The 57,671-nt window shown below is 72.5% G+C and carries 25 protein-coding genes and 5 pseudogenes (1 of these 30 cut by a window edge); 12 read left to right on the top strand and 18 right to left on the bottom strand.

Going from position 1 to position 57,671, the window contains the following annotated elements; genetic code table 11:
* Window positions 1–3,495 (bottom strand): annotated as a pseudogene (locus tag OHS82_RS42970) (acyltransferase domain-containing protein) (its annotated part extends 6,645 nt beyond the left edge of the window); the annotation flags it as partial.
* Between the two features lie 329 nt (window positions 3,496–3,824).
* Here OHS82_RS42970 and OHS82_RS42965 point away from each other — a divergent pair.
* From OHS82_RS42965 to OHS82_RS42950, 4 genes are all read left to right on the top strand, one after another.
* Window positions 3,825–4,922, top strand: a complete 1,098-nt coding sequence (locus OHS82_RS42965; RefSeq protein ID WP_443042396.1) for a cytochrome P450 — start codon at window positions 3,825–3,827, stop codon at window positions 4,920–4,922.
* Between the two features lie 5 nt (window positions 4,923–4,927).
* Window positions 4,928–5,125 (top strand): ferredoxin, encoded by a 198-nt coding sequence (locus tag OHS82_RS42960; RefSeq protein WP_057581875.1) that lies wholly within the window; start codon window positions 4,928–4,930, stop codon window positions 5,123–5,125.
* A 144-nt stretch (window positions 5,126–5,269) separates the two neighbouring features.
* On the top strand, window positions 5,270–12,136 hold the full coding sequence (locus OHS82_RS42955) for a type I polyketide synthase (RefSeq protein WP_328432910.1): 6,867 nt from the start codon (window positions 5,270–5,272) through the stop codon (window positions 12,134–12,136).
* A 115-nt stretch (window positions 12,137–12,251) separates the two neighbouring features.
* A complete protein-coding gene (locus tag OHS82_RS42950) occupies window positions 12,252–13,721 on the top strand; it encodes an FAD-dependent monooxygenase (RefSeq protein WP_057584798.1) in 1,470 nt (489 codons plus the stop codon).
* Between the two features lie 76 nt (window positions 13,722–13,797).
* Here OHS82_RS42950 and OHS82_RS42945 read toward each other — a convergent pair whose 3' ends face one another.
* The gene (locus OHS82_RS42945) at window positions 13,798–14,064 is read right to left on the bottom strand and encodes a phosphopantetheine-binding protein (protein WP_063894357.1); all 267 of its coding nucleotides are present in this window, start codon (window positions 14,062–14,064) and stop codon (window positions 13,798–13,800) included.
* 26 nt (window positions 14,065–14,090) lie between these two features.
* Entirely contained in the window at window positions 14,091–15,116 is a 1,026-nt protein-coding gene (locus OHS82_RS42940) for a ketoacyl-ACP synthase III family protein (protein ID WP_328432911.1), read from the bottom strand.
* Between the two features lie 323 nt (window positions 15,117–15,439).
* On the opposite strand from OHS82_RS42940, the gene OHS82_RS42935 reads away from it, so the two are divergent.
* Window positions 15,440–16,078: a TetR/AcrR family transcriptional regulator gene (locus tag OHS82_RS42935; RefSeq protein ID WP_328432912.1), complete on the top strand. Its 639-nt coding sequence runs from the start codon at window positions 15,440–15,442 to the stop codon at window positions 16,076–16,078.
* Window positions 16,079–16,211: 133 nt separating this feature from the next.
* Complete coding sequence (locus OHS82_RS42930; RefSeq protein WP_057584795.1) at window positions 16,212–17,417, top strand: cytochrome P450; 1,206 nt, start codon at window positions 16,212–16,214, stop codon at window positions 17,415–17,417.
* A gap of 683 nt (window positions 17,418–18,100) precedes the next feature.
* Here the strand turns inward: OHS82_RS42930 and OHS82_RS42925 are convergent.
* The 4 genes from OHS82_RS42925 to OHS82_RS42910 form a co-directional block, all read right to left on the bottom strand.
* Complete coding sequence (locus OHS82_RS42925) at window positions 18,101–19,702, bottom strand: DHA2 family efflux MFS transporter permease subunit (RefSeq protein WP_057581199.1); 1,602 nt, start codon at window positions 19,700–19,702, stop codon at window positions 18,101–18,103.
* A gap of 85 nt (window positions 19,703–19,787) precedes the next feature.
* A complete protein-coding gene (locus OHS82_RS42920; RefSeq protein WP_328432913.1) occupies window positions 19,788–34,286 on the bottom strand; it encodes a type I polyketide synthase in 14,499 nt (4,832 codons plus the stop codon).
* 153 nt (window positions 34,287–34,439) lie between these two features.
* On the bottom strand, window positions 34,440–37,712 hold the full coding sequence (locus OHS82_RS42915; protein WP_328435996.1) for a helix-turn-helix transcriptional regulator: 3,273 nt from the start codon (window positions 37,710–37,712) through the stop codon (window positions 34,440–34,442).
* Window positions 37,713–39,187: 1,475 nt separating this feature from the next.
* A complete protein-coding gene (locus OHS82_RS42910) occupies window positions 39,188–39,967 on the bottom strand; it encodes a thioesterase II family protein (RefSeq protein WP_328435995.1) in 780 nt (259 codons plus the stop codon).
* Between the two features lie 204 nt (window positions 39,968–40,171).
* Between OHS82_RS42910 and OHS82_RS42905 the strand changes: the two genes are divergently transcribed.
* Window positions 40,172–40,576 carry a hypothetical protein gene (locus OHS82_RS42905; RefSeq protein WP_157876489.1) on the top strand — a complete coding sequence of 135 codons (405 nt, stop codon included), beginning with the start codon at window positions 40,172–40,174 and terminating at the stop codon, window positions 40,574–40,576.
* Window positions 40,577–40,585: 9 nt separating this feature from the next.
* Here the strand turns inward: OHS82_RS42905 and OHS82_RS42900 are convergent, their stop codons facing one another.
* Window positions 40,586–41,020: a transposase gene (locus tag OHS82_RS42900; RefSeq protein WP_443061843.1), complete on the bottom strand. Its 435-nt coding sequence runs from the start codon at window positions 41,018–41,020 to the stop codon at window positions 40,586–40,588.
* Window positions 41,021–41,034: 14 nt separating this feature from the next.
* Window positions 41,035–41,277 carry a hypothetical protein gene (locus tag OHS82_RS42895; protein ID WP_328435994.1) on the bottom strand — a complete coding sequence of 81 codons (243 nt, stop codon included), beginning with the start codon at window positions 41,275–41,277 and terminating at the stop codon, window positions 41,035–41,037.
* A gap of 420 nt (window positions 41,278–41,697) precedes the next feature.
* On the opposite strand from OHS82_RS42895, the gene OHS82_RS42890 reads away from it, so the two are divergent.
* A complete protein-coding gene (locus OHS82_RS42890; RefSeq protein WP_328435993.1) occupies window positions 41,698–42,393 on the top strand; it encodes a barstar family protein in 696 nt (231 codons plus the stop codon).
* Window positions 42,394–42,820: 427 nt separating this feature from the next.
* On the opposite strand, the gene OHS82_RS42885 is transcribed toward OHS82_RS42890, so the two are convergent.
* The gene (locus tag OHS82_RS42885; RefSeq protein ID WP_057584813.1) at window positions 42,821–43,252 is read right to left on the bottom strand and encodes a hypothetical protein; all 432 of its coding nucleotides are present in this window, start codon (window positions 43,250–43,252) and stop codon (window positions 42,821–42,823) included.
* Between the two features lie 522 nt (window positions 43,253–43,774).
* Between OHS82_RS42885 and OHS82_RS43680 the strand changes: the two genes are divergently transcribed.
* Window positions 43,775–44,629, top strand: coding sequence for a transposase (locus OHS82_RS43680; RefSeq protein ID WP_443061824.1), 855 nt, complete (start codon window positions 43,775–43,777; stop codon window positions 44,627–44,629).
* A gap of 161 nt (window positions 44,630–44,790) precedes the next feature.
* Here the strand turns inward: OHS82_RS43680 and OHS82_RS43675 are convergent.
* Together OHS82_RS43675 and OHS82_RS42870 are read right to left on the bottom strand one after the other, a co-directional pair.
* Window positions 44,791–44,964, bottom strand: a pseudogene (locus OHS82_RS43675) (transposase); the annotation flags it as partial.
* A gap of 306 nt (window positions 44,965–45,270) precedes the next feature.
* Complete coding sequence (locus OHS82_RS42870) at window positions 45,271–46,554, bottom strand: phosphatase PAP2 family protein (protein ID WP_328435992.1); 1,284 nt, start codon at window positions 46,552–46,554, stop codon at window positions 45,271–45,273.
* A gap of 483 nt (window positions 46,555–47,037) precedes the next feature.
* Here OHS82_RS42870 and OHS82_RS42865 point away from each other — a divergent pair.
* A pseudogene (locus tag OHS82_RS42865) lies at window positions 47,038–47,910 on the top strand (transposase); the annotation flags it as partial.
* 186 nt (window positions 47,911–48,096) lie between these two features.
* Here OHS82_RS42865 and OHS82_RS42860 read toward each other — a convergent pair.
* The 5 genes from OHS82_RS42860 to OHS82_RS42840 all read right to left on the bottom strand — a co-directional run bounded on the left by OHS82_RS42860 (window position 48,097) and on the right by OHS82_RS42840 (window position 55,320).
* The gene (locus OHS82_RS42860; RefSeq protein ID WP_057584817.1) at window positions 48,097–49,536 is read right to left on the bottom strand and encodes a gamma-aminobutyraldehyde dehydrogenase; all 1,440 of its coding nucleotides are present in this window, start codon (window positions 49,534–49,536) and stop codon (window positions 48,097–48,099) included.
* A 329-nt stretch (window positions 49,537–49,865) separates the two neighbouring features.
* Window positions 49,866–52,181 carry a N,N-dimethylformamidase beta subunit family domain-containing protein gene (locus OHS82_RS42855; protein ID WP_328435991.1) on the bottom strand — a complete coding sequence of 772 codons (2,316 nt, stop codon included), beginning with the start codon at window positions 52,179–52,181 and terminating at the stop codon, window positions 49,866–49,868.
* A gap of 17 nt (window positions 52,182–52,198) precedes the next feature.
* Window positions 52,199–52,546 carry a hypothetical protein gene (locus tag OHS82_RS42850; RefSeq protein ID WP_328435990.1) on the bottom strand — a complete coding sequence of 116 codons (348 nt, stop codon included), beginning with the start codon at window positions 52,544–52,546 and terminating at the stop codon, window positions 52,199–52,201.
* 189 nt (window positions 52,547–52,735) lie between these two features.
* Window positions 52,736–54,142: an APC family permease gene (locus OHS82_RS42845; protein WP_057584820.1), complete on the bottom strand. Its 1,407-nt coding sequence runs from the start codon at window positions 54,140–54,142 to the stop codon at window positions 52,736–52,738.
* A 194-nt stretch (window positions 54,143–54,336) separates the two neighbouring features.
* Window positions 54,337–55,320: a helix-turn-helix transcriptional regulator gene (locus tag OHS82_RS42840; RefSeq protein WP_328435989.1), complete on the bottom strand. Its 984-nt coding sequence runs from the start codon at window positions 55,318–55,320 to the stop codon at window positions 54,337–54,339.
* Between the two features lie 558 nt (window positions 55,321–55,878).
* Here OHS82_RS42840 and OHS82_RS42835 point away from each other — a divergent pair.
* Window positions 55,879–56,366, top strand: a pseudogene (locus tag OHS82_RS42835) (transposase); the annotation flags it as partial.
* Window positions 56,367–56,403: 37 nt separating this feature from the next.
* Here the strand turns inward: OHS82_RS42835 and OHS82_RS42830 are convergent.
* Window positions 56,404–56,712: pseudogene (locus OHS82_RS42830) on the bottom strand (helix-turn-helix domain-containing protein); the annotation flags it as partial.
* 216 nt (window positions 56,713–56,928) lie between these two features.
* Here OHS82_RS42830 and OHS82_RS42825 point away from each other — a divergent pair.
* Window positions 56,929–57,141, top strand: a complete 213-nt coding sequence (locus OHS82_RS42825; protein WP_057584822.1) for a DUF5988 family protein — start codon at window positions 56,929–56,931, stop codon at window positions 57,139–57,141.
* Window positions 57,142–57,671 lie beyond the last annotated feature (530 nt).

Below are 57,671 nucleotides of genomic sequence, written 5' to 3'. Positions count from 1 at the left end.
GCGGGGTGGAGGGGGTGGTCGTGGGGGGTGGTGTGCGGGGGGAGGGTGATGCGGGCGTAGTAGTCGTCTGCGTGGTGCCAGAGGTGGGTGAGGCCTTGGAAGGCGGGTCCGTAGGCGTAGCCCTGGGCGGTGAGGCGGGGGTAGAGGCCGGTGAGGTCGACGGGGGTGGCGTGGGCGGGGGGCCAGACAGCGGGCGCGGGTGCGGGTGCGGGTGCGGGTGTGGGGGTGAGGGTGCCGGTGGCGTGGCGGGTCCAGGGAGCGGGGTCGGTGTCCTCTACGCCCTCACCCGCCTCCGGACGGGACTGCACCGTGAAGGGGCGGCGTCCTCGCTCGTCCGCGGGGCCCGCGACGACCTGGATGTGCACCGCGTGCTCGGCGATGCGCAGAGGGGCTTCGATCGTGAGGTCCTCGACGCCCGCGCAGCCCGCGCGGTGGGCGGTGTGCAGGGCGAGGTCGAGGTAGGCGGTGCCGGGCAGGAGGGTGGTGCCGGCGATGGTGTGGTCGGCGAGCCAGGGCTGGTCGTGGGGGGTGAGGCGGCCGGTGAGGACGAGGTGCCCGGTGTCGGCGAGTTCGACGGCGGCGCCGAGCAGGGGGTGATCGGCGCGGTTCAGGCCGGCGCTCGTCACGTCCGTTCGCGGGACGGCGTGCAGCCAGAAGTCCTCGTGCTGGAAGGCGTAGGTGGGCAGGTCCGCGGCCACGGCGGTCACGGCGGAGGCGGCCGGCCTGGTGGGCCCGTCGGTCCCGGCGGTGGGTTCGCCGGACCCGTTGGTCTCTGCGGGCAGGAGGGGGGTGAGGTCGGCGCCGATGCCGTGGGCGTGCAGGGCGGCCAGCGCCCGCAGGGCGGTGCGGGCCTCGTCCTTGTCCCTGTGCAGGACGGCGACCCCGGTCGTGCCGGTGTCGGTGTCGAGGGTGTTCTTCACCAGGGCGGTCAGGACGGGGTCGGGGCCGAGTTCGAGGTAGGCGGTGATCCCGCGCGCGTGCAGGGCCTGGACGCCGTCGTGGAAACGGACCGCCGCCCGGATGTGCCCCGCCCAATACCCCGGATCCGTCAGCTCGCCCTCCACCGCTGGGGCGCCGCTGACGTTGGAGATCACCGCGAGCCGCGGCTCACGGAACACGATCCCGGCGACGGCCTCCTCGAACCGGGCGACCGCGGTGTCCATGTGCGGGGAATGGAAGGCGTGCGAGACCGCCAGACGCTTGACGCGCACCCCCTCCTGCCGGAAACGCTCCGCGAGCTCCCCGGCCGCGTCCGCGTCGCCGGAGACGACGACCGCCGAAGGCCCGTTGACCGCCGCCAGCGCCAGCCGCCCCCCGAACGACGCCACCACCGGCGCCACCTGCTCCGCGGGCGCGGCGACGGCGATCATCGCACCGCCCGCCCGGGCGGCCTGCATCAGCCGGCCCCGCACCGCCACCAGCCGGCACGCGTCCGCCAGCGAGAACACCCCCGCCGCATACGCCGCCGCAACCTCGCCCACCGAATGCCCGATCACCGCATCCGGGCGCACCCCCCACGACGACACCAGAGCGAACAACGCCGACTCCACCGCGAACAGGGCCGCCTGCGTGAACTGGGTTTCCTCCAACAACGCCGCCTCGGCGCTGCCCTCCTCCGCGAACACGACGTCCTTCAGGGACCGCCCCAGCTCTGCGTCCAGATGCACGCACGCCGCGTCGAAGGCCTGCGCGAACACCGGGAACGCCGCATACAACTCCCTGCCCATCCCGGCACGCTGGCTGCCCTGCCCGGAGAACATCACCGCCAGGCGGGGGCTCTCGGGCGCCGAGCCGGTCAGCGCGGCTTCGGGCTTGTGGCCGGCGGCCAGCTCCCGCAGAGCGGCCACGAGTTCGGCACGGTCGCTTCCCCATGCCACGGCCCGGTGCTCGAACACCGTCCGCGACGAGAGCAGCGCCCGGCCGACCCCGCCGACGTCGAGCGTGTCCCGTCGCTCGGCGAACTCTGCCAGCCGTGCGGCCTGCTCACGCAGCGCGGCAGGCGTCTTCGCGGACAGCGCCCACGGCACGAGGGCCGTCCCGGCGGGGGTGTCGGCGGGGCTGAGGGCATCAGCGTCGGCGGTGGGGGTGTCGGTGTCGGTGGGGGCTTGTTCGAGGATGACGTGGGCGTTGGTGCCGGAGATCCCGAACGAGGAGACCGCGGCCCGGCGCGGCCGGCCGGTCAGGGGCCAGGGGCGCTGCTCGGTGAGGAGGGCGACCGCGCCCTCGTTCCAGTCGACGTGGGAGGTGGGCGCGTCGACGTGCAGGGTCTGGGGCAGTATTCCGTGGCGCATCGCCATGACCATCTTGATGACGCTGCCGACGCCGGCGGCGGCCTGGGTGTGGCCGATGTTCGACTTCAGCGAGCCCAGCCACAGGGGTTGTTCGCTGTCGTGGGCCTGGCCGTAGGTGGCGAGGAGGGCCTGGGCCTCGATGGGGTCGCCGAGCTTGGTGCCGGTGCCGTGCGCCTCGACCGCGTCCACGTCGGAGGCGGCGACGCGGGCGTCGGCCAGGGCCTGGCGGATCACCCGCTGCTGGGACGGCCCGTTCGGCGCGGTCAGTCCGTTGGACGCGCCGTCCTGGTTGATCGCGCTGCCCCGGATCACGGCCCACACCGGATGCCCGTTGCGCCGCGCCTCGGACAGCCGCTCCAGCACCAGCCAGCCGACGCCTTCGGAGAATCCGGTGCCGTCCGCGCCGTCCGCGAAGGCCTTGCACCGGCCGTCGGCCGACAGCCCGCGCTGCCGGCTGAACTCCACGAAGATGCGCGGCGCGGCCATGAGCGTCACCCCGCCCGCGAGCGCCAGCGAGGTCTCGCCCCTGCGCAGGGACTGGGCCGCCATGTGCAGGGCGACGAGGGAGGCGGAGCAGGCGGTGTCCACGGAGACGGCGGGGCCTTCCAGGCCCAGGGTGTAGGCGATCCGGCCGGATGCGACGCTGGTCAGGACGCCGGAGCCGATGTAGCCCTCGACGTCGCCGGGGACCTGGCCGACCTCGGGGGCGTAGTCCTGGGGGATGGCGCCGACGAAGACGCCGGTGTCGCTGCCGCGCAACGTCTGCGGCACGATCCCGGCCCGCTCGAACGCCTCCCACGCCGTCTCCAGCAGCAGCCGCTGCTGCGGATCCATCGCGAGCGCCTCACGCGGACTGATCCCGAAGAACTCCGCGTCGAACCCCGCCGCGTCGTAGAGGAACCCGCCCTGACGCGTCGTCGACTTCCCCACCGCGTCGGGGTCCGGGTCGTACAGGTCCTCCACGTCCCAGCCCCGGCCCGCCGGGAACTCCCCGACCGCGTCGACGCCCCCCGCGACCACATCCCACAGACCCTCCGGCGAGACCACCCCGCCCGGAAAACGACAGGCCATCCCCACGACCGCCAACGGCTCGTGCGCCCGGTCCTCCACATCCGCCAGCTTTCGCCGCGTCTGCTGCAGGTCCGTGGTCACACGCTTGAGGTATTCGCGGAGCTTGTCTTCCGTCGTCGGCATGCAGAGCCATCCCCCTCGGACTACCCAGGCCAGGTGCGGCGGGCGGCGGCCCGACCTCCATGCGCCCACCCGTTCGGTCCGCAACACTTCATGCCGGGGCTTGGCCTGCTCTTAATGCGACCTAAAGCCGGACTCCTTTTAGCAGGAGTTAAGGCGTGACTCTTACGCTCCCGGCGCGTATTCCGCCGCACCGTGCGAATGCATAACCTCGAGCGAGAGGTCGACGACATGCCCGATGCCGATACCTCCGAAACGCCTTCTTTTCCTTTTCCTCGCACCTGCCCGTTCAGCCCTCCGGCCGAATACGCGCGACTGCGGCCCGCCGAGCCGGTGTCCGAAGTGGTTCTGCAGAACGGCAGGACGGCCTGGCTGGCGACGCGTCATGAGGACGTGCGGGCCCTGCTGAGCCACCCGGCGACGTCCTCGAACCGTGCGCACCCGTCCTTTCCCGCGACGGTCGCCGACATCGGCGTCTTCGCGCAGAAGGGTTTTCTGCTCTCGATGGACGCCCCGGATCACGCGCTGCACCGCCGCATGGTCACCAGCGAGTTCACGGCGAACCGGATCCGCAGGCTCCGTCCCCGTATCCAGGAGATCGTCGACGAGTGCGTGACCGGCATCCTGGAGCGCGGCGCCGGCCGGCCCGTCGACCTGGTCCAGGAGCTGTCGCTGCCGGTGCCCTCGCTCGCCATCTGCGAACTGCTGGGCGTGCCCTACGACACCCGGAGCGTCTTCCAGAAGTACACCGAGGTCCTGCTCGACCGGGCCAGCACCCCGGCCGACCGGCAGCACGCGTTCGGCGCCCTGCGGGAGTTCCTCGGCGAGCTCGTCGTCAGCAAGGAGACCGAACCGGACGACGCGCTCGTCAGCCGGCTCGTCGTGAAGTACCGGGAGGCGGGCGTCTACGACCGCGAGCTGATCACGGGGTTCGCGGTGCTGCTGCTCGTCGCCGGTCACGAGACCACCGCGAACATGATCTCGCTGGGCGTGGCGGCGCTGTTGCGCGAGCCGGCGAAGCTCGCCCGGATCACCGAGGACCCGTCGCTGACCCCGGGCGCCGTCGAGGAGATCCTGCGCTACTTCAGCATCGTCGACTACCCGACCGCCCGGGTGGCCCTGGAGGACATCGAGGTCGGCGGTGTCACGGTCCGCGCCGGCGAGGGCTTCATCGCCTCCGCCGCCGCCGCCAACCACGACGGGCAGGTCTTCCCCGATCCCGGCGAGCTGGACATCGGGCGGAACACGTCGGGTCATGTCGCCTTCGGTTTCGGCGTCCATGCGTGCCTCGGCCAGAATCTGGCGCGCGCGGAACTCGAAATCGTCTACGACACGCTTTTCCGGCGCATACCGAAACTGCGTCTGGTGTCGCCTCCTGAAGAAATTCCCTTCAAGGATGCGACGGTATTCGGAATTCATCGTCTGGAGGTGACGTGGTGAGCCGTCTGCTGATCACGGTCAACGAAGAAGAGTGCTGTTCCTCGGGCATCTGCGCCATGACCGCCCCGGACGTCTTCGACCAGCGCGACGAGGACGGCGTCGTCGTCCTCCTCGACGCGGAACCGGAGCCCGGCCTGCACGCCGAGGCCCGTAAGGCGGCCCGCAGCTGCCCCTCGCTCGCCATCGAGGTGCAGGAGGCCTGACGGCCCCTGACCGGCACCGGTCCCCCGCATCCCCTTGTCCCGCATCCGCATCCCGTGACCCGCATCCCGTGACCCGCGTCCACGCGTCCCGCACCGCCGCCCGCCCCGATCGTCACCCAGGCCGCCTCGAAAGGGTCCCTCCCCGTGGGAAACACCGAAGACAAGTTCCGCGAATACCTCAAGCGCGCGACGGCCGACCTGCGTCAGGCACGTCGCCGGCTGGCCGATGTGGAGGACCGGGCGCACGAGCCGTTGGCGGTCGTGGGGATGGCCTGTCGTTTTCCGGGCGGGGTGGTCTCGCCGGAGGGTCTGTGGGATGTGGTCGCGGGGGGCGTCGACGCGGTCGGGGAGTTCCCGGCGGGCCGGGGCTGGGACGTGGAGGACCTGTACGACCCGGACCCCGACGCGGTGGGGAAGTCGACGACGCGTCAGGGCGGGTTCCTCTACGACGCGGCGGGGTTCGACGCGGAGTTCTTCGGGATCAGTCCGCGTGAGGCGCTCGCGATGGATCCGCAGCAGCGGCTGCTGCTGGAGACGGCGTGGGAGGCGTTCGAGCGGGCCGGGATCGTGCCGCAGACGTTGCGCGGCAGCGACACCGGCGTCTTCGCGGGCGTCATGTACAACGACTACGCGTCGCGCCTGAAGCCCGCGCCCGAGAGCTTCGAGGGCTACCTCGTCAACGGCAGCCTGGGCAGCATCGCCACCGGCCGGATCGCCTACACCCTGGGCCTGGAAGGCCCCGCCGTGACCGTGGACACCGCCTGCTCGTCGTCGCTCGTCGCCCTGCACCAGGCGGGCCGGGCGCTGCGCAGGGACGAATGCTCCCTGGCGCTGGCCGGGGGCGTCACCGTCATGGCGACACCGAACACGTTCGTGGAGTTCAGCCGGCAGCGCGGGCTGTCCGCCGACGGCCGGTGCAAGGCCTTCGCGGACGGCGCGGACGGCACCGGCTGGGCGGAGGGTGTCGGCTGGCTGGTGCTGGAGCGGCTGTCCGAGGCGCGGCGCAACGGGCATCCGGTGTGGGCCGTGATCCGGGGCAGCGCGATCAACCAGGACGGCGCGTCCAACGGACTGACCGCGCCGAACGGGCCGTCCCAGCAGCGGGTGATCCGCCAGGCCCTGGCCGACGCCCGCGTCGCCGCCTCCGACGTGGACGCGGTCGAGGCGCACGGCACCGGCACCAAGCTCGGCGACCCCATCGAGGCCCAGGCCCTCCTCGCCACCTACGGCCAGGCCCACGACAGCGAACAACCCCTGTGGCTGGGCTCGCTGAAGTCGAACATCGGCCACACCCAGGCCGCCGCCGGCGTCGGCAGCGTCATCAAGATGGTCATGGCGATGCGCCACGGAATACTGCCCCAGACCCTGCACGTCGACGCGCCCACCTCCCACGTCGACTGGAACGAGGGCGCGGTCGCCCTCCTCACCGAGCAGCGCCCCTGGCCCCTGACCGGCCGGCCGCGCCGGGCCGCGGTCTCCTCGTTCGGGATCTCCGGCACCAACGCCCACGTCATCCTCGAACAAGCCCCCACCGACACCGACACCCCCACCGCCGACGCTGATGCCCTCAGCCCCGCCGACACCCCCGCCGACACCGACACCCCCGCCCCCGCCGATGCCGACGTTTCCGAGGCGAGCCCTCGCACCACCCCCGCCCGGACGGCCCTCGTGCCCTGGACGCTGTCCGCGAAGACGCCTGCCGCGCTGCGCGAACAGGCCGCACGACTGGCGGAGTTCGTGCGGGAGAGCGAAGGCGACCCGGTCGACCCGGTCGACTCGGTCGGCTCGGTCGACTCGGTCGATCCGGTGGATGTGGGGTGGTCGCTGGCGGTGACGCGGTCGGTGTTCGAGCACCGGGCGGTGGTGCTGGGCGAGGGTCGTGAACAGCTCCTGGCGGGCCTGGACGCGCTGGCGGCCGGCAAGAGCGGCGCGGATGTGGTGCGGGGCCGCGCCACCGGCGCGGGCGGGCTTGCGGTGATGTTCTCCGGGCAGGGCAGCCAGCGCCCCCGGATGGGCAGGGAGTTGTATGCGGCGTTCCCGGTGTTCGCGCAGGCCTTCGACGCCGCGTGCGTGCATCTGGACGCAGAGCTGGGGCGGTCCCTGAAGGACGTCGTGTTCGCGGAGGAGGGCAGCGCCGAGGCGGCGTTGCTGGAGGAAACCCAGTTCACGCAGGCGGCCCTGTTCGCGGTGGAGTCGGCGTTGTTCGCTCTGGTGTCGTCGTGGGGCGTGCGCCCGGACGCGGTGATCGGGCATTCGGTCGGCGAGGTTGCGGCGGCGTATGCGGCGGGGGTGTTCTCGCTGGCGGACGCGTGCCGGCTGGTGGCGGTGCGGGGCCGGCTGATGCAGGCCGCCCGGGCGGGCGGTGCGATGATCGCCGTCGCCGCCCCCGCGGAGCAGGTGGCGCCGGTGGTGGCGTCGTTCGGGGGGCGGCTGGCGCTGGCGGCGGTCAACGGGCCTTCGGCGGTCGTCGTCTCCGGCGACGCCGACGCCGCCGGGGAGCTCGCGGAGCGATTCCGGCAGGAGGGGGTGCGCGTCAAGCGTCTGGCGGTCTCGCACGCCTTCCATTCCCCGCACATGGACACCGCGGTCGCCCGGTTCGAGGAGGCCGTCGCCGGGATCGTGTTCCGTGAGCCGCGGCTCGCGGTGATCTCCAACGTCACCGGCGCCCCAGCGGTGGAGGGCGAGCTGACCGACCCGGCGTACTGGGCGGGGCACATCCGGGCGGCGGTCCGCTTCCACGACGGCGTCCAGGCCCTGCACGCGCGCGGGATCACCGCCTACCTCGAACTCGGCCCCGACCCCGTCCTGACCGCCCTCGTCAAGAACACCCTCGACACCGGCACCGACACTGGCACCGACACCGGCGCCGAGGGCAGCAGCGGCACCACGGGCTCAGGCAACGTCACCGCGGTCGCCGTCCTGCGCAAGGACAAGGACGAGGCCCGTACCGCCCTGGGGGCGCTGGCCGTCCTGCACGCCCACGGCATCGGCGCCGACCTCACTCCCCTTCTGGGCGCAGGCCGGCGTGTCGCCCTGCCCACCTACGCCTTCCAGCACGAGGACTTCTGGCTGCACGCCGTCCCGCGAACGGACGTGACGAGCGCCGGCCTGAACCGCGCCGATCACCCCCTGCTCGGCGCCGCCGTCGAACTCGCCGACACCGGGCACCTCGTCCTCACCGGCCGCCTCACCCCCCACGACCAGCCCTGGCTCGCCGACCACACCATCGCCGGCACCACCCTCCTGCCCGGCACCGCCTACCTCGACCTCGCCCTGCACGCGGCCCGGCTCACGGGTCTGGGCGCGGTGGAGGACGTCGTCCTCGAGGCGCCGTTGGCCCTGCCCTCCCTGGGCGCGGTCCGGCTTCAGGTGACGGTCGAGGCGCCGGACGGCTCGGGGGCGCGGGCGCTGTCCGTCCATTCCCGTCCGGAGGCGGGTGAGGGCGTAGAGGACACCGACCCCGCTCCCTGGACCCGCCACGCCACCGGCACCCTCACCCCCACACCCGCACCCGCACCCGCACCCGCGCCCGCTGTCTGGCCCCCCGCCCACGCCACCCCCGTCGACCTCACCGGCCTCTACCCCCGCCTCACCGCCCAGGGCTACGCCTACGGACCCGCCTTCCAAGGCCTCACCCACCTCTGGCACCACGCAGACGACTACTACGCCCGCATCACCCTCCCCCCGCACACCACCCCCCACGACCACCCCCTCCACCCCGCACTCCTCGACGCCACCCTCCACGCCCTCCTCGCCACCACCCCCCACACCGACACACACACCGACACCAGCACCGACACCAGCACAGACACCGACGCCGACGCCGGGATCCGCATCCCCTTCGCCTGGAACGACATCACCCTCCACGCCACCCACCCCACCACCCTCCACGCCCACCTCACCCGAACCACCCCCGACACCCTCCGCATCACCGCCACCGACCCCACCGGACAACCCGTCCTGACCGTCGGGGAACTCACCACCCGGACGATCACCCGTGAGCAGCTCGCCGCGGCCGGGGCCGCCACCGCCGCGCCCGCCGGGCTCCATCTGCCGGCGTGGACGCCGCTCCCCGCGGGCGTGGCCGGGGAGCCGGAGCCGCTCGGGCCGGTGGGGGTGGTCGGGGCCGATCCGCTGGGTCTGGCCGAGGCGCTGCGGGAGGCGGCCGGGGACGCAGCGTCCGTCCGGGTCTACGACACGCTCGGCGCGCTGCGGGCGGCGGTGGACGAGGGCGCGGGCGTTCCGGCGCGCGTGCTGGTCACCTGTGTCGGCGGCCCGGCGGACGAGGAGGTGCTGGACGCCATGCGTGCCGTTCTGGGGCGGGTGACGGCTCAGGTGCGGGAGTGGCTGGCGGACGAGCGGTTCGAGGACGCGCAGTTGGTCGTGGTCACCCGCGATGCCGTCGCGGCGCGTCCGGGTCCCGAGATCCGTGATCTGGCCGCCGCGCCCGTGTGGGGTCTGGTGCGGTCGGCGGCCACCGAGCATCCGGGCCGTTTCGCGCTGCTCGACGTGGGCGGCGGCCCGGTGACGCCGGGGACGGGGTCGTGCGGGACGGGGGCGGCGCTGGTCCAGGCTCTCGCCGGGCGGCTTGGCGAGGCGGCCGTCCGCGACGGGGGTGTGCAGGTGCCGCGGCTGGTGCGCGCGGCGGACGCGTCCGGTGTGCTGACGCCGCCGGACGGCTGCGATTCCTGGCGGCTCGACGTGACCAGCAGGGGGACGCTCGCCCATCTGGCGCTGCTGCCCCATCCGGAGGGCGAGGGGCCGCTCCAGGGTCATGAGATACGGGTCGCGATGCGTGCGGGGGGTCTGAACTTCCGGGACGTGATGGTGGGCCTGGGCATGTATCCGGGGGACGACGCCCGGATCGGCGGCGAGGGTGCGGGCGTGGTCGTCGAGGTGGGCTCGCAGGTGACCGCGTTCTCGCCGGGCGACCGGGTGATGGGTCTGTTCCCGTCCGGCGGGCTCGCTCCGGTCGCTGTCACCGATCACCGGTGGGCGGCGCGGATCCCGCGGGGGCTGACGTTCCAGCAGGCCGCTGTCGTGCCGGTGGTGTATCTCACGGCGTACTACGGTCTGGTGGATCTGGCGGGGCTGCGGCGCGGTGAGCGGCTGCTGGTGCATTCGGCGGCCGGCGGTGTGGGCATGGCCGCCCTGCAGATAGCCCGGCACCTGGGCGCCGAGGTGTACGGCACCGCCGGCCTGGGCAAGTGGGACGCGCTGCGCGGCCTGGGCCTGGACGACGCCCACCTCGCCGACTCCCGCACCACCGGCTTCGAGCAGGGCTTCCTCGCCGCCACCGGCGGCCACGGCGTGGACGTCGTCCTGGACTGCCTCGCCAAGGAGTTCGTCGACGCCTCCCTGCGCCTGCTGCCCCGCGGCGGCCGCTTCCTGGAGATCGGCAAGACCGACATCAGGGATGCCGGGCAGGTCGCGGCCGAGCATCCGGGCGTGGCCTACCGGGCGTTCGACCTGATGGAGGCGGAGCCGGGGCGGATCCAGGCGATATGGGCCGAGCTGGTGGCGCTGTTCGAGGCCGGGGCGCTGACGCCGCCGCCGATCACCGCGTGGGACGTCAGCCATGCCGTCGACGCGCTGCGGTATCTCAGTCAGGCCCAGCACACGGGCAAGACGCTGCTGACGCTGCCGCGTGCGCTGGACGTCGAGGGCACCGTCCTGATCACCGGAGCCACCGGCGCCCTCGGCGGCCTGCTGGCCCGCCACCTCGTCACCCACCACCGCATCCGCCACCTGAACCTCACCAGCCGCACCGGAGGCGACGCACCCGGCGCCGCCCAGCTCACCGACGACCTCACCCGGCTCGGCGCCACCGTCACCCTCACCGCCTGCGACCTCGGCGACCCCGCCGCCCTCGCCCGCCTCCTCGACACCGTCGACCCCCGCCACCCCCTCACCGCCGTCGTCCACACCGCCGGCCTCCTCGACGACGGCACCGTCGACACCCTCACCCCCCACCGCCTCGACACCGTCCTGGCGCCCAAAGCCGACGCCGCCTGGCACCTGCACCGCCTCACCCGCCACCACGACCTCACCGCCTTCGTCCTCTACTCCTCCGCCGCCGGCCTCCTCGGCAACCCCGGACAGGCCAACTACGCCGCCGCCAACACCTTCCTCGACGCCCTCGCCCACCACCGCCACACCCAGGGCCTGCCCGCCACCTCCCTCGCCTGGGGCCTGTGGGACCAGGCGAGCAGGATGACGGGGCATCTCGACGGCACGGCGCTGAGCCGGCTGTCCCGTACGGGGGTGACGGCTCTGACGCCGCAGGAGGGGCTGGCGCTGTTCGACGCGGCGCTCGGGCTGCGTCAGCCGCTGTCGGTGGCGATGGGGCTCGATCCGGCGGTGCTGGCCGAGCGGGCGGCGGCCGGTGTGCTGGAGCCGCTGTTCGCCGCTCTGGTGCGGCCGCGGGCGGGGGCGTCGGCGGTCCGGGCCGCGCGGGGGGCGGGCGGCCCGGGGGGCGGGGGCGACGTGCTCGCCGACCGGCTCGCGGCGCTGCCCGCGCAGGGGCGGCGGGCGCTGCTGGCGGAGGTCGTGTGCGAGAACGTCGCGGCGGTCCTCGGGCACGCCACGGCGGACAGTGTCGGGCTGGAGCGTCCTTTCAAGACGCTCGGTTTCGACTCGCTGTCCGCGGTCGAGCTGCGCAACCGGCTCGGCGCGGCGACCGGCCGCCGGCTGTCGCCGACGCTGATCTTCGACCATCCGACGCCGGCCGCGCTGGTGGGGCATCTCGACGAGCTGCTCGCGCCGCCGCAGGCCGATGTGTTCGGGCGGTTGCTGGCCGAACTCGACGCGCTTCAGGGCACGTTGGGTGAGGCGGTGGTCTCGCCTGCGTCGGCGGGCAGGGCCGCGGCCCGGCTGCAGGACTTCCTGCTGCGCCTGGAGGAGGGCCAGTTCGACGCGGCCGGGTCCGAGGGGTCGGCGGCCGAGCGTATCTCGGCGGCGAGCGACGACGAGATCTTCGACCTCATCGACAACGAGCTCGGGATCGTCTGAGCCGCGGCCTCCGGGCACGCGCCCCCCGGGCACGCGGCCCCCGATCGCGGGCCTGTCCTTCTCCGACCACGCCGTACGCCGGTCCCCTGGACCGCCCGACCCTTAGGAACAGGTTATGTCCGATCCCGTCATCATCTCGGGCGGCGGGCCCGCCGGCCTCATGCTCGCCCACGAGCTGGGGCTGTGGGGCATCGACACGATCGTGCTGGAGCGCCACACGGCGCGCGAGGGCGGCCGGTCCGTGGGCCAGGCCCTGAACACGACAGCGGCCGAACTCCTGGACCAGCGGGGTCTGCTGGACGGTCTGTGGGAGCACACCGCGCCGTCCCAGGGCACGCACTTCTCGCTGCTGTGGCTGGACAGCGCCCCGTTGGAGGGCCGTCATCTGCCCGCGCTGCTGCTGGGCCAGGAGTATCTGGAGCGCGAGCTGGAGCAGCGGGCCGTGAAGGGGGGTGCGGATCTGCTGTCGGGCCGTGAGCTGGTCGGCTACGAGCAGGACGACGCGGGGGTCACGGTCACCGTGCGCCACGGTGGTGCGGAGTCCCGGCTGCGCGGCAGTTATCTGGTGGGCGCGGACGGGGAGGACAGCCGGGTGCGTGAGCTGGCGGGCATCCGTTTTCCCGGTTCCAGTCAGGCGAACTGCGGTCTGGTCGCCGATGTGGAGACCGACTTCGCCGCTCTGGAGGAGGTGCACCGCGGGGCGCGGTTCTGCCCGGCGGGCGGACTGTATTCGTCGGTGCCGGTGGAGCCGGGGGTGACGCGTGTGATCACCGCCGAGTTCGACACCGAGCTGCCGGGGCCTTCGGTGCCGCCGACGGCCCGGGAGCTGCGGGCGAGTGTCGAGCGGCTCAACGAGCGGCCGTTCCCCGATGTGCCGGTGCGCTGGATCCGCCGGTACGGGGGGCCTTCGCGGGTGGCGGAGCGTTTCCAGGACGAGCGGGTGTTCCTGGTCGGCGACGCGGCGCACACGTTCTATCCGCTGGCGGGCCTGCGCATCAATCTGTGTCTGCAGGACGCGGTGAACCTCGGCTGGAAGCTCGCGGGTGATCTGCTGGGCTGGGCTCCGCCGGATCTGCTGGACACGTATACCGCCGAGCGCCGTCCGGCGGCGGTGCGTGCGGCGTCGGCCACCGACACCCAGCTGGCTCTGATCCATCCGGTGCGGCGGGTGGCGCCGGTGCGGGAGCTGGTGACGACGCTGCTGCGTTTCCCCGACGTCAACCGGTATCTGCTGGAGCTGTCGACGGGGGTGGATGTCAGTTACGCGCACGAGGACGCGCCGGGGCCGCTCGGTCGCCGGCTGCCGCACGTGGAGCTTGCGACGCCCGGCGGGCCCAGCAGTGTGGCCCGGCTGCAGCACGGGGGGCGGGGTCTGCTGCTCGACATGTCCGCGGGGCGGGGCGCCGCGCGGACGGTGGTGGCGCCGTGGTCGGACCGGGTGGAGGTGGCCGTGGCGCGGGCGACGGCGGACATCGCCGCCGAGGCGGTGCTGCTGCGGCCGGACGGGCATGTGGCGTGGCTGGGCGCGCTGGGCGATCCGGCGCTCGTGGACGCGCTGCGGCAGTGGTTCGGGGCGCGCGGGTGAGGGCGGGCCGCGTCTGAGACGGCGGACGGGGGCCGGGGCGGATCGCCCCGGCCCCCGGTGTGCGGGTGCGGATCTGTCAGCTCAGCAGCCGGGACCAGCCGCCCACGGTGGGGTCGGCGGCGAGGTCCTTGAGGGCGACGCGGTGGCCGGCGCGCCGCCAGCCGTTGATGAGCTGCATCATGTGCAGGGACTTCAGGCCGACGGCGACGAGGTTGGTGTCGTCGGCTATGGCCTCGGCGGCCACGCCGACGGTCCGGGCGACGGCGTCCCTGATCTCGTCGGCGGTGGGGGCCGCGGGCGCGGCCGGCACGGTGGCGGTGTCGTCGGTGACGGGTCGGCTCATGGCAGGTCTCTCTCCTCGTGCGGGCTTTAGGGGATCTCGGTGATTTCCAGGACGGCCGCGCCGACTTCCATGCCCACGGCCGCGGCGAGCAGCAGGACGTGGTCGCCGGGACGCAGGCGGCCCGTGGAGAGCAGGTGGTCGAGGCCGACGATCTGGTCGGTGCCGCCGCAGTGCCCGGTGCGGCGGTTGACCTCCCAGGTGCCGCGCGTCTCGTCGATGCCCAGCGGGTCGAGGAACCCGTTCGTGACCTGGTCGCGGGCCACTGCGCTGTGGGCGACCCTGGTGATGTCGTCCATGGTCAGGCCGGCCTCGGCGAGGACGGCGTCGACGGCCTCGTTGACGACGTCGCCGAGGTGGAAGAGGGGCGGGACGACGCCCTGGGCCCACTGCCGGCGCAGGTGGTCGACGCGGGCGTCGAGGTCGAGGGGCTTGCCGAGGGTGGCGCTCGGCGGGAAGAGCGGGTCGCCGCCGCGGTGCAGCAGCTCCGCCTCCGGGATGGACACGGAGCCCACGGACAGCAGCCGGGCGAAGCCGCCGCGTTTGGAGACCACGACGGCCGAACCGCCGTCGCCCAGGACGTAGTTGTCGCTGACGGACCAGCGGTCCACGTTCGGTGTGGAGAAGTTGTCGCCCGCGGTGACCAGGACGGCGGTGGAGTCCGGTTCGGCGCGCAGCAGGTCGGCGGCGAAGCGCAGCGAGGTGAGCATGCCCAGGCAGCCCTGGCGCAGTTCGAGTGCCGGGACGGGCCGGTCGACGGTGTGGTGGAGGATGTAGTGGGGGGCCGACCAGATGTCGGGGCCCTGGTGGAAGACGGGCGTGTGGATGAGCGCGTCGATGTCGCCGGGGTCGTGCCCGGAGCGTTTGAGTGCGTCGCGGGCGGCGCTGACGGCCATGTCGGGGGCGGGCGTGTCACCGGCGACGGCCACCGAGATCATGCCGCTGGACTCGCGCAGGGCGGCGTCGTACCACCCCCGCTCGACGGCCTCGTCGATCGTGACCCGCTCGGGGATGCACGTGCCGATGCCGGCCAGGTAGACGTTGTCCGCTTTCATCGGGTCTCTCCTTCGTGGATGCCCCTGCCTTCAGGCAGGGGTGGGGGTACCTCCCGCTTGCGGGGGAGAAAAACGAAGCTCCTGCGGAGCAGGGCAGGGAAAGCCGGTTGGCCGCCGGAGCGGACCGGCGTCCACTGACCCACGGACCGACAGGCGCTGCTCACAGGGGAGTTGATACAGCGTGAGGCGTGACGCAGCAGGTCAAGCGGGCGTTCAAGTACCGCTTCCACCCCAGTGAAGGTCGGGTCACGGTCGCAGGAGGGCCTTGCGCACCCCTTTCGCGGCGCTTGGGAGGCGTGCGGGCGGATGGCATCATGACCGGCGTGGGGCTTCGGGAGATGAAGAAAGTCAAGGTCAAGCAGGCGATCCAGCGAGAGACGCTGCGTCTGTTCACGGAGCGCGGGTACCGGGAGACGACGGTCGAGCAGATCGCCGCGGCGGCGGAGATCTCGACCACGACGTTCTACCGCTACTACCCGTCGAAGGAAGAGGTGATCCTCTCCGGGATCCATGAGCGGGGACAGGGCGAGGGGCTGGGCGAGGGGCTGGGCGGGGGGCTGGGCGGGGGCCGGGAGCGGTCCTTGCATTTCGTGTCGGAGCTGCCGGCGGGCGTGTCGGTGGTGGAGGGGCTGCGGGCGGTGCTGCGCGGCATCCAGCGCAGCGGCGCCCTCGAGGGGGACCGCGGGGCGCTGCTGGCCCGGCTGCGGATGATCAACGACACGCCCGAGCTGCGGGCGCTCAACGCGCAGCGCACGCAGGAGGGTCTGCGTGAGCTGGCCGGCCTGCTGGCCGGGCCGTCCGGCGCCGATCCGGACGGTTACGAGATGCGGGTGCTGGCGGCGGCCGTCGGCGGGGCGGTCACCGAGACGCTGCGTTACTGGGTGGAGCGTGACGGCGAGCCGGACATCGGCGATCTCTTCGACCGCACGCTGGAGTTGATGGCGCCCTCGCTGGAGCGGTGAGGCCGGCGCCCCAAGGGGGCGGGCGGGGTCCCGGTTCGTGCGGAAGGCGGTTTAAGACACCTTTAGCCGCGCTGCCTAGCGTCGCTCCCGGGAGCGCCCGTCCTTTGATTCCGCTGACCCGAGGAGCACGACCGTGACCCAGGCTCAAGACCTCGCCCGACTGCCCTTCCCGCGTGACCCGCAGGACGTCAACGGCATCGCACCGAAGTTCCGCGCGCTGCGCTCGCAGTCTCCGGTGGTGCGGGTCGGCACGTCCGCGGGGGACGAGGCGTGGCTGGTCACCCGCTACGGCGAGGTGAAGCAGCTGCTCAACGACCCGCGTCTGGGCCGCTCGCACGCGCATCCGGAGCGGGCCGCGCGGGTCGCCAACGCCGCCGTGCTGACCGGCCCGCTCGGCAAGCCCGAGGACGAGGTGCCCACCCGCACCCGCTTTCGGCGGCTGCTCTCGCCGGCGTTCTCCGCCCGCCGTGTCGCGCATCTGAAGACCGGTGTCGAGGAGCTCGTGGGGCAGCTGTTCGACGGGCTCGAGGCGGGCCCGAACCCGGGCAACTTCCATGAGGCGCTGTCGTTCCCGCTGCCGGTCCTGGTGATCTGCCAGCTGCTCGGGGTGCCCGGCGAGGACCGCGAGGAGTTCCGCAGGCTGTCGGCGGGCTCGACCAGCCTGGACGACGTGGACGCGGCGAAGGCGGCCTGGGCGGAGCTGAACGACTACATGCTTCGCCTGGTCGAGGTGAAGCGGCGCGACCCCGCGGAGGACGTCTTCTCCGACCTCGTCGCGGCGCAGGAGCGGGAGGGCCTGGAGGACGCGGAGATCGCGCGGATGGCCTCCGGCATTCTCTTCGCGGGCCACGAGACGACCGTGACCCGGCTCGACCTGGGCACGCTGCTGCTGCTCACCCACCCCGAGCAGCGGGCCAAGCTGCAGGCCGACCCGCAGGGGCACGTCCAGTGCGCGGTCGAGGAGATCCTGCGGATGGCCGCCCCGTCCACCCAGGACGTGCTGCCGCGGTACGCGCACGAGGACATCCAGGTGGGCGACCTGACCATTCCCGAGGGCGATCTGGTGCTGCTGGCGTTCACGGCGACCAACCGCGACCCGGACATCTTCTCCGACCCGAACTCCTTCGACATCACCCGCGACAGCACCCAGCACCTCGCCTTCGGGCACGGTCCGCGGTTCTGCCTCGGCTCGGGGCTGGCCCGTCTGGAGCTGCAGATCGTGTTCTCCACGCTGTTCGAGCGCTTCCCCGGCCTGCAGCTCGCCACCGGCCTGGACGAGCTGCAGTTCCGGGACAACACACTGACCGGCGGCCTGTCGGCGCTGCACGTGCGCTGGTGAACGCCGGCCGCTGAACCTGCCCCGCCCGCCCCGGGAAAGAAGGGGGGCGGGCGCCGCGGCGTCGGGCGCACGGCCCCGGCGCACGGCCTCCCCGGACAGCGACGCAGACGCCGCCCGACGCGGCGTGCCCCGGACGGCGCGGCGTGCCCCGGACGGCGCGGCGTGCCCCGGACGGCGCGGCGGATGCCGGACAGCCGGGCGGGTGCCGAAGCAGCCGGGCGGGTGCCGGACGGCCGGGAGAGCGGGCAGCGGGCGGCGGGCGTACGCCGGACGGCCGGGCGTGCAGCGGGCCGGCGGCCGGACGGCGGTCTGCTCGTGTGCCGCCGGCCGGCGCCTGTGCGGTGGCCGGGAGCCGGTTCGGGCGCCCGGGCGGACGGCAGGCTGCGGGGCGGGTGGTGTGGTCGCATGCCGCCGGGCGGCGCGTGTTGCGGTGGGCGGGCGGCGCGTCCGGGTTCCCCGGCCCCGGGCGGGCGGCGGGCGGCGGGGTGGTGACGGTGTTTGCCGGCTCGGGGGCGGCGAGGGGTGGGGAGGGCGGGTCCCGTCCCTCCTCCCCCGCATGCTGCAGGGCGCGGTGTCCTTCTCGGACACCGCGCCCTGTGGCGTTCCGGCTCCCGCGGCGGGGGATGTCCGCGGGAGCCGGGGATCGGGGGCGGGCGGGTGGGGCGGCTACGGCCGGCGGGGCGTCAGCGGCTGGGCTCCGGCTCCGTCGTGACGGGCGCCGGGGCGGCGGCCGTCTTGCGGCTCAGATGGTTGTGGGCGAGCGTGCACAGCACCGCGGCGACGGCGACGGCGCTGAGCGGCAGGACGAGCGAGGCGTGCATGGTGGCCACGAATCCCTGGTCGTAGACCTCGCCGGCCAGCTTGCCGAGGCGGTCCGCGCTCTGCGCGGGCAGGTCGGCGGCGAGCGCCTGGAGTGCGCCGGCGTCGGGGGTGTCGCCGTGCGAGAAGGCGCCGACGAAGCCGTCGCGGGAGGCCGGGGGCAGTTCGGCGGCGCGGGCCTGCGCCTGGGAGTGCAGGTTCGCGGTGAGCCGGCTCTGCAGCACGGCGCCCACGACGGAGGCGCCGAGGACCGAACCGATCTGCCGGATCGTGTTGTTGAGGCCCGAGGCCGCGCCGGCCAGCTGCGGCGGCACGTTGCGCATCGCCTCGCTCGACATCGGCGCGAGCAGGCAGCCGGTGCCCAGGCCGACCACGGCCATCGGCAGGGTGAAGGTGTACCAGGAGCTGTCGGCGCCGGCGAGCAGCAGTACGAGGCAGATGCCCGTGCCGTAGATGACGAGGCCGAAGAGCAGGACGTTCTTGCCGCCGATGCGGTCCGAGAGCCGGCCCGCGAAGGGCGCGGTGGTCATCGACAGGATCGGGGACGGCGCGAGGGTGAGGCCGGCCTGGACGGCGCTCATGCCGAGCACGGACTGCAGATAGATGTTCATCGGCAGCACCAGGCCGAGCAGGGCCATGGAGATCAGGGCGACGATCGTGGTCATCACGGTGAAGTTGCGGTCGCGGAACAGCGCGAACGGCACCAGCGGCTCGTCGTTCTGCCGGCGCCGCTGGTGCAGGACGAACACCGCGACGAGGGCCAGGCCGCCGGCGATGAGGGCGACGATGCCCGCGTTCCAGTGGTAGCGCTCGCCCTCCTGGAGGCCGAAGGCGAGGCAGAACAGTGCGGCGGTGGCGACGAGGACGCCGGGAAGGTCGAACCGGTGGGCGCGGGCGGGCCTGATGTCGGGCACCAGCAGGAGGGTCAGCACGACGACGGCGACGCCGATCGGCACGTTGATGAAGAAGATCCAGCGCCAGCCGACCGTGCTGACCAGGAATCCGCCCAGGGTCGGGCCGGACAGGGTCGCGACGCCGGCGATCGAGCCCCACACGCCCATGGCGGTGCCGCGCCGTTCGGCCGGGAACACCGCCATGATCAGCACCATGGTCTGCGGCACCATCATGGCCGCGCCGAGTCCCTGCACCGCGCGGGTGGCGATGAGCAGGCCGGGGGTGCCCGCGAGGCCGCAGGCGATGCTGGCCAGCGTGAAGAGCGTGACGCCCGCGATGAACAGGGTCCGCGGTCCGCGCAGGTCGCCGAGCCGGCCGAAGGTGATCAGGGTGACGGCGAGCACGAGGGCGTACGCGCTGACGACCCACAGGGCCTGGTCGAGGGACGAGCCGAGCCGGTCCATCATGTCGGGGATCGCGATGTTCACGATGGTCAGGTCGAGCAGGGTCATGAAGAACCCGAGCCCCATGGTCACCAGGACTGCCCACGGATTCCCGCGCAGTTTCCTCACCGATGCTCCTTGTCCGTCCACCTGAGTGGCTCACTAAATTTTCGGGACACTGACCCAAACTTGTCAATGACCCGCTTTCTGGGGTTCATTCGGCGTCCGCGAGCCCCAACTCGTCGTCGAGCGCCGAGAAGAGTTCGTCGTCGGTGGCCGACCGGAGGTCGTCGCCGTCCGCGGCGGGCGGCCGGTGCCCGCTGTGCCAGCGGCGCAGCAGTTCGCCGAGCCGGCCGCCGACACCGTCGCGGTCGTGGTCTGCGCCGCCGTCGGCGGCGGCCTGGGCCAGTGCCGTCTCGAGGCGGTCGAGGGCCTCGGTCAGCGGGGCGGGCGGCGCGGCGTCTGCGGGGGCGAGGCGGCCCAGCAGCTCCGCGGCGAGGGCGGTGGCCGTGGGGTGGTCGAAGGGGAGGGTGGCGGACAGCCGCAGGCCGGTCGCGGCGGTGAGCCGGTCGCGCAGCTCGACCGCGGTGAGCGAGTCGAACCCGAGTTCCTGGAAGCTGCGCTCGTCTTCGAGGCGGCGGGCGTCGGCGTGGCCGAGGACGCCCGCGACTTCGGTGCGCACCAGGTGCAGGACGGTCTTCTGGCGTTCCTCGGGCGTCATCGGCGCCAGCCGCTCGGGCAGCGGCCGCTCGCCGGCGGGCGGGCCGCCGAAGGCTGCGCCGGCGCGGCGCGGCGGGGTGCGCACCAGGGCGCGCAGCAGTGCGGGCAGCCGGCCGGCGGCGGCCTGGGCGCGCAGGGCGCCCGCGTCGAGGCGGGCCGGTGTGAGCTGGGCGTGCGGGGTGCGCAGGGCGGCGTCCCACAGGGCGAGCCCGTCGGCGCCGGACATCGCGGCGATGCCGGTGCGGGCGAGGCGGGCCAGGTCGGCTTCGGCGAGTTCCTGGGCCATGCCCGCGTCGTCGCCCCACAGGCCCCAGCCCAGTGACTGGGCGGGCAGTCCGGCGGCGTGCCGGTGCAGGGCGAGGGCGTCGAGGAAGGCGTTGGCCGCCGCGTAGTTGGCCTGGCCGGGGGTGCCCAGGGGTGCGGCGATCGAGGAGAACAGCACGAACGCCGACAGGTCGAGGTCGCGGGTCAGTTCGTGCAGGTGCCATGCGGCGTCGGCCTTGGGCCGCAGCACGGTGTCGATGCGCTCGGGCGTCAGGGCGGTCAGGACGCCGTCGTCGAGGACGCCGGCGGTGTGCACGAGGGCCGTCAGCGGGTGTGCGGGGCCGACGTCGGCCAGCAGCCGCTGCACGGCGGCGCGGTCGGCCACGTCGCAGGCGGCGAAGCGGGCGGTGGCGCCCAGCTGGGTCAGTGCGGCGCCCAGTTCGGGCGCTCCGGGTGCGTCGGCTCCGCGCCTGCTGACCAGCAGCAGATGCCGTACGCCGTGTGCGGTGACGAGGTGGCGGGCGATGAGGTGGCCGAGGAAGCCGGTGGCGCCGGTGACCAGGACCGTGCCGTCGGGGTCGATGGGGCGCGGCGGGCTTGTGTCGTCGGCCGTCGCGGCGGCCGTCAGCCGGGGTGCGTAGGCCACGGCCTCGCGCAGTGCGAGGTGCGGCTCGTCCCCCGCCAGGGCCCGGGTCACGGCGGCGGGCACGGCGCGCGCGGAGGCCTCGCTGCCGTCCAGGTCGAGCAGGACGATGCGGCCGGGGTTCTCGGACTGGGCGGTGCGCACGAGTGCGCTGACGGCGGCGGCGACCGGGTCGGCCGTCTCGCCGGGCTTCGCCGCGCAGGCGCCCTGCGTCAGCAGGACGAGTCTGCTGTCGGCCCAGGCCTCCTCGGCGAGCCAGGTCTGCAGCAGCGCGAGGGCGTCGGCGAGCGCGGCGCGGGCGGCGTCGGGCGGCGTCGCGGCGCCGGCGGTGGCGGTGGCGGTGACGGCGTCGGCGACCAGGACGCCGGGTGCGGCGCCGCCTGCGGGCGCGGGCTCCCGCAGCGGGGCGGGGCCCGCGCCGTCGGCGTGCAGGAGGGCGGCCGTCCGCGCCGCGCAGCGGCCTTCGAGGACGGCCCACCGCTCGGCGGGGGCGGGGCCGGCGGGCGCCGCGCCCAGGTCGGCGAGTTCGCTCCAGTGCACCTGCAGCAGGCCGCCGTCCGCGCCGCCGTCCGCGCCGCGGCCGGTGAGGCGCCCGGCGGGCAGCGCCCGCACGGTCAGCGCGTCGACGCGGGCCACCGGCGCGCCGTCGGGGCCGGTGATGTCGAGGCGGACGGCGCCTTCGGCCTGCGCCGGGGCGATGCGGACCCGGACGGCGCGGGCGCCGCTCGCGTACAGCGTGACGCCGCTCCACAGGAACGGGATGTGGATGCGGTCGCCTCCCGTGCCGGGGACGGCGTCGTGTGGCCGCTGTTCCTGGCCGCCGAGTGCCAGCGGGCGCAGCGCGGCGTCCAGGAGTGCGGGGTGGATGCCGAAGCGGTGGGCGTCGGCGGCCTCGGCGTCCGGCAGCCGGACGTCGAGGTAGATCTCCTCGCCGAGGCGCCAGGCGGCGTGCACGCCCTGGAAGGCGGGCCCGTAGAAGAGCCCGGCGCTCTCCAGGCGCTCGTGGAGCGCCGGCAGGTCGAGGGCTGCCGCTGCGGGCGGGGGCCAGGCCCCGTCCCCGGCGGCGGGCGGGGCGGTGTGGTCGGTGCCGAGCAGTCCGGTGGCGTGCCGGGTCCAGGGCGCGCCGTCGCCGCCCGGCGCGGTGTCGGCGCGGGTGTGGACGGCGAACGGGCGGCGGCCCGCGTCGTCGGGGTCGCCGACGGTGACCTGCAGGCGCAGTGCGCCGTGCTCGGGCAGCACCAGGGGGGTTTCCAGGGTGAGGTCGTCGACCGTGGTGCAGCCGGCCTGGTCGCCCGCCCGGACGGCCAGGTCGGCCAGGGCCGCGCCGGGCAGCACCACGGCGCCCGCGACGACGTGGTCGCCGAGCCAGGGGTGGTCGGCCAGGGCGAGGCGGCCGGTGAACACCAGCCCCTCGCCGTCCGCGAGTTCGACGAGGGCGCCGAGCAGCGGGTGGCCGGGCGCGTCCTGGCCCACGCCCGCGACGTCGCGGGGCGCGTGCGGTGTCGGCAGCCAGTAGCGGCTGCGCTGGAAGGCGTAGGTGGGCAGGTCGACGACGCGGGCGCGGCGCCCGGCGAGCAGCGCCGTCCAGTCGACGGGGGCGCCGTGGGTGTCGGCGACGGCGAGCGCGGTGAGGAAGGTGTGCTCCTCCGGGCGGCCGGCGCGCAGGGCGGCGGCCGCCGCGGGGGCCTGGCCGGCGTCTTCGAGGGCGTCGCGGACCATCGCGGTGAGCACGGGGTGGGGGCCCAGTTCGAGGTAGGTGGTGATGCCTTCTCGGTGCAGGGTGCGCACGCCGTCGTCGAAGCGGACCGCGGCGCGGATGTGGCGCGCCCAGTAGCCGGGGTCGGTCAGCTCGCCGGGCCCGGCGATGCGTCCGGTGACGTTGGAGACGAGCGGGATGCGCGGCTCGTGGAAGGCGAGGGCGCCGGCGATGCGCTCGAACTCGTCGAGGACGCCGTCCATGTGGGGCGAGTGGAAGGCGTGCGAGACGGTGAGGCGGCGGGCCTTGGCGCCCTGGGCGCGGAAGTGTCCGGCGACCTCCTCCGCGGCGTCGGCGTCGCCCGAGATCACCACGGCGTGGGGCCCGTTGACCGCGGCGATCTCCACCCGGCCGGCGTGCCGGGCGAGGCGGGCGGCCACGTCGGTCTCGCGGGCCCCGATCGCGATCATCGCGCCGCCCTCGCGGGCCGCCTGCATCAGCCGGCCCCGCGCCACCACCAGCGTGCACGCGTCGTCCAGCGTCAGCACGCCGGCGGCGTGCGCGGCGCTCACCTCGCCCACGGAGTGGCCGATCAGCGCGGCGGGGGCGAGCCCGAAGTGCTCGGCCAGCCGGTACATCGCGCTCTGCACGGCGAACAGGGCGGCCTGGGTGAACTCGGTGCGGTCCAGCAGATCGGCTTCGGCGCTGTCGGGCGCGGCGAACACCAGCTCCTTGAGCGAGCGGCCGAGCCCGGCGTCGAGGCGGGCGCAGGCCGCGTCGAAGGCCTGCGCGAACACCGGGAACGCCGCGTACAGTTCGCGTCCCATGCCGGGACGCTGGCTGCCCTGCCCGGTGAACATCACGGCGGTGCGGCCCCCGCCGGACTCGGCGCCGAGGACCACGTCGGGGGTGTCCTGGCCGCGGGCGGCCGCCGCCAGCGCGGCGACGAGTTCCCCGTGGCCGGCGCCCAGCGCGACGGCACGGTGGGCGAGACGGGCGCGGGTGGTGGCCAGGGACAGCGCCAGGTCCTGCGCGCGGGGCGGCTCGCCCTCACCGTCCAGGTGGGCCAGCAGACGCGCGGCCTGGGCCTGCAGCCCTTCACGGGTGGGCGCGGACAGCGCCCACGCCAGCAGCCCCGCACCGGAGCCGGCGGCGGGCTCCGCGCCGGCGGCGGTGACGGAGCCCGTGGCGGTGGACACACCGGGCCCGGTGCCGGGGCCGGTGGGGGTGGGGTCGGGGGTGTGCTCGAGGACGAGGTGGGCGTTGGTGCCGCTGATGCCGAACGAGGAGACCGCCGCGCGCCGCGGCCGGCCCGCCCGCTCGGGCCAGGGCTGTTCCTCGGTGAGCAGCGCCATCGTGCCGCCGGACCAGTCCACGTGCGGGGTCGGCTCGTCGACGTGCAGCGTGCGCGGCAGCCTCTCGTGGCGCATGGCCATCACCATCTTGATGACGCCGCCGACCCCGGCGGCCGCCTGCGCGTGGCCGATGTTGGACTTCAGCGAGCCCAGCCACAAAGGCTCCTCACGCGTGTGCTCGCGCCCGTAGGTGGCCAGCAGGGCCTGCGCCTCGATCGGGTCGCCGAGGGTGGTGCCGGTGCCGTGCGCCTCGACCGCGTCGACGTCCGCGCCCGTCAGGCCGGCGTCGGCGAGGGCCTGGCGGATGACGCGCTGCTGGGCGGGCCCGTTGGGGGCGGTCAGGCCGTTGGACGCGCCGTCCTGGTTGACGGCGCTGCCGCGGATCACGGCCAGCACCCGGTGCCCGTTGCGGCGGGCGTCCGAGAGGCGTTCCAGCAGGATGAGGCCGACGCCCTCCGCCCAGCCGGTGCCGTCGGACGACGCGGAGAACGCCTTGCAGCGCCCGTCGGGCGACAGCGCCCGCTGCCGGCTGAACTCCACGAACGTGGTGGGCGTCGCCATCAGGGCGACGCCGCCCGCCAGCGCGAGGGTGCACTCGCCCTCGCGCAGCGCCCGCGCCGCCAGATGGAGCGCCACCAGCGACGAGGAGCACGCGGTGTCCACGGTGAGAGCGGGGCCCTCGAGACCGAACGTGTACGACACGCGGCCGGAGGCGACGCTGCCCATGCTGCCGTTGCCGAGGTACCCCTCGTACCCGGCGGGCGCCGGCTGCAGCCGGGAGGCGTAGTCGTTGTACATGACGCCGGCGAACACGCCGGTCCGGCTGCCGCGCAGGGTCGCGGGGTCGATCCCGGCCCGCTCGAACGCCTCCCACGCCGTCTCCAGCAGCAGCCGCTGCTGCGGGTCGGTGGCCAGGGCCTCGCGCGGGCTGATCCCGAAGAACTCGGCGTCGAAGTCCTCGGCGCCGTGCAGGAACCCGCCGCGGCGGCAGTACGTCTTGCCGGCCGCGTCGGGGTCCGGGTCGTACAGTTCGGCCTCGTCCCAGCCGCGTGAGGCGGGGAACTCCCCCACCGCGTCCACGCCGTCGGCGACCAGCCGCCACAGCTCCTGCGGCGAGGTGACGCCGCCGGGGTAGCGGCAGCTCATCGAGACGATGGCGATCGGGTCGTCGTCCGCGGCCCGCACCCGCACCGGCACGGCCGCCGCCGCGGCGGTGTGGGCGGTGGCGGTGTCCTCGCCCGCGACCCGCTCCAGCAGATAGCCGGCCACGGCCTGCGGGGTGGGGAAGTCGAAGACCAGGGTGGCGGGCAGCGTCAGGCCGGTGGCCGAGGCCAGCCGGTTGCGCAGTTCGACCGAGGCGAGCGAGTCGAATCCGTAGGTCTTCAGGGCCCGCCGGTCGTCGATGGCGCCGGGCCCCTCGAGCCCCAGGACGGTGGCGACATGGGTGCGCACGAACGCGGCGACGGCGCCCGCGCGTTCGCCGATCGCCAGGCGGGCGATGCGCTGCGCCCAGGCCCCCTCGGACGACGCGCCGCCGGCCGGGGCGCTCCTGCGGGCCGGCACCCGGATCAGCGTGCGCAGCAGCGCGGGCAGGCGTCCTTGTGCCGCGTCGGCGCGCAGGGCGTCGGTGTCCAGGCGGGCCGGGACGGCGAGCGGCCGGCCGGCCGCCCACGACGCGTCGAACAGGGCGAGCCCGTCCTCGGTGTCCATGGCGGCCAGGCCGCCGCGGGTCATCCGGGCGCGGTCGGCGTCGTCGAGGTGCCGGGTCAGGCCGGTGGCCTGGCCCCACAGTCCGAACGCGAGGGAGCAGGCGGGCAGCCCGTGGGCGTGGCGGTGCTGGGCGAGCCCGTCGAGGAAGCCGTTGGCGGCGGTGTAGTTGGCCTGGCCCGGGTTGCCGAGCGTGGCGGTGACGGAGGAGAACAGGACGAACGCGGCGAGGTCCATGTGCTCGGTCAGCTCGTGCAGATGCCAGGCCGCGTCCGCCTTGGGCCGCAGCACCCGCTCAAGACGCTCGGGCGTCAACGCGGTCACCGTGCCGTCGTCCAGCACCCCGGCCGTGTGCACCACCGCCGTCAGCGGATGCTCCGCCTCCACCGACGCCAGCACCCCCGCCAGCGCCTGACGGTCCGCCACGTCACACGCCGCCACCCGCACCGACGCACCCAGCGCGCCCAGCTCCTCGACGAGGCCGGCCACCCCCTCCGCCTGCCCGCCCCGACGGCTCACCAGCACCAGATGACGCACCCCGTACGCCACCACCAGATGCCGCGCGAACACCGCGCCCAGCGTCCCCGTGCCCCCGGTGACCAGCACCGTGCCGTGCGGGTCGAGCGGGCGGGACGCCCGGCCGGACACCGACGCCGGCACTGATGCCGGTGCCGGTGCCGGTGCCGGCACTGATGCCGGTGCCGGTGCCGGTGCTTTGACCAGTCTGGGCACGCGGGCGGTGGCGCCGCGCACCGCGTACTGGGGTTCGGCGTCGGCGGTCAGCGCCCGGGCCAGGTCGCCGGCCGGGCGGGGGCGCTCGTCGAGGTCGACGAGCGTGAACCGGTCGGGTTCCTCCCGCTGCGCGGTGCGCACCAGACCCCACAGGGCGGCGCCCGCCAGGTCGGTGACGTCCTCGCCGTCACCGGTCGCCACCGCGCCGCGGGTGACGACGGTCAGCCGGGCCGGTGCGAGCTCCTGGCTGCCGAGCCAGCGCTGCATCTCCGCAAGCGTGTGCCGCGTCGCGCTGTGGACGCGCGCCAGGGGTGTGGCGCCCGTGCCGTCACCGGCCGCGAGCAGCACCGTGGAGGGCGGTTCGGCGCCCTGCCGCAGGCCGGCCAGGAGGGCGTCGACGTCCGCGTGCCGGGGGACGCCGAGGCTGTCCGCGAGGAAGCCGGCCGTGCCGCCGGCCGGGCCCAGCACGGCGATGCCGCCCGGCCGGGCCTTCTCGGGCAGCGGCTGCTCGCTCCAGTCGACCACGTAGGGCGAGGCGAGGTCGTCGCCGGCCGCGGCCCGCAGCCGCTCCGCGGGGATCTCGCGCAGGGCGAGCGAGGCGACGGAGGCGACCGGACGCCCGGCCTCGTCGAACAGCTCCAGGCCCAGCCCGTTCTCGCCGGCCGGCACGATCCGCACCCGCACCGCCGCCGCACCCGTCGCGTGCAGACGCACACCCGACCACACGAACGGCAGCCGCGGCCCGCCCGCGCCCTCCCCCGCCGCCTCTCCCGCCGGCAGCAGCCCGGCATGCAGCGACGCGTCCAGCAACGCCGGATGCACCCCGAACCCCGCCACCGCCTCCCGCTCCCCCTCCCCCAGAGCGACCTCGGCGAACACCTCCGCACCCCGGCGCCACACCGCGCCCACCCCCTGGAACACCGGCCCGTACTCATAGCCGGCCCCCGCCAACGCCCCGTACAGACCGCCCACATCCACCGCCCGCGCACCCTCCGGCGGCCACACCAGCCCCTCACCCGCAGGTGCGGCCGGCGCGGCGGGCGGGGCGGGGTCCGCGGACAGCACACCGGTGGCGTGGCACGTCCACGCCTCGTCGTCGTCGGGGGCGCCCTCCTCGGGCCGCGAGTACACCGCGACCGCGCGCCGACCCGCCGCGTCGGGCGCCTGCATGACCACCTGCAGCCGCACGCCGTGCGCGGCGGGCAGCGGCAGGGGGGCCTGCAGGGTGAGTTCGTCCAGGACGTCGCAGCCCGCCTCGTCGCCGGCGCGCAGCGCCATCTCCACGAACGCCGTCCCGGGCAGCAGCACCGTCCCGGCCACCGCGTGATCGGCCAGCCAGCCGTGCGACTTCAGCGACAGCCGCCCCGACAGCACCACGCTCTGCGTGCCGGCCACACCCGTCACCGCGCCCAGCAGCGGGTGTCCGGCGGCGGCCAGGCCCGCGGCCGGCACGTCGGCGGTGCGGCGGGCGGGCTCCAGCCAGTGCCGGCTGCGCTGGAAGGCGTAGGTGGGCAGATCGGCCGGCTCCCCGTCCCAGGACAGGAGCGGGGCGAAGTCGACGTCCAGGCCGCGCTCCCACGCCTGGCCCAGCGACGTGAGGAAACGGTCCAGGCCGCCCTGGCCGCGGCGCAGCGTCGGCACCGACACCGCCGCAGCCGCACCCGCCCCGCCCGCCCCCTCTGCCGCGTGTGCCGTGGGTGCGGCATGTCCGGCGGGTGCAGTGGGTGCGGCGTGCACGGTGGGTGCGGTGGGTGCGGTGGGTGCGGTGGGTGCGGCATGTCCGGCGGGTGCGGTGGGTGCGGCGTCCTCGAAGGTCTCCTGCATGCCCTGGGCGAGCACCGGGTGGGCGCCGCACTCGACGAAGGTGGTGTGTCCGTCGGCCAGCAGGGCCCGGGTGGTCTTCTCGAACTCCACGGTCCGGCGCATGTTGCGGTACCAGTACGCGGCGTCCAGGCCGGCGGTGTCGATCGGGCCGCCGGTGACGGTGGAGTAGAAGGGCGTCTCGCTCGTGCGGGGGGTGATCGGCGCGAGCAGGTCGAGGACGCGCTCGCGGATGGGCTCGACGTGACGGGAGTGCGAGGCGAACGTCGTGGCGATGCGACGCCAGCGCGCGCCGTCGGCCTCCAGGGCCCGGGCCAGCTCGTCGAGGGCGCCGGTGGTGCCCGAGACGACGGTCGACGAGGGCCCGTTGACGACCGCGATCTCCAGGTCGTCGGCGTGCCGGGCGAGGTAGGGGCGCACGGCGCCGGCGGGCAGCGCGACGGACAGCATGCCGCAGGCGCCCTCGATCCCGGTGATCGCCCTGCCGCGCAGCGCCACCACCAGCGCGGCGTCGTCAAGGGACAGGGCGCCGGCGACGGTCGCCGCGGCGATCTCCCCCTGCGAGTGCCCCGCCACCGCGTCCGGCACGACCCCGTGGGAACGCCACAGCTCGGCCAGCGACACCATCACCGCCCACAACGCCGGCTGGACGACGTCCACCCGCTCCAGCAGCGCGGCGTCGCCCTCGCCGAGCAGCACCTGAAGCAGATCCCACTCCACATGCGGCGCCAGCGCCCGCGCGCACTCCTCCAACCGGGCCCGGAACACCGGCGCCTGGGCGTACAGGGGCGCCGCGACGCCGTGCCAGTACGAGCCCTGGCCCGGGAAGACGAACACGGTCTTGCCCTGCACGGCGGCCTGGACGGGCGAGTCGGGCTCGGCGAGCGCCTTCGCGCCGCGGACCAGGGCGTCACGGTGGGCGCCGACGAGCACGGCACGGTGGTCGAAGGCGGTGCGGTGACGCACGAGCGCGGAGCCGATGGCGGCCGCGTCCACGCCGGGGTGCCCGGCGGCGAACCCGGCCAGGCGGGCGGCCTGTTCACGCAGCGCGGCGGGGGTCTTGGCCGACAGCACCCACGGCACCACAGCCACAGCCGCAGGGGCCGGTGCAGGGGCCGGTGCAGGGGCAGCGGCCGCATCGGCCGGAGCAGTGGCGGCGGAGGGCGCGGCGGGGGCGGCGTTGTCGGCGGTCGTCTCCTGCCCGGGCGCCTGTTCCAGGATCAGGTGGGCGTTGGTGCCGGAGATCCCGAAGGACGAGACGGCCGCCCGGCGCGGCCGCCCGGCCTCGGGCCACGGCCGCTCCCGCGCGAGCAGCGACACCGCTCCCGCCGTCCAGTCCACCCGGGCCGTCGGCTCCTCGACGTGCAGCGTGCGCGGCAGGACCCCGTGCCGCAGCGCCATCACCATCTTGATCACACCGCCGACCCCGGCCGCCGCCATCGTGTGACCGATGTTCGACTTCAACGACCCCAGCCACAACGGCTGTTCAGGCGTGTGCTCCTGCCCGTAGGTGGCCAGCAGGGCCTGCGCCTCGATCGGGTCGCCGAGCCTGGTGCCCGTGCCGTGCGCCTCCACCGCGTCCACGTCCGCGCCCGACAGACCCGCGTTCGCCAGCGCCTGGCGGATCACCCGCTGCTGCGACGGCCCGTTCGGAGCCGTCAGCCCGTTGCTGGCGCCGTCCTGGTTGACCGCGCTGCCCCGGATCACCGCCAGAACCTCGTGGCCGTTGCGGCGCGCGTCGGACAGCCGCTCCAGCACCACCACCCCCACACCCTCGCCCCAGCCGGTGCCGTCCGCGTCCTGCGAGAACGCCTTGCAGCGGCCGTCCGCCGACAGGCCCTGCTGCCGCGAGAACTCCACGAACATCCCCGGCGACGCCATCACCGTCGCCCCGCCCGCCAACGCCAGCGCGCACTCCCCCGCACGCAACGACTGCGCCGCCAGATGCAACGCCACCAACGACGCCGAACACGCCGTGTCCACCGTCACCGCCGGACCCTCAAGCCCCAACGTGTACGCGATACGCCCCGACGCCACACTCGCCGTCGTCCCCGTGAGCAGATAGCCCTCCGAGCCGCCCGCGGGCTCGTACAGGCGCGGCCCGTACTCCGGCGTCATCGCCCCGACGAAGACACCCGTGCGGCTGCCGCGCAGCGAGCCGGGCACGATCCGGGCCCGTTCCAGGGACTCCCACGCCGTCTCCAGCAGCAGCCGCTGCTGGGGGTCCATCGCCGCGGCCTCGCGGGGCGAGACCCCGAAGAAGGCGGCGTCGAACATGTCGGCGTCGTAGACGAATCCGCCGTGCCGCGTGTACGTCTTGCCGGAGCGGCCCCGCTCGGGGTCGTAGAGGTCGTCCAGGTCCCAGCCCCGGCCGTCGGGGAAGACGCCGATCGCGTCGACGCCGGCGGACACCACGTCCCACAGGCTTTCCGGCGAGGTCACGCCGCCCGGGTAGCGGCAGGCCATGCCCACCACGGCCAGCGGCTCGTCGACGGCGTCCGGCAGCCCGGACAGGATCTCGTCGACGGCGTGCGGGTCGGGGGCTCCGACGAGATCGCGGACGATGTGCCGGGCCAGGACCTCGGGGGTGGGGTAGTCGTAGACCAGCGAGGGCGGCAGGGACAGGCCCAGGTCGCCCGCCAGCCGGCTGCGCAGCTCCACCGACGTCAGCGAGTTGTAGCCCAGGTCGCGGAACGACTGGGCCGCATCGACCGCTTCGGCCGACTCGTACTCCAGGATCTGCGCCGTGTGCCGCCGCACCAGATCGGTGATCAGCTTCTCCCGGAGCCGGTCGCCCTGAGCGCCGGTCAGGCCCCGCATCCTCGCCGCCCACTGGCCCAGCACCGTGTCCGGCTCGTCGCCGTCGTACGAGTCGTCGAGGGCATCGGGGACGGCGGCCCCGGGGCCCGCGGGGGCCGCCGCAGCACCGGCAGCAGCGGCAGCAGCGGCGGGAGCGGCGGGGGCGGTGCCGGTGCCGGTGTCGATCCAGTACCGCTTGTGCTGGAAGGCGTAGGTGGGCAGCTTGACCCTGCTGCCCCCGTGCAGGAGGGGGGTGAGGTCGGCGCCGATGCCGTGGGCGTGCAGGGCGGCCAGCGCCCGCAGGGCGGTGCGGGCCTCGTCCTTGTCCCTGTGCAGGACCGAGACCGCGACCGCGGTGACGCTGCCTGTGGTGCCGGTGTCGGTGTGGGTGTCGAGGGTGTTCTTCACCAGGGCGGTCAGGACGGGGTCGGGGCCGAGTTCGAGGTAGGCGGTGATCCCGCGCGCGTGCAGGGCCTGGACGCCGTCGTGGAAGCGGACCGCCGCCCGGATGTGCCCCGCCCAGTACCCCGGGTCGGTCAGCTCGCCTTCGCCGGCTGGGGCGCCGGTGACGTTGGAGATCACCGCGAGCCGCGGCTCACGGAACACGATCCCGGCGACGGCCTCCTCGAACCGGGCGACCGCGGTGTCCATGTGCGGGGAATGGAAGGCGTGCGAGACCGCCAGACGCTTGACGCGCACCCCCTCCTGCCGGAAACGCTCCGCGAGCTCCCCGGCGGCGTCGGCGTCGCCGGAGACGACGACCGCCGAAGGCCCGTTGACCGCCGCCAGCGCCAGCCGCCCCCCGAACGACGCCACCACCGGCGCCACGTCTGCCGCGGGCGCGGCGACGGCGATCATCGCACCGCCCGCCCGGGCGGCCTGCATCAGCCGGCCCCGCACCGCCACCAGCCGGCACGCGTCCGCCAGCGAGAACACCCCCGCCGCATACGCCGCCGCAACCTCGCCGACCGAATGCCCGATCACCGCGTCCGGGCGCACGCCCCACGACGACACCAGAGCGAACAACGCCGACTCCACCGCGAACAGGGCCGCCTGCGTGAACTGGGTTTCCTCCAGCAACGCCGCCTCGGCGCTGCCCTCCTCCGCGAACACCAGCGCCTTCAACGACCGGCCCAGCTCCCCATCCAGGTGGGCGCACGCCGCGTCGAAGGCCTGCGCGAACACCGGGAACGCCGCATACAACTCCCGCCCCATCCCGGCACGCTGGCTGCCCTGCCCGGAGAACATCACCGCAAGCCCGCCCGCGCCGGTGGCGCGGCCCCGCACCACATCCGCGCCGCTCTTGCCGGCCGCCAGCGCGTCCAGGCCCGCCAGGAGCTGTTCACGACCCTCGCCCAGCACCACCGCCCGGTGCTCGAACACCGACCGCGTCACCGCCAGCGACCACCCCACATCCACCGGATCGACCGAGTCGACCGAGCCGACCGGGTCGCCTTCGCTCTCCCGCACGAACTCCGCCAGTCGTGCGGCCTGTCCGCGCAGCGCGGCAGATGTCTTCGCGGACAGGGTCCAGGGCACGAGGGCCGTCCGGGCGGGGGTGGTGCGGGTGCTGACGGGGTGGGCGTTGCTGCTGCCGTCGGGGCTGGTGGTGTCGGCGTTGGGGGCGGGTGTGTGCCGGGTCCGGGCGTCCGTCTGGCGGGCGGGTCCGGCGGTGAGGACGAGGTGGCAGTTGGTGCCGCCCATCCCGAACGAGGACACACCCGCCACCGGGGCCGCGTCGTCGTGCTGCGGCCAGGGCTCCGTCTGGGTCTGCACCCGCAGGTTCAGCTCCTGCAGGTCGATGCCCGCAGCCGGCGAGCGGAAGTGCAGGCTCGCCGGAATGAGCCGATGCCGCACCGCGAGCGCCGCCTTGATCAGGCCGACGATCCCCGCCGCGCCCTCCAGATGCCCCACGTTCGTCTTCGCCGACCCCACCCGCAACGGCTCCCCGCGGCCCTCGGCCCGGCCCAGCACCGCGCCCAGCGCCCGCGCCTCCACCGGATCGCCCGCCCGCGTCCCCGTCCCGTGCAACTCCACATAACCCACCGCCGCAGGCAAGACGCCCGCATCCGCATACGCCAGACGCAGCACCTCCTCCTGACCCGCCGCGGAAGGAACCGTCAGCCCCGCACCGCCGCCGTCGTTGGTCACCGCGCCGCCCGCGATCACACACACCACGTCGTCGCCGTCCGCCACCGCGTCCGAGAGCCGCTTCAGCACCACGAGGCCACCGCCCTCGCCCCGCACATAACCCTCCGCCCGCTCATCGAAGACATAGGCGCGGCCCTGCGGCGACATTCCGCCGAACTTGGAGACGGTGACCTGCGACTCCGGGGCGAGGATCAGGTTCACGCCGCCGGCCAGGGCCAGTGAGACGTCGCCTTGGCGCAGTGCCTGGCAGGCCTGGTGGACGGCGACCAGCGCGGACGACTGGCCGCAGTCCACGACCCAGGAGGGGCCGGTGAGGCCCAGCAGGTAGGAGACGCGGTTGGCGATGACGCTGCGGGCCAGGCCGGTGGAGGTGAACGCGTCGACGGCCTCGGCGCCGGCGCGCCGGGACAGGGTCGCGTAGTCGTCGGCCATCGCGCCGACGAACACGCCGGCCGAGGTCGCGGCGACGGTCGCCGGCACGATTCCCGCGTCTTCGAACGCTTCCCAGGCCAGTTCCAGGACGAGGCGCTGTTGGGGGTCCATCGCGGTGGCCTCCCGCGGCGAGATCCCGAAGAAACGCGCGTCGAACCCGTCGACCCGGTCGAGGAACCCGCCGCGCCGCGCCACGGCGCGGCCCGGCGCGGAAGGGTCCTCGCTGAAGAACGCGTCGGCGTTCCAGCGGTCGGCGGGGACGTCGCCGACCGCTTCCGCGCCCGCGAGGAGGAGGTCGAAGAACGCCGCTGGGTTCTTCCCGCCCGGGAAACGGCACGACAGACCCACCACTGCGATCGGCTCGTTGTGCGGCCTGCCAGATTCAGAAAGCACGATGCCCGGTCTCCGTTTCGTCACACGCAGAAATCACACACGTCACACGCGGGGCGGGGTTTCGCGCCCGTGTCCGATGCCGCTGTCCGGTCTGTCACCTTCGTCAGCCGGGCTAAAGCCGCTCTTGCGGGGCCGCAGGGAGGGGCGGCGGCGCTAGGGCAGGGCCGGTGAGGCCAGGACCGGCATGGCGGCGTCGGCGTCGAGGTCCAGGGGCAGATCGCGGCGCCGGGACACCTGCAGCTTGCGGTAGATGCGGGTGAGATGCTGCTCGACGGTGCTGGCGGTGACGAACAGCTGGGCGGCGATCTCGCGGTTGGTGTATCCGGCGGCGGCCAGCGCCGCGACGCGTCGTTCCGAGGCGCTCAGCCGCCCGGCCCGGCCCTCGCCCGGGGCGCCCGGGCCGGGGGGCGGCGCGCCGGGGGGGCGGCCGGGCAGTATCTCCTCGCACAGCGGTTTCGCCCCGCAGTCCGCCGCCAGCGTCCAGGCGCGCCGCACGAGGGCGCCGGCGCGGGCGCCCTCGCCGAGGGTCTGCAGGGCCCGGCCGAGGTCTGCGAGGGCTTTCGCCAGTTCCAGCCGGTCGCCGCAGGCGCGGAGTTCGGTTGCGGCCCGGGCCAGGGTGCGGGCCCGTTCGCGGGGCGCTTCGGTCGCCGCCCGCAGGCGCAGCGCGACGCCGTCCGGGCGTGGTCCCCTCCCGGCGGGCAGGGCCAGCTGCTCGGCGATCAGGGCGGTGGCCTCGTGGCGCCGTCCGGTGCGCAGGAGCGCCTCGGCGGCGTCGGTGCGCCAGGGGTGCTGGCGGGGACGGTCAAGGCCCCACCGGGCGGCGAGCCGGCCGGCCTCGCCGAAGGCGTCCAGGGCGGCCTCGGCGCGGTGGGTGGCCAGGAGGTACTGTCCGCGGGCGCGCAGCAGCGCCAGCGTGTGGACGGTGTGCGGCACGGTGTCGCCGTCCAGGGGTTCGAGGTGGCGTGCCGCCTCCTCGTAGCGGCCCATGGCGGTGAGCGCCATGACCTGGACGGCGGCCGGCGCGGTGCGTGAGCGGCCGCCGCGGCCGGTGACGGCCCGCACGGCCTCGGCGGCGGCCTGTTCGGCGCCGGCGAGGTCGCCCAGGTGCAGGAGCGCCTCGGCCTGCAGCGCCCCGTACACGGCGTGCCAGCCGGGGGCCCGGTGCCGGGCGGCGTGTGCGCGCAGGCGGCGGGCGAAGGCTTCGGCGCGGCGCGGCCGGCCGGTGTGGATGAGGGTGCGTAACGCCTGGGCGAGGGCGTCGTGGGTGGTGGGGCCGGCGGGAGCGGTGTCCAGGAAACGCTCGGCGTCGCGCGGGTCGTCGTCATGGCCGGGGTGCGTCCACAGCGCGGCACAGACACGCAGATCCCCACCACCGGGCGCAAAGTGTGCACCGCCCGGCGGAAGATGCGCACCGCCGGGCGGAAGATACGCACCGCCGGGCGGAAGATGCGCACCGCCGGGCGGAAGATGCGCACCGCCGGGCGGAAGGTGCCCGCCACCGGGCGGAAGATGCGCACCGCCGGGCGGAAGATGCGCACCGCCGGGCGGAAGGTGCGCACCGCCGGGCGGGAGGTGTCCGCCGCCGGGCGGAAGGTGCGCACCGCCGGGCGGGAGGTGTCCGCCGCCGGGCGGAAGGTGCGCACCGCCGGGCGGAAGGTGCCCGCCGCCGGGCGGAAGGTGCGCACCGCCGGGCGGAAGGTGCGCACCGCCGGGCGGAAGGTGCCCGCCGCCGGGCGGAAGGTGCCCGCCGCCGGGCGGAAGGTGCCCGCCGCCGGGCGGAAGGTGCCCGCCGCCGGGCGGAAGGTGCCCGCCGGGCGGAAGGTGCCCGCCGGGCGGAAGGTGCCCGCCGGGCGGAAGGTGCCCGCCGGGCGGAAGGTGCCCGCCGGGCGGAAGGTGCCCGCCGGGCGGGAGGTGCCCGCCGGGCGGGAGGTGCCCGCCGGGCGGGAGGTGTCCGCCGCCGGGCGAGGGGGGGTTCTCGCCCGGCGGGAGCGCGAACAGGTCCCGCGGCACGGTGGCGCCGGGTGTGCGGGCCAGTGCTTCGGCGGCTTCCTCGATGCGTCCCTGGGCGGTGAGGAGACGGGCCAGAAAAGCGGCCGCGGCGGGTGCGAGGCGGCCGGCGCGCAGTTCGGCCAGGGGTTCGTCAAGGTGGCCCTCGGCCGCCGCCGGGCTCATCTTCCAGGTGAGAGCGGCGAGTTGGAGAGCGATGTCGGTGCGGGTACGCGAGTCGGCCCGGTGAGTGCAGGCGGTGTGGGCGAGCTGGAGGCAGGCGGCGGCGCGTTCGCTCTCGCCGGCCGCCATGGCCTGACGGGCCGCTTCGCGCAGGGCCTGCACGGCCCAGTCCTCGTCGATGTCGCCGGCGGCGCGCAGCAGGCCGGCGACGGCGTCCGCCCGGGCCTGCGTCTCGTGCAGGACGCGGGCCGCCTGCCGGTGCAGCCTCCTGTGGGCGGCCGGCGGCAGGACGGCCAACGCCGCCGTGCGGGCCAGCGGATGACGCAGCCGGTGGCCGTGGGTGAGGCCCATCGCGGCGAGTGCGCCCAGAGCGGGCGCCAGACTCTCGGGTGAGGTGTGCAGCAGGCGCGCCGCCCGCACTGCGCTCGCATGATCGCCCAGGACGGCGAGCGCGCGGGCCAGACGCGCGACGGGAGCAGGACAGCGCCGCAGGCACACGCCGACGGCGCGGGCGAAGGGACCGCCCGGCTGCGGATCGCATCCGCTCTCGCCGAGCAGGGCCCGCACCAGCAGCGGATTGCCGCCGCTGGCGTCATGCACCCGGCCCACCAGCGTGTCCGGCGCCTGCCCGCCGGTGTGGCGGCGCAGCAGACGTGCGGTGTCGGAGCGGGCCAGCGGGCCGACCCGGACCCGGACCGTGGCGGGATGCGCCAGCAACACCGCCTCCAAGTCCGTACCGAGCGGCTGCGTGAGGTCGACCGCGAGCACGAGCAGCAGACCGCCCTCCCCGCCGGCACACGGCCGGGACCGGGCGAGAGCGGCCAGCCGGGCCTGGAACACGGCATCGGCGCGGCCCGCGTCATCAACACACCACACCCTCGCGGCGCGCGGACCGTCCGTATCGCCCGCGTCGTCCGTGTCATCGACACACCACACCGTCGCGGCGCGCGGACCGTCCGTATCGCCCGTGTCATCCGTGTCGTCCGTGTCGTCCGTGTCGTCGGGACACCACACCGCGGCGGCACGCGGGCCGCCTGTGCCGCCGGACACGGACAGAACGGCGGGACGCGCCGCACAGCCGGCGTCCACGACGAGCGCCCCACGACGTCGGGCCGTGTCGGCGCAGTACTCCAGCAACGCCGACTTGCCACAGCCCGGAGCGCCTTCCACCAGCACGACGCCGAAAGCGCCCCGCATACAGGCATCCAGTACGCCCTCGATACGGGTGCGCTCCCCGTCCCGGCCCAGCAGTGTCATGAACAGCAGACTAGGCAGCCCCGGCACACCGGTCCGGCGCCCGGACGGTGACCGCAACCTGCCATGCAACAACTCCCCCACCCCAGCCCGGCCGCCACCACCCGACGCCGGCCACCCCTACCCGGCCCCGGCCACGGCCACCCGGCACCACCCGACCCAGCCGTCACCACCCAGCGCGGGCCGGCACCACCCGACCCAGCCGTCACCACCCAGCGCGGGCCGGCACCACCCAGCCCAGCCGTCACCACCCAGCGCGGGCCGGCACCACCCAGCCCAGCCGTCACCACCCAGCGCGGGCCGCCGCCACCCAGCCCAGCCGTCACCACCCAGCGCGGGCCGCCGCCACCCAGCCCAGCCGGCACCACCCGGCCCAGCCGCCACCCGGCCCAGCCGCCACCCGGCCCAGCGCCGCCACGACGCAATGCGGTCGTGGCGGCGCGGCCACCACCCGCTCCCCCACCGAACTCGGCGACGCGCAGGTCCACCGATCGCCTCGTCCACGTCCGCCACACAGTGCAGGAACCCAGACGCCGCCGATACCGGCGCTGCCCAGTACCGGGGAACCGACAGCGCAAGTGCAGTGGGCGGCACCAGCGCCCGGAGGCCGACAGCGCCGACGCCGGTGCGCTGCCGGGGCACGGCGCCGACACCGGTGCAGGGCCCGCTGTTCCGGCAGGAGGGTGCGGGGCACGGCGCGCGCAGGGCCGGGGCCCCCGGCCGGGCCGGCCGGCAGTCCCCTCCAAGCGCCCGCCGTCGCACCGCGGGACGGGCGGATGAACGGCAAAACCCGGGACAACGATCCCCACACCACAGCGCAGCTGCTCGGACGATGATCCGCGCGCCACAGCGTTCCTGCCTGCACGACGACCCACGCCGGTGGCATGCCTATCGACGGGCAGACTCGCAATCCGCCCCACCGGCGAACAGTCGCGCCGGACGAAATCCCGCAGCCCCCGCGGCGACGAATGCGCACACAGCCGCAGACGACGATCCCCGCACCACAGCGCTCTTGCCTGAACGGCGACCCGCGCGCCACAGCGTCCCTGCCCGGCCGGCAGTCCACGCGGGTGGCATACCTCTCGACGGGCAGACTCGCGGTCCACCCCCACAGGCGGACGCCTCGCCGGACCGGATGCGCAGCCCACAGCTTCCGGGGCTGCGCGAGGACGGTGCGTGAACCGTTCACCGGACGGCCGCACGGCCCGCACCGCGCCCAGACACCCCCTCACCCCTCACCGACATCACCCACGTCACCCACGTCACCCACGTCACCCACGTCACCGATGATGATCAACCAGGGGCTGGAAGCGGGCCGCACCACCTCGACAACCCGCCGGCCGGCGGCCTCCCGCAGGCCCTGCTGCGTCGCCCGGGCCAGGGCCACGGTGGCCGCCGCGCGACAACCGACGACGGCGGCACAGAGTCCACCTGCCGAACGCCGTGCACCCTCTGCGGTCTGTCACGGCGTGGGCGGTTCAGCGGACGGCGGGCTGGGCGAGCCGGCCAAGATCCTCAGCGATGGCCGCGGTGACCGCGTCCTGCTGCGGGGTCAGGAAGAAATGCCCGCCGGGGAAACTACGGAACGTGAACAGACCGCTGGTGAAGTCCCGCCACGCCATGGCCTGCTCGAGACCGACCCGCGGATCGGACTCCCCCGTCAAAACACTCACCGGACAGCTGAGCGCAGCCCCCGGACCGCCAGGCCGGTAACGGTAGGTCTCGATCGCGGTGAAATCAGCGCGCATCGCCGGCAGAACCATCCGCAGGATCTCCTCATCGGCCAGCACCCCCGGATCCGTCCCGGACAACGCACTCATCTCCGCGATCAACGCCTCATCGCCACGCGTATGCACATCGCCCTCGGCATACACGTCAGGAGCACGCCGCCCCGACACGATGAGACCCAACGGCGGCCGCCCCGCCCGCTCCAACCGGCGCGCCGTCTCAAAACCCAGGATCCCGCCCATACTGTGACCGAACAAAACCAACGGCAGGTCGTCATAGGGCCACAGCACGTCGAAGATCTCCTCCACCAGAGCATCCACCGACGTCAACGCAGGCTCATGCCGCCGGTCCTGACGCCCGGGATACTGCACAGCCAACACATCCGCATACGCCGCGAGGACCCGCGAATAAGAGAAGAAAGACGACGCCGTACCACCCGCATGCGGCAGACACACCAACCGCACCGACCTGACCGCAACCGGATGAAAACGCCGCACCCACAGTTCTCCGTCACTGTCATGCATGCTCATGACCCCAGACCGTAGACCCACCCCATAAAGCCGAGCTTGCGCGTGTATCGGAAGTGGCTCTTGGAGCGGCTCGGCCTCTGCGCTTACAAACCTGTCTCGCAAGATCGGCAGCGGTTGATGGGCAGGTACTGGTAGTAGTCGGCCGTGGCAGGAGACTTGTGGACCCCAGCGATTTCGATGGTCGGTGTGGCTGTAGGTGGTGCGTTGACGTATCTGACCCAGCGGACGACGCAGCGGGCAGCTGACCGGGCTGAAGAACAAAGGCGTGTTGCGGCGCGGGCGGAGGAGCGACGTGCCGAGCAGATCAGGACCGTGCTGGAGTTCATCCGGTGCGCACTGGAGGCTGAAGGCGTGGCCCATGCGCGGCCGCCTCAATGGGAGGTCGGTGATGACTGGTATGTGACGGCCAGGCCGGCGATGGACGGTCTTCGAATAGCCGAGAAGAGCATCGAGTTGCTGTGTGCCCCTGGCCTTCACTCGCCGACGACCGCCTACGCCCGCGCTCTTAATCAAGTGGTCTGGCAGGAACGTGAGGAGGGGAGCCTGGCCGAGCGCCTGGAGCCGTTCAAGGCGGAGTTTCTCGCTGTGGCACGCCGTAGCCTGACCTGACGTCGCAGGTCACAGCCACTCGTTGATCGCAGCGACCGGTACGGTTGCCTCGTAGCGCACAGCCAACTTGTCGTACCTCGTGGCCACGGCCCGGTGCCTCTCGAGGCGGTTGATGCCGCATTCGACCGCGTGGCGCTCACGGTAGTCAACCGGGTCGAACTTCGGTGGCCGGCCGCCGCGAGAACCGCGCTTCTTGCGGTTGCGGGTTTGGTCGGCCTTGTCTGGGATGGTGCAGCGGATCCCGCGACGTCGCAGGTAGGCGCGGTTCTTCCGGGAGGCGTACGCCTTGTCGGCGCGCACTCGATTGGGTCGGGTGCGTGGTCGGCCGGGCCCGATGCGGGGCACGCGGACTTTCTCCAATACGGGCTCGAACTGCGGAGAGTCGCCGCGCTGCCCCGCCGTGATGACGATCGACATTTCCTTTTGCCGTTGCTCGACAGCCAGATGCAGCTTGGTAGTCAGGCCCCCGCGCGAGCGTCCGAGTCCGTGGTCGGCCGGTTCGACGGTCGTGCCGCCGGGCGGCTCCTTCTGGAGATCCCCCCTTTCAGCGCACCGGCGGCGTGCTGGTGGGCGCGGACGATGGTGGAATCGACGTTGATGTCCCAGTTGATCAGGCCCTTGGCCTCGGCCCGGCCCTGCAGTTCGGTGAAGATCCGCTGCCAGGTGCCGTTACGCTGCCACCGGCGGAAGAGGTCGCACACCCGGCCCCATGGCCGTACTCGACGGGTATGTCCCGCCAGGGGATGCCGGTGCGGACCCGAAACCGTATGCCGTCGATCAGTGAGGTTTTCTCAGAGGCCAACGTCTCTGCGGGATCCGGCGTGGCCGTCAACCGCATCAAGAAGATCAAAAGGCAGATCTACGGACGAGCTGTCTTCCACCTGCTGCGGAAGATGATCCTGCTGCAGTAGCCCAGCAATACAAGGACGGCGCCGAAGCTCAACCCTCCCGCTGGCCGTTCTCATTGAAGATGGTCATCGGCAGCCTCCTGACCTGGGCGGACGGTGCTCGTCGAGCACCATCTGCCCTCCTTTAATCGCTCGGGCTCCGAGCGAATGCCTGCAAGGATCTCACCCATGATGACCAAGCCCACTCTGACGGAACACCGCTCCCCATGGGTCGTGTTCACCTCCCCGGCCGACCCATGGCTGGCGTCGGAAACGGCCGCGCTCGTGCAGCGAAACGGTCTGGTCCTGCGGCTGGACGGCCGGGAAATGCGGGATCCGGCGTCCGTCTTCCGCACCTTCGCCCGGGAGCTGTCGTTCCTCGGTTACTTCGGCCACAACTGGGACGCTCTCGTGGACTGCCTTCACGACTGGCACGGTCCCGGCCACGGGAACCAGGGCCTCGCGATTCTGATCGAGCACGCGGACGACCTGCTGAAGTCGGACTTCCTCGGGGTGTTCGTATCGGTTCTCGCCCAGGCAGCCTGGCACTCCAACCTGCGCCTGGACGGCGACGGCGAGCTCGATGAGTGGCGGCAGCGTATTGCCCAGCACTTCGTCTTGCTCCTGGACCGCACTGCACCCGTTGTCTTCACGGAGAAGGCGGCCCGCGGCATGGACGTGGCGGTGGCGCTCTCAGACGGCCGCCTGCTCGCCACCCTGACCGACGACGACTGGCCCGGTGGAGATCCCGCATCCGCCCCCTGGACGGCCGGCCCGCTCTCCTTCGCGGACAACGAGATCCTCAGCGGCATGACCATCAAGTCCATCAAGCTGTTGCGAGACCACCTCGGCTGCTCGATCCACGAGGCCCTGGACATCCTCCAATCCCGCTCTGAGCACCTACGCCAAGAACATTCGGAGACTGAATAAGGGGCCGCGCCAGCCAACCAACTGGATTCGCTGAGTAGACCCCTCCACTGGACGAGATAGGACACCCCCACCCTCGAACGCTGCGATGACTCTCCGCGACGGCTCCCCAAGATCAGTGCCAGAACCCCGTTCTCATGGATAAAGTCACACCGGCCAGGACGCACCTGGAATCCCTGGACGCCGTCCGGACGGCGGACGACGTCCAGGACCAGGCCGAGGTTCTGACTGGTCCAGTCGGTGAGGTGGCCGGTGCAGCAGCCGTCGGCCCAGACCGTGTGGTGCCCGGCGTCAAAAATGCCCATGAAGGCGGCGTTCACGGTGCCGAAGAACTGGGACGGCGACGGCCCACCCGCATGGGTGCGGCCGGGCCGGTCGTCGGCAAGGTGTCGTTTTCGTCGGCATGGTGCCGGTGGTTCAGTAGTGTCTTTCAACTCTGTCGTGAAGTGTGAACCCGCGCCACGCCCCGGTTTTCGGGAGGGACACGACGTGGTGCGATTATCGCGATGGCGCCGAGCGTCACGGCCAGCGGGATCTCCGCGACAGCCGCAAATCCCACCGCGATGTACCAGTCAGTCCCGGCAAGGGCGGTCATCACGTCGAACCAAGCATCGAGGGCGAACAGCGTGGCAGCTGCGGAAGCGACCGGAGCCAGGTAGGCCGAGCGGGCGCGAAGCAGGATGGCGGTCGCGAGCAGCCCGAGGACTTCCAGAATGTCGAGTCCGATCCAGGAACTGGACCAGTTGCGCACCTCGGCGTGGCCGCGTGGTGCAGCTCCCATCTGGAAGATCCAGATGACAAGAACCACGGCGAGCGCCACGAACACCCGACATAACTGACGCGAGGACTTCTCGCTGAACATTGGCTGTTGACCCTTCGATCTTGAGGTCCGATCGCTCAAGTGTCCCGCCCCCGCGACTCGCTTTCCTCATCCCACGAGATGGCCCTGCGCCCAGGGGAGATCCGGGGGTTTCCCTGATGGAGGGTCGGGGTTGGCGGAGCGTCACCACGGTAGCCGGGCGGCAAAAACGCGCTCCGGGTCGAGCAGCGGCGCCTCTGCGGCGCCGCATGCTTCGACGCACCGGGTTCAAGAACTCCTCGTCGTTGGTCTGCGACATCTCAACCTTCCTGACGACTCGTCACGGGCATGGGCCCGCCGAGGCTGTCAGGAACAACAGGCTGGGGATCAGGAGCAGTTGGGGTTGATCGGCGATCAAGTCCAGCTCGGCGACAGTAACCGCCCCCCACTCGCGGCCGCGGCCGTCCGCCAGGGCGACACCTCGCCGACGTCCGGCCAGCGCGAGACGGCCGACGCCAGGCCCCGACCACCGCCGCGACCGCCTCCGCGAACGGCGTGGCCGTCGGCGCGGGTGGGACCGGATCGATGCCGGTCTCCACCAGCACCGTGAAGTACACGCGAACGTGCTCAGCCCTGTACTCGAACCGGCGCAGCCAGCCCCGCACCGTGTCCAACGGCCGCCCCAGTCGCGCGGCGATCGTCCTCGCTCCCGCCCCGGATGCCTTCCAGACCAGCGCGGACCCTATCACGTCCGCCAGATCCACCCGCCTGACCAGCACGAACACCGGAAGAAGCACACAGCGTCTGCACAGCGCACTTCGCGCATCGCAGATGCGCCATCTTCCCCTTGTCGAGGAGGCCATGGGGCGCCAGGCACTTGCGCTGCTGCGGCAGTTGGAAGCCGCGTGCGCGAGCGCCGATGATCTTGCCGAGGCTGCGGTGCAGGCGTTCGAGGCACATGCTGGTGCCGAAATCATCACCGGTTTCCCAGGGCTGGGGCCGCTCAGCGGAGCTCGGGTTCTGGCCGAGATCGGCGACGACCGGCCTCGGTTCGCCGACGCCAGAGGTCTGAAGGCGTACGCGGGTTCCGCCCCGGTCACCCGGGCCTGCGGCAAGAGCGTGTTCGTCGCGGCCCGCAGGGTGAAGAATCAGCGGCAGGCCGGCGTCGGCTATATGTGGGCCTTCTCAGCGATGGCCCATCCAGAGGGAGCGCGGGCTCACTACGACCGCCGACGTGAGGCCGGAGACCGGCACGCAGCCGCTCAGAGGAACCTCTTCAACCGGATGATCGGCTGCCTCCACCACTGCCTGGCTCACCATGTCCCGTTCAACGAGGCCGTAGCCTTCCCGACCTCGCGAGAACCCGTCTTGCCCTCGCCGCTTGACACGTTCTTCGCATCGGATGTCTTCCTGCCCGCATCGAAACCGCGTGACGTGTGAGCGACGGTGGCGTCCGCCTTCACCGACGGCGAGTCCACCACCACCGCACTCGGCTCCGGGCCACGGCCTTCGGCCCGGCGAACGACCTGGTGCAGGTGATCATGCAGCTCGCCCACCAGCCCGCTGTTCCGCCAGCGCGCGAAGCGGGCATAGACCCGCGGCCAAGGCGTAGAGTCCACACGCATCGCCCGACACTTGATGCCGTCGTCGACTAGATAGCGCACCGCGTCGATCATCTGCCGATGACAGCACCCCTCCGGCCGACCGCCTCGGCCCGCCAGCCGGCCCAAAACCGGCAGCAGATCCTTCACCACACCCCACTCGGCATCACTCATGTCCGAGCCATAACAAGGCTGACGCCCAGGCCGGTCGGCCGCGTTCCCGAACCTGCGAGCGAGACAACCACACCCACGAGTGCACGGACTGGACCCGGCAACCACTGCCACGCGGCACTTCGGCAACAGGGCCTCTTGCTCCTCACTGGACTCGACATCCGCGAGCTGCCAAGAGGCCCTTCCTCCATGCGTCTGCGCCGGCCGCCTCACCCGAACCAGGCCCCTGTACGATCCCCGCCGACCACCCGAGCGGACAGAGAACAGCCAGTGAGACGCCCTGCCTCACTCCTCCGGTCGCGCATCGGATCAGACCGGTTCGGGCTGCCGTTCGCGTGGGGGTTCCGGCAGGTGGGCCGGTACGGCCGTCAGCCGCGACAGCCTGGTGATCCGTACATAGCCGTAGACCACTGAGGCCGTTGCCACAATGAGCAGCGGGCCGAACACCCACGGATGGGCGGCCATCTCCGTCGACAGATAGCGGTAGGACGTCAAGAACGCAGTGAAGACCGCCGCGCCGTAGACGACGAACCGCTTCGCCGACCGGTCCCAGCCGCGGTCGAGCGAGCTCAGCGCCATATCGATCGTGAGGGTGAACACCACACCGGCGATGATGTCCGCGCCGTAGTGGTAGCCGAAGCCCAGCGTTGCGCCCAGAGTGGCGATCAGCCAGAACGCGCCTGCGAACCGCAGCACCCACGGGCCTTTGAGGGCATGGATGAAGATCGCGGTGGCCCATGCGGTATGCAGACTGGGCATGCAGTTGCGCGGGGTGATGTGGTTGAAAGGCATCGGCTGTGGAGTGCCGACCGGCGGCGGCGTGTCCGGCCACAGGTTGGCCACGGCCCAGTGCCCCCCGTCACCACCGTAGGCGAACACCGGTCCGACCACCGGGAAGATCATGTAGATGCCGGGTCCCAGCAGGCCGATGACCAGGAAGGTGCGCACCAGATGATGGCCCGGGAAGCGGCGCTCGACCGCCACATGGCGCAGTTGGTACAGCGCGACCGCGACCGCCGCGACCGCGAGCTGGATGTAGACCCATTCGAGAATGTGAGCGCCGACCGTGCCGGTGGCCACGACGATCCGGCCCGCCACCCACGACGGGTTGCCCAAGGCGTGATCGGCGGTGGCCACGTACTGGTCCAGCACCGTCGGGCGGGTCTTCGCCGTGATCAGCAGCCAGGCGAAGCCGGTCTTACGGCCGGCCACCAGCAGCAGGGCCAGTCCCACGCCCTTCAGCAGCAGGACACGGTCCTGTCCGGTTCGGCGCGTGACGGCGATGACACCGTAGGCCAATGTCACCCACAACGCACCGTTGCCGAACATCGTCTCGGCGCCGACAGCCCACCGCACGAGCCAGAAAACGACGTCGATGACGACCGCCGCGCCGAACGCGATGAACCGCTGGCGCCAGGTGAGCACCACCATCATCAACGCCATGCCGGCGTACAGCACGGTCCCCGACCTGGGGGCGAAGATCACCTCTCGCGCCTGGTCGGTGATCGGCCCCCGCTCGCCGTATCGGCGCGAGGCGATCTCCAGTGCGATGAGAAATCCGAGGCCCGCCACAGTCACCGCGACCCGCAACATACCGCGTGGTTGACGCCATGGAACTGCCCGAAGACGACCGCTTATTCGCTCGGAGCCCTGCATTACCCTAGATATCAATTTTTCAGCCGTTTTGTCATTTCAACATAATTCTCGTGAGCTCGAACATGTTAGCGGAGCGGGCGGCTTCGCTGATCCCCGATACGTCGAGCACAGCGATCGGCGCCACCCGCCCGAGGTTGCGGCTACCGGTTCGTCCTGAACGTTCGCCGGCGGAGCACGGTGGTATCGAAGGGCACCACCACCGTGCGCAGCCCGCCGAGATCGCGGTGGCCGGAGAGCTCCTGGACGATCGACAGCACTGCGGCTCCTTCGCTGCGCAGACTTCGACGGACGCGGCGACCACCCACGACCTGACCGCCGCCCCCACCCACAGCACCGCCGAAGCACTCACCCACACCCGCCCCGAGCGCTGGGCCGACACGGCATCCCAGAGCGCCGCCAGCTCCACCCGGACGCCCCCCGGCGGCCGCCGCGCCGCTGCGGGCCGAGCCGGCGTTGTTCGGGCCGGTGGCCTCCGACCCGACGGGCTCCCGCCTCATCGACACGGGCGGGAAGCGGGCGCTGACCGCGTTCCGCCGGGCCCGCTCCCAGGTCCGCGAGCGGACAGGTGATCGTGGACCTGGACGGGTGCTGGTGATCGCGCACTCCGACAAGAAGGATGTCACCGCGACCTAGAAGCGGACATTCGGCCACCATCCGATCATGGGGTTTCGTCGACCACGGGGCGGGCGGTGCCGGTGAGCCGGTCGTCTGCGCCCAGGGCGGGGAAGGCGGGCAGCAACACCGCCGCCGACCGCAGCACCGCCACCGAACTGGCCCTGGCTCACCTCCCCAAGACCTACCGGCGCGGGCGCCGCACCCTGATCCGCACCGACTCCGGCGGCGGCACCAACGAGTTCCTCGACTGGCTCACCGCACGCGGCCGGTGGCTGTCCTACTCGGTCGGCAGGACCATCACCGATACCACCCAACACGCCGTACTGAAGATCGCGACATCGGCCTGGACACCCGCCGTCGATCCGGACTGCCAGATCCGCGACGGCGCCTGGGTCGCCGAACTCGCCGGGACTGCCTGACGGGTTGCCGAAGGGGATGCGCCTGATCGTCCGCGAGGAACGTCCACACTCCGGCGCCCAACTCCGCTTCACCGACGCCGACGGCATGCGCATCACCTGCTTGCTACCTACCAACACCCCCGGCAAGGCGATCGCCGGGCTCGAGCTGAGCCACCGCCAGCGCGCCCGCTGCAAGGACCGCATCCGCAACGCCCATGACACCGGCCTGCGCAACCTCCCCCTGCACGACTTCGCCCGGAACCAGATCTGGCTGGAGATCGGTCTGTTCCTATCCTTGTGTCCCGAACGCGTCCAGGATGGACGAGGAGAACCCGGCTCCCCGGACGTTGCTCCAGTTCAGAGGGGTTCTCGGACTCCTCCGCGGCGGATCCCTTCCTCACTTCGGGCGGATGTCGGGATCCCGGCTGGGCGATCCGGCTTGGCACTGGCGGCGTCGGCGCGGGCGTCACGCGTCCAGTGACGTCATGACGTGCTTGATACGGGTGTAGTCCTCGAAGCCGTACGCGGACAGATCCTTGCCGTAGCCGGATTGTTTGAAGCCGCCATGGGGCATCTCGGCGACCAGTGGGATGTGGGTGTTGATCCACACGCAGCCGAAGTCCATCGTTTTGGACATGCGCATCGCGCGTGCGTGGTCCTTGGTCCACACCGACGAGGCCAGGGCGTAGTCGACGCCGTTGGCGTAATCCAGGGCCTGTGCCTCGTCGCGGAAGGGCTGGACCGTGATGACCGGGCCGAACACCTCGTTCTGGATGATCTCGTCGTCCTGCTTGAGGCCGGAGACGACGGTGGGGGCGTAGAAATAGCCCTTGTTGCCGACGCGATGGCCGCCTGCCTCGATCTTGGCGTGGGCGGGCAGACGCTCGATGAAGCCGGAGACCTGCGTGAGCTGGTTGGCGTTGTTGAGCGGTCCGCACAGAACGTCCGGGTCGTCGGGTCGGCCGGTCTTTGTGCCGGTGGCGGCCCTCGCCAGCGCCGTCACGAACTCGTCGTGAACCGACTCCTGCACGAGGACGCGGGTCGCGGCCGTGCAGTCCTGACCGGCGTTGAAGAAGCCGGCCACCGAGATGCACTCGACGGCCTGGGCGATGTCGGCGTCGGCGAATACGACGACCGGCGCCTTGCCGCCCAGCTCCAGGTGAACGCGCTTGACGTCCCTGGCCGCGGACTCGGCGACTTGCCTGCCGGCTCGTACGGAGCCGGTGATGGAGACCATCGCCGGGGTGGGGTGTTCAACCATCAGGCTGCCGGTGTCGCGGTCACCGCAGACGACGTTGAATACGCCCTTGGGCAGGATGGACCCGATGATCGCGGCCATCAGCAGGGTAGAGGCCGGGGTGGTGTCCGACGGCTTCAGGACCACCGTATTGCCTGCGGCGAGCGCCGGGGCGAACTTCCAGACCGCCATCAGCATCGGGTAGTTCCACGGTGCGACCTGCGCGCAGACCCCGACGGGCTCACGCCTGACGATGGAGGTCATGCCGTCCATGTACTCACCGGCCGATCGGCCCTCCAGCAGGCGCGCGGCGCCGGCGAAAAAGCGGATCTGGTCCACCATCGGTGGCACCTCTTCGCTCGCCGTCAGCCCTAGGGGCTTGCCAGTGTTCTCGGACTCGACGGCGACGAGTTCCCCGGCCCTTGCCTCGAAAGCGTCCGCGATCTTCAGCAGCAGGCGCTGTCGCTCGGCCGGGGTGGTGTCGCGCCACGCCGGGAACGCGGCCGCGGCCGCGGCCATGGCGGCGTCGACGTCCTCCCGGCCGGACAACGGCGAGGTCGCGTAGGACTCGCCGGTCACCGGGTTGACGATCTCGATGGTCTGCCCTTCGGCGGCGTCCAGGGACTCGCCGCCGATGTAGTTTCGCAGCGTGCGCAGAACGGTGGTCACTGGGTCTCCAGTCGGCACATTGGTGGTTCCTCGCGTGCTTCTTTGGCTTCGGCTGCCTGGGGGCGACGTCGGACGACAGCCGCTGGGCCAGGGACGGGGAATGAGGACGGCAGCACCAGCACGGCGGCGATTTGACCGGCTGCCAGGGCCGTGAATTTCCACTTGCCCCGACTCCTGCCAAGCACCAGAGCGGTGCCGGGTATCGGGAGCGCGGAAGCCGCCGCAGAGAGTGGCCTGTGCCCCTGCTCCATGTGCTGGATGCGCAGCCGGATTTCGGAAGGTGATGCGCCCGGCTGGCGGAGCGCATCACCTTCGGCAACAGGGGCGGCCTACTCCAGTGGCTTCTCGTCGCGGAAGCGCCGCAGTACGTTGTCTGTGATCTTCGCGATGTTGTTGTCGTACCCGTTGTGGGACAGCGACCCGGTCCAGGCGATGGATCCGACCGAGAAGAAGCCGCCGCCGCCCTCCAGCGCGCAGTAGACCATGTCCGCGCGGACCGCCGGCTGCTCGGTTCCGCCCATCCCCGGGAGCATCTCGAAGATCTCCTCGGTCACCAGCAGGTAGCTGTCGGAGAAGGGCCCGGAGGTGGCCAGGACCAGGGTTCCGGGCGGCGAGCCGAGCGCCGGGTTCCAGCAGTCGATCTCGGCACCGGCCGCGCCACCACCGATGATGCCGAAGTCGCCCAGGAGCTCGTTCTCGCCGACGCCTTCGAAGATGAAGGCCGCACGCGGATCCCGGCTGTCCGCAAGGCGCTCGTAGTAGGTGCAGCGGTCGAAGCCCTGGGCCGCCATGCCTACTCCTACAAGACGCTGTGGTGCCTTGCCCTTGTTGCGCCACAGGCCGCTGGCCTCGCCCGAGGTGGTGTGGCGGCGTTCGGCGAAGGGGGACTGGTGGGGGCGCGTGCCGCCGTCGGCCCGGCGCAGCTCCATCAGGTGCGGGGCGTCGGGGTCGTAGGAGACTGTCGCGAAGAACCCGTTGCCGCCCAGGTACATCAGCCGACCGCCGTTCGCGGTGAACTCCTCAAGGGCGTCAAGCTCGCGCCGCGTGACGTATTCGGGGTGGCTTCCGGTGATCACAACGCGGTATTCGCGCAGCAGGTCGTAGCCTTCCCGGTCGAGGTCCTCGTCGCTGAGGGCGTCGAACTCGCACTCCGTCGTCTCCAGCCAGTGCACCAGGGACAAGTCGGCGGGCAGACCCCAGGGACCTTCGCTCATGAACGAGGCCCGGTACCGCGGCTGCAGACTGATCAGCGGGCGGCGGACGCTGCCGAACACCACGCCGGACCCGTCATTGTGGATCTCGTACAGGGAGCGGCCGAACTCGGGGTGGTCCTGCAGGACCAGGTCTTCCTTGTGGACGATGGGCGTGTGCCCGAGGAGCATCTCCATACCGTCCGCCTCGAAGGCGATCCGGTCGTTGGCGTAAGCCAGGTAGGTCGCGGTGGGGAACAGGATGGCGACGTCCTTGCGCCGGCGGCCGGGCCCGACGAGGAAGGGCACGTGCTGCTCGATGCCCTCGGCCCGCAGCCGCACCGCGTAGACGCCGCTGGGCAGGTCCTCGGGCACCTCGAAGGTGAACGCCGCGGGCCACTGGGCGTCAGCGGTGTCGTCGTCATGGAAGTGGATGGCGTCGAACTCGTCCGGCGCGAGCCGGAAGTCCTCCACGACACCTTGGAAGGTGGGCCCGGTAACGCCCCGGACGGGCGCGTTCACGCAGCGGCCGTGCAGCATGTGCGGCCCCTCGTCGACCACATCCCACAGCAGCAGCCCGTCGGGGCGCTCGCTGCGGCCGAAATGCCAGGCAGCAACCGGCTCGCGCGTCCTGGAGGCGTCGTCGGTGGCGCGTTCGACGCGGATGCCACCGATCTTCCCGTTGAACGCGGTTGCCGCGAGCAGCCGGTCACCGTCCCCGCGAGCCAGCGCGCCGATACGGAACGGCATCGAGGAAGCCGTCCAGACCGCCGAGGAGGGGGCGCTCGCCTGCTCGGGTACGGCGGCTGCGGCGGCCGGTGCCACCCGGTCCGCGCAGTGGTCCAGCGGAGCCTGCCGCAGGGTGATCTGCCCCTCCGAACGTGGCAGTTCGACCTCGAGCCGGTACCACTGGTGGGCCGTCAGCTCCTGTTCCAGGGTGAGGGTCCGCCGCTGACCGCCCTCGCTCCATACGAAAGACGGCTTGCCCTCGTCGAGCAGCAGGGCCCAGCCGGTCATGGTCGCCGCGTCCCAGGTGCCCATGACCGCCTGGCGTTCGCCGGTGAAGCCGACCGAGCTCTGGCTGACCCGATAGGCGCCCAGACTCCCCGAGCGGTTGTCGCGCGGCAGCGTCGGGAAGACGGAGGCGCGGATGACCAGCGCGTCAGGGGTCGCCAGCAGGCCCTTTGGGTCGGGGACTTCGACATAGGAGCCGGGCTGGCAGGCGTAGTACTGCCCCGGGTACGTGCCGTCGATGGCGGAGGGGACCTCGGTCTCCAGGAAGCCGGGCCCCGCCTGCCCGTCGTAGCCGTGCCGCAGGCGCACCAGGGCGGCGTCGTAGGCCGGCGGGCCTTCACAGCTGATGTGGAACGACAGTTGCTCGCCAGGGCGGGCGGCGAGGCGATCGGTGTAGCCGAAGACGTTCTGGGTCGTCGTGCGGCCGCTCGCGAGTGCCATGACCTTCTCGTTTCTTTCTAGTTCTGCTGGAGTGCCGCGGCACGCGCGGTGAAGATGTACCGCATGGCGTCTTCGTAGTCCCCGAAGGACTGTTCGGTCAGGAGCAGATTGCCCGGCATGCCCAGGGCGATCTTCGACACGCGCCAGGGGCCGTCGGGGCCTTCGGAGAAGATGATGTGCTTGCCCGAGACGGGCAGGCTGCGCAGCGCCCGCAGCACGCGTTGCGTGCGGTCGTCGTGCGGTCCCGACGGAGCCGCGTCATGGGCGGCGGTGACCTCATGGGTGCACTCCTTGCGCAGGCGCTCTTCGCTGCGCAGACGGAACACTTCGAGCAGCTCTGCCGAGCGGTCTGCACCGGTGCGCATCAGTTCACCTCTTGCTGCTGGGACACCGTCGCGGTGCGGTGGGACAAGGACGATGGGCTCACGGGAGGGTGCCTTTCCTGTGTGAGGGGACTCGCGACCGCCGGGCCGCGACTGGGGCTGGCCTGTGCCTCAAGGTGACGGCGTCTCGGGCCGATGCCGAGTGCTGCCCGGCGGTGAGCGGGAGCGCTGTCAGGCGTCGGAGTCGCCGAGCGAACGGCCGGTGAGCTTGAAGTACGCCGCCACGCAGAGGCCGATAACGAGCCAGCACGAGCCGACGATCTTGGCGTTGGGGTCCGCGTTCCACAGCGCGACCAGGAGGAGCGCGGCGCCGAGGATCGGGGAGACCCAGTGGACGAAGAAGCGGCGGCTGCCGCCTCGGACGACGAAGTGGGTGAAGACGCTGACGTGGAGGAGGACGTAGGCGGTGATCGCGCCGAAGGTCACCAGGGTGGTCAGCAGTCCCGACTGCTCCACGCCGAGGATGCCGACTCCCACCGACAGGAGCGCGATGAAGATCATCGCGTTGAGGGGGACCTGGTGCCTGTCGCTGACCCGCGACAGGAACTTCGGCAGCTGCCCGTCGCGGGCCATGCTGAAGACCAGGCGGGCGGAGGTGGCGTTGGAGGCGATGGTGTTGGCGAAGATCGCGATCAGGGCGGCGGTCAGCAGGAGGACCGTCTTGAACCAGCCCGCCATGGCCGTGCCGACCACGTTGTAGAAGGCGTTGTTGACCGGGTCGCCGTCGGCGAATTCCGTCCCGGTCGGGACCAGGATGCCCGCCACGAAGACCTGCACGACGAACAGCGCGGTCACCTGGTAGAGGACGATCATGGTGGCCTTGGAGACCGTCCGGCCGCCGCCCTCTGCCTCCTCGTTCAGTGTCGAGATCGCGTCGAAGCCGATGTAACTGAGCGCGGCGACGGGGACCGCACCGAGGACCAGGGACCAGGAACCGCCGTCCGCGGGGATGAACGGGTTGAGTGACAGATGCGCCCGGCCCTGGAGGATGAGCACGGCCGCCCAGACCAGGAACACGGCCAGCACGACCAGCTGGATGTAGAGGAAGATCTTGTTCATCGTCGCGGTGACACTGATGCCCATGATGTTGATCAGTGCGGTCGCGGCGACGAAGATCACCACCCAGATCCAGGCGGGCACCCAGGAGACCACTCCGGTCATCGCGCTGGCCGCGAAGACACACAGCAGCGCGGGCAGCAGCAGGTAGTCGAGCAGGATGGCCCACCCGGAGACGAACCCGAGGAAGCGGTTGCTGCCCATCCGTACGTAGCTGTAGACCGAGCCGGCGACCGGGAACCGGACCGCCATCTCCTTGTAGCTGATGGCACTGAACAACATCGCGATCGCAGCCACCACGTACACCGCGGCGACGGCGCCGGCGGACATGTTGTAGACGATGCCGAACACCGCGACGGGGGCGAGCGGCACCATGTAGATCAGGCCGTAGATGACGACGTCGGCCAGGCTGAGCGTGCGGGCGAGCTCCTGCTCGTAACCGAGCTCGTGCAGCCGGGCGCTGTCGTCATCCGCGCCGCCAGGTCTTTCGGGCACTGTTCGGGGAGCTTCTGGAACGTTCATGGCCGGGCCTCCTGAGGGATGAACGAGCCCCGGTCGGCTGTCGGCGCCGTGAGCGGCGACAGCGCGGGAAGACGCGGGGTCGGCAACAGCCGGCTCGACGGGTGGGGACCGCCTTCAGCGCGGGCTTCTCTTCACCTCGAATATGGCGCTCGGCCACCTTGCGCCTCAATACGCATTCCTACCGACAGCGGCGGTCAGCGGTCCAAGCTGAGAATCCCCTCGCGCAGCGCCGACGCCACCGCGCCGGCTCGCGACGGCTGCCCCATCTTGTGGAGGATCCGCTCCACGTGCGTGGTCACCGTGCGCAAGGAGACGTCTCGCTGCGATGCCAGCTGCTGGTTCGACAACCCTGCCGCCATCCCGTTCAGGATGTCGTACTCGCGCGGCGAGAGTGAATAGGGCAGGCCAGCCGTCGGAAGCTCCTGCACCAGTACAGCCGGCTCTGGCCGTCCCAGCGGATCGACCACCTTCAGGACCTGCAGCGAGAGCCACCCTTCACTCGACGCCTGCAGCCCAGTGGCGGCGACCTGCGCCGAGGCCATGAAGCGACGCAGAAAGCCGGTGAACTCGGGCTGCGTGGGCGCGAGCGCCGGGGCGCACGTCTCGACGGCCCAAGCACGGCCGGTGTGGTCGATCAGGGTGGCGTTCGCTCCCGGCGGTATGGCGCATCCGGTGGTCTGCCGTCGAGCCACGTCGCACATCCGCGCCAGCGCGGGCACCAGAGCCTTGAGGAGTTCGGCCGCGTCGTCCCGGAACGCGCCACGCGCCGCCGCGGAGAAATGCAGCATGCCCGTGTACACACCGCTGTCCGAGAAGAGGCAGGCGGTCATGCCGTCTGCGAAGCCAGCAGGTCCGAGCACCTCTCGGTACATCGGGGACCGTCGGTAATCGCCCGGCATGTCGTCGATCCGCAACGGCAGGTGCCGCTCCCGGACCGGCCGGTTCTCTGCGCTCGCCGCATAGCGGTCACCCAATGCGGCAACCGTTTCATCACCGTAGGTGACCACAGCGAGTGCGCGGTGCGCACGGGCCATCGGGTCCCAGAGCATGAGGGCGCTGGCGTCGTGATGGGTCACCGGCTCAAGCAGCCTCAGCACCGTCATCGCGGCCTCGCGCCGGTCACCGGCTCCGGCTGCATAGGCCGCCTCAACCAAGACTCGGGTGTGGGATGGCTGCATCAGCGGATCCCTCTCGAAGCTGGGCTACCCCACCTCACGATAGCAGCGTCTTTTTTCGGGACCTTAGGGTGCGAGCTGCGGTTGTGCATCGCGCTCGTGGTGACCGCCTGGGAGAATGAGCCTGGCCGGTCCTGCTTCTGATCCTTTGGCTGCCGGGTTGACAGGATCCAACAACACGGTCCGGGCGGCATGCCTGTGCGGGCCGATCGGGGGCTTCCTCACGCACCAGCGTATTGCGACGTCCTTGCCGAGCCCAGCAGGTCCGGCGTCCCCCTCTGGCGGCTCGGCGCCGATGAGCTCGACACCGAACTGAGGGCGCGGATGGGCAGTCGCGGACGAAGAGCTCCCCGCGGGTATCCGCTCCGTCGCCGTCCCGATCCGCGACGGCGACGCATCGCAGCGATCAGCGTCACTGCGCATGTGGCGGAGACATCGCTGGACGCGCTCACCCAGCATCATGTCGACGACGGGTGGCCATAAAGCAGAAAGGGCCCCTGACCAGCGAGAATGAGGATTGTCTAGGTCCCTGTTCCCGCTCCGGCCGGAGGAACTCTCCAGGTGAGTAAGCGTGGCGGGTCGTACCCGCGTGTCCGCGTCGAGGGCGGTGGTCGCGAGGTGGTCTCGTAGTCCGGCGCCGTGCTGCTGGTCGAGACCGCCCGCAAGGCGGGGCTGGATGCGGCGATATCGGCGGCGCCGGCGCCGTGGTGTAAGGCGCGTGTGGTCCATGATCCCGGCAAGATTCTGCTGGACCTCCCGCTTACCGCGGCCCTGGGCGGGGACTGCCTGGCCGATGTCGCGAGGCTGCGGGCCGAGCCCGCCGTGTTCGGGCCGGTGGCCTCCGACCCGACAGTCTCCCGCCTGGTCGACGCCCTGGCCTCGCCGGGCCCCGTGCGCTCGCGGCGGTCCGTCGGGCACGGGCCGAAGTCCGCGAGTGGGTCTGGCGGCTGGCCGGCGAGGCGGCTCCGGACGCTGGCGGCGAGGTCATCGTGGACATCGACGGCGTGCTGGTGCCGGCGTACTCCGAGAAGCAGGACGCCGCCAAGACGACGGTTCACCCGGCGCCAGAAGGGGTTGGCCAACTACCGCCAAAGTCCACCGCTGATCAGCCCAGCCATGCGCGAGTGGACCGCGCTCCAACTCCCGTTCCAGTCTGGAAATTTGGCCGTCGGACAGCCGGGAGCGGCCAGGCGATCCTTTCGAGGCGACACCAGGTGCACCGCCCTCACGCCACTGACGTCGCCACCGTTCCACCGACCGTTCCGACACCCTGAGCGCGGTCGCGACGGCTCTGGTCGTCTGCCCGGCCTCGAACCGGACCACCGCATCCAGACGCACTCGCTCACGAGCAGCCCTTTCGGTGTCGGTGAAGCCCCCACCTTGCGCATACCTCACAGCCCCCAGCAGTACCGGACCAGGAGCCTCAGATCCGGCGAACGCCCGACATCACTCGTTCAGGTTCAGTAGTGAACAACCCAGTTTGGAAACGCTCTTAAGACCCCGTTTAGGACCCCCTCCTATCCTGCACACACCACCCCCCACAACCAAAACAAACTCAACCCACACCCACACCGCACCCGCACCCGCACCCGCACCCGAAGGAGACGTCACATGCACCAACCCAACGCCATCCTCAAAGGCGGACCCACCTTCCAACTCACCGACGAAGACCGCATCCGCTTCATCGCCGACACCACCACCAAAGTCAAAATACTCAAAGGCAACCGCTACGAACACTTCGAACCCACACACACAACCATCACCACCGACGACAACCAACTCCACGTCTACACCTGGACCGGCTACACCTACGTCGCCGAATAACCCCCACACCCACAGCAACCCCAACCACCCCAGCAACCCGAAAACCCATAGACGACCACCAAGTAGGTGAAGCACCCACTGCCGACCTCGGACAGGGAGGCCCCGCTGATCACCCAGAACAGCGTGGCCAGGTCGGAGGGAACCAGCGCCAGCCCACAAGCGCGCTTGTCGCCGGATCCGAACAGAAGGCGTGTGCGTCGGGCATAGCCCGCAACACCGGATCTCTCCGGGCCGACGCGTCACAGCACGTGGGCGCTCGGTGGGCCGCCGCGTCTGCTGGCGCGCGCCGTAGGGGATCTGCCGGCTCTGTAGAAGATGTTGTGATTCCACTCGCCTGACCTGGACCTATGGCGGGTGCCGTCACGTCACGTGCGTCACGCCAGGCAGTTCCGGCGAGACGCACGCGGTGGACGCCGTCGTGATCGAGTACACGTCGCCACGCCGGCCCCCTGGCCAGCGCTCCACGATGCGGTCCATTCGTCGCGATCGAGCCGGCCACACCCCCGTTCCGCTGCCTCAACTCCCCCTGC

Source organism: Streptomyces sp. NBC_00425, assembly GCF_036030735.1.
Lineage (GTDB): Bacteria > Actinomycetota > Actinomycetes > Streptomycetales > Streptomycetaceae > Streptomyces.
Note: the sequence above shows the minus strand (reverse complement) of the source record. Positions and strands in the feature narration are given on the sequence as shown.

What these genes read in the sequence shown, in the direction of transcription:
- OHS82_RS42915 (WP_328435996.1), bottom strand. Translation starts at nt 37,712, where the DNA reads ATGACACTGCTGGGCCGGGACGGGGAGCGCACCCGTATCGAGGGCGTA.
- OHS82_RS42885 (WP_057584813.1), bottom strand. Translation starts at nt 43,252, where the DNA reads ATGTTCAGCGAGAAGTCCTCGCGTCAGTTATGTCGGGTGTTCGTGGCG.
- OHS82_RS43680 (WP_443061824.1), top strand. Translation starts at nt 43,775, where the DNA reads ATGCCGGTCTCCACCAGCACCGTGAAGTACACGCGAACGTGCTCAGCC.
- OHS82_RS42870 (WP_328435992.1), bottom strand. Translation starts at nt 46,554, where the DNA reads ATGTTGCGGGTCGCGGTGACTGTGGCGGGCCTCGGATTTCTCATCGCA.
- OHS82_RS42910 (WP_328435995.1), bottom strand. Translation starts at nt 39,967, where the DNA reads ATGAGCATGCATGACAGTGACGGAGAACTGTGGGTGCGGCGTTTTCAT.
- OHS82_RS42845 (WP_057584820.1), bottom strand. Translation starts at nt 54,142, where the DNA reads ATGAACGTTCCAGAAGCTCCCCGAACAGTGCCCGAAAGACCTGGCGGC.
- OHS82_RS42850 (WP_328435990.1), bottom strand. Translation starts at nt 52,546, where the DNA reads ATGCGCACCGGTGCAGACCGCTCGGCAGAGCTGCTCGAAGTGTTCCGT.
- OHS82_RS42840 (WP_328435989.1), bottom strand. Translation starts at nt 55,320, where the DNA reads ATGCAGCCATCCCACACCCGAGTCTTGGTTGAGGCGGCCTATGCAGCC.
- OHS82_RS42945 (WP_063894357.1), bottom strand. Translation starts at nt 14,064, where the DNA reads ATGAGCCGACCCGTCACCGACGACACCGCCACCGTGCCGGCCGCGCCC.
- OHS82_RS42950 (WP_057584798.1), top strand. Translation starts at nt 12,252, where the DNA reads ATGTCCGATCCCGTCATCATCTCGGGCGGCGGGCCCGCCGGCCTCATG.
- OHS82_RS42855 (WP_328435991.1), bottom strand. Translation starts at nt 52,181, where the DNA reads ATGGCACTCGCGAGCGGCCGCACGACGACCCAGAACGTCTTCGGCTAC.
- OHS82_RS42825 (WP_057584822.1), top strand. Translation starts at nt 56,929, where the DNA reads ATGCACCAACCCAACGCCATCCTCAAAGGCGGACCCACCTTCCAACTC.
- OHS82_RS42940 (WP_328432911.1), bottom strand. Translation starts at nt 15,116, where the DNA reads ATGAAAGCGGACAACGTCTACCTGGCCGGCATCGGCACGTGCATCCCC.